Here is a 42,521-nt window from a genome sequence, read left to right on the forward strand (position 1 = left end):
CCCTCTCCGTCATCGCTTCGCGATGCCACCTCTCTCCTAGGAGAGGCTAGAAGAAAGCTTAAAGCAAAAGACATGTTAACTGCAAAATAAAACAACCCTCAGTCATCGCCTACGGCGATGCCAGCTCCCTTGCAGGGAGCATATAGAAAGTTAGAGTTTCAATATATCATTATATCTTCCCTGAAAGGGAAGGTGGCTGCGAGCTTTGCGAGCAGACGGAAGGGTTGCGATATATCAATTGCGACACATACGCCCCCTCTCCGTCATCGCTTCGCGATGCCACCTCTCCCCTAGGAGAGGCTAGCAGATCGAGCTAAAGCTCACAGCACAAAAAGAGCCGCGCGAACGCGCGGCCCTTCAAATCCTCATCAAGCTAAATTTATTTCTTACGAAGATTTACAGTTGTCGTATGCTTGCAATGCGGGCAGCAACCCTTACCGCCACCAGCATCACAACCAATGCAGCCACCGGTTTTATGTGCCTTGATGACCTGCTTGAATGCCAAATACACACAACCAACAATAATCAGACCAATAATCCAGGTTGCCATACGAAACACCTCTTTTATTTTGCATCAACGCTCATAACAGTCTCTTTGTTATATTTCTTAGCCGGACGGAAGAGCAGATACAGGAACGCAATCAGGAAAACAACAGCTACAGCAGTACCAAAGCTGAATGCTTCACCGCCGACAAATACTCTGCCAAACTGGTAAACCATCAGGCAGATGCTATAAGCATACAGGTTTTGGAAGAGGATAGTTGCCCAGGTCCACTTCTTGCTGTTCATCTCCTGGCTCATAGTGGAAATCGCTGCCAGGCAGGGAGAATCCAGCAGGTTGAACACCAGGAAGGAGAACGCTGCAACCGCACTCGGGAAGAACGCCATAACAGCAGTCCACAAATCAGGCTCATCCTCAGCTGCATCAGCCAGACCGGAAAGAATAGCCATCGTGCTGACGATAGATTCCTTAGCCACAAAGCCGGAGAAAGCAGCAGCCACAGCCTGCCAGCTGTCAAAGCCCAGAGGAGCGAAGATAGGAGCAAGACCATTACCAATGTAAGCAACAAAGCTCTTTTCAGTATCAACCATAGCAACAGAGCCTTCATCAATACCAAAGCTTGCCAGGAACCACATAACAACGCAGCACAGGAAGATAATAGTACCGGCTTTTTTCAGGAAGCCTGCAACACGCTCCCAAGTATGCAGCAATACGTTCTTAGCAGCAGGCAGATGGTACGGCGGCAGCTCCATAACAAACGGAGCAGGATCGCCGGCAAACAGCTCAGTCTTTTTCAGAATGATGCAGGCAGTAATTACAGCGAAGAAGCCGACGAAGTACATAATCGGAGCCATGTACCAGTCACCACCCATAATAGCGCCGGAAAGCAAAGCAATAACAGGCAGCTTAGCACCGCAGGGGATAAAGGTGGTAGTCATGATAGTCAGACGACGGTCGGTTTCGTTTTCAATAGTACGGGAAGCCATAATACCCGGTACACCGCAGCCTGCAGAAATCAGCAGAGGAATGAAGCTCTTGCCGCTCATGCCGAACTGACGGAAGAAACGGTCCATAATGAAGGCTACACGCGCCATATAACCGCAGTCCTCCAAAAAGCTCAGCAGCAGGAAGACAATCGCCATTTGCGGAGCAAAGCCAATCGGTGCGCCAATACCACCGATAATACCGTCAACAACAAGAGATACCAGCCAATCCTCACATTCGGCAGCCTCCATGTGCTCCTGCACCCAGGGCTGAATCCATTCGCCAAACAATGTATCATTCGTAAAATCGGTTACAACCGTACCGATAGTTTCTACAGCGATATAGTAAACCAGGAACATGATAATCGCGAAAATCGGCAGAGCCAGGAAACGGTTCGTTACAATGCTGTCGATTTTATCGGAAATAGTCAGACCGGTATGGCCTTTGACAACTGCATTGCTCATCAGCTCGCCAATGTAGTTATAACGCTCGTTGGTAATAATGCTTTCGGCATCATCATCCAGCGCTTCCTCGCAGGCTGCCACGATTTCTTCAATCTTAGCCTGCTCGCCTTCGCTCAGGCCCAAAGCATCAGCAATTTTCTTATCACGCTCAAACAGCTTTACCAACAGCCAGCGCTCGCTCATACCGTGAACCTTGTTGCCGGCTTCGCGGGCAATCGCAGTCAGCGCATCCTCAACCTCGCTGCTAAAGCGCATATATTTCGGTGCGGCACCGCCGACAGCTTTAATTGCTTTTTCGGCAGCCTCACCGGTGCCTTCACCCTGCAGTGCGGAGGTTTCCACAATCTCGCAGCCAAGCTCGGCAGCCAGCTTAGCGGTATCAATTTTATCGCCGTTCTTGCGGACGATATCAATCATGTTCAAAGCAATAGTTACGGGATAACCCATCTCCATAACCTGCGTAGTCAGGTACAGGTTACGTTCAATGTTAGAGCCATCAACCAGATTCAGTACACCGTCAACATCATTTTGCAGCAGATAGTTACGGGAAACAACCTCCTCCAAAGTGTACGGGGACAAGGAATAAATACCGGGCAGGTCGGTAATAATTACATCATCGTGACCTTTAAGGCCGCCTTCTTTTTTCTCTACAGTTACGCCGGGCCAGTTACCAACATATTGGTTAGAACCGGTCAAATCATTAAACATTGTTGTTTTGCCACAGTTAGGGTTACCAATCAGGGCAATCTTGATCTGTTTCATCTTTTCCCTCCAAATTATTCTACAACGATGTGTTCAGCCTCGCCGTTACGCAAAGTCAGCTCATAGCCACGTACAGTTACCTCCACCGGGTCACCCAGCGGTGCAACCTTACGTACGAATACGCTCACACCTTTAGTCACGCCCATATCCATAATACGTCTTTTTACCGCACCCTCGCCAACGAGCTTAGCAACGGTAACTGTTTCACCAACAGGAACTTCTTTTAATGTTTTCATAACATCCTCCACTTGCATCAGATAAATATTTTGGCTGCCATCTGCTTGCTCAGGGCAATGCGGGCATCCTTCACATTGACGATAAGATTACCGTCAATTTCAGAAATAACAGTTACAGCTGAGCCTTCTACAAAGCCCAGGTTAGCCAGAAAGCGTTTGATTTCATCCTTGCCGTGAACAGCGCTGATCTTGTTAGTCTCGCCGCGACGGGCCATTAATAAAGGCATCATAATTCCCTCCAAAGAATTTGTTAGCAGATACTAACTTGACACGATTTTTTTAGTAGTTAGGCATTCATAACTACTATTGAAAGTTTACGTCAGCTATAAATTTTTGTCAAGCATTTTTTGTGAAATCCTATGCTAATTTACAAAATTAGTTAGCTTCTGCTGTCATGTTTACAAAAAAAACATCGGCTGACTTTATAGTCAGCCGATGTAAACTAAATCAGCATATTAGCTATAGCTTTTTATTATATCTTTTTGTAGAGAATACGGATAGAATTCAGTACACACAGCAGCGATACGCCGGTATCGGCAAAGACTGCTGCCCACATGGAAGCGTAGCCCATAAGGCCTGCAATCATAATGATAACCTTAACAGTCAGAGCGAAAATTACATTCTGCCAGGCAATCGCACCGGTTGCACGCGCAATAGCAATAGCCTGCGGAATAGCCTTCACTTCGGAATTCATGAAGACAACGTCGGCAGCTTCAATCGCTGCATCTGCACCGCTGCCCATAGCAGCGCCAGCATCCGCACCCGCCAGAACAGGCGCATCGTTAATACCATCACCAACGAACATAACCGGGCCGTACTTGTTGCGCAACATATTCAGCTCGCTGAGCTTATCCTGCGGCAGCAGCTGAGCACGTACCTCGTCAATGCCTGCTTCCTTAGCCACAGCCTGCGCTTCCTTCTGCGCATCGCCGGTGAGCATAGCGGTTACCAGGCCTTGTGCCTTCAGGGAAGCAATTGCTTCCTTGGCATCTTCCTTCAGGGTATCGTTAATCAGCAGTTGGCCCATATATAAGCCATTATCGGACACAAGCACCTCACTGCCGCTTTCGGTAGGAGTATAGCCGCCGTATTCAACGTTAAAGCGTTGCAGCAGCTTGGTATTGCCACACAGAACCTTACGTGCACCAAAGTACGCAACCAGGCCTTCACCGGCAATTTCTTCAAATTTATCGGGGCGCACAAGCTCAAGCTTTTCAGCCTTAGCAGCTTCTACGATGCTTACGGCAATCGGGTGGGTAGAAACAAGCTCAGCACTTGCACACAGGCGCAGCAGCTCGTCGGCATTCATGCCTTCGGCAGCATTAACCTTCTGCAGTACGAAGTTGCCCTTGGTAACGGTACCGGTTTTATCCATAACTACGGCAGCAATGTTTTTCAAAGCCTCCATAGCAACGCCGCCCTTAAAGAGAATGCCGTACTTGGAGCCGGCGCCGATGCCGGAGAAGAAAGCCAGCGGCACGCTCAGCACCAGTGCGCAGGGGCAGCTGATAACGAGGAAGGTCAGCGCAGTATAAATCCATTTATTCCAGTCGCCGGTAATCAGGGACGGAATCACGGCAGTCAGTACTGCGGCAGCAACAACAAACGGAGTATAGATACGTGCGAAGCGGGTAATGAAGCGGTCGATGGTCGGCTTGCTGGCAGCAGCGTTCTCCACGCTGTCCAGAATACGGGTTACCATGGACTCTTCCAGAACCTTTTCTACACGGATTTTCAGCATACCGGAGGTATTCACGCAGCCGGAAACAACCTCATCGCCATATTTGCGTTTTACAGGCACAGGCTCGCCGGTTACCGGGGAGGTATCTACCAGGCTTTCGCCATCGATAACAACGCCATCCAGAGGAATACGGTCGCCTACGCGCACCAGCAGGATATCGCCTACATGGGCATCAGCGGCAGGAATAACCTTCACCTCTTCGCCTACGAGCAGGTTGACAACCTCCGGACGCAGGTCAACAGCGTCCATAATCTGGCCACGGCTCTTTTCTACCGCACGCTGCTCAAAGTATTCGCCCACACGATAGAAGAACATAACGCCAACAGCCTCTTCCCAAGCCTGAATTGCAAACGCACCTAATGTTGCAACGGTCATGAGGAAGTTTTCGTCAAATACATTACCCTTGGCAATATTCTTCAAGGCAGTCAGCACAATGCGTCCGCCAAGCAGAATATAAGCAAAAATCAGGAAGTACATATGATATGCTTCCGGCACAAGTCCCAGCCATTCGGTAATGATGAATACTGCACCGCCAAGTACGATTTCGATAATTGTCTGTTTTTCGCTCAGCTCGGAGAAGATACCGCCGGATTTTTTGCGTTCCTCCAGCTCGGGAGCCAGAGAAGGCTTGCTTTCAGCCTCCAGCAGTACAACACCCTCTTCTACCTTATCGGTTACAGCCTGCATTTTCTCCAGCAGACCGTTGTAATCCTTAGCGCTTACGCGCAGCTTTTTCGTAGTAAAGGTCAGGGTAGCTTCATCAATCTCAGGCATAGCGTTCAGCGCGCGTTCAATCTTGGCACCGCAGTTAGCGCAGTCCAGATTTTGCACCAAATAGACTCTGCTCTTGCCGCCTAATTGCGGACGGCGGTCACGCGGTACTACCACTACGTCGGACTCAATAGATGTGCAGATTTTCTGAATTTCCGGCAGCAAAGCCTCATGGTCTGCAGCGCTGAGGCGCAGCTGCTTGGTAGCAAAGCTTACGTTGGCATAGGTTACACCCGGCAGCTCTTTGATTTTATATTCCATTTTGGCAGCGCAGTTGGCACAGCCAAGGTTTTGCAGAATATATACACGCTTAATTTTATCGGCATCCGGCATACGGCAGGTGCAATTAGCCAGGCTCTCGCCGCATACATCGCAGTACTCCTCATGCGGATGGCAGATTTCGCAATTACAGTCAGCAGGATGACCGGGAACGTGATGTCCGTGTGCATGAGCGTGTTCGTGGCCATGGTCGTGTCCGCAGCCGCACTCGTCGCCGTGTGCATGAGCGTGTTCATGTTCGTGGCCGTGGTCGTGTCCGCAGCCACATGCGTCGCCGTGTGCATGAGCGTGTTCATGCTCGTGCTCATGGTCGTGTCCGCAACCGCATTCGTCACCGTGTGTATGAGCATGTTCGTGTTCGTGGCCGTGGTCGTGTCCGCAACCGCATTCGTCACTGTGTGCGTGAGCGTGTTCATGCTCGTGCTCATGGTCGTGTCCGCAGCCGCATTCATCGCCGTGCGCGTGAACGTGTTCATGTTCGTGGCCGTGGTCGTGTCCGCAACCGCATGCGTCGCCGTGTGCATGAGCGTGTTCATGTTCGTGGCCGTGGTCGTGTCCGCAACCGCATGCGTCGCCGTGTGCATGAGCGTGTTCATGCTCGTGCTCATGGTCGTGTCCGCAACCGCACTCGTCACCGTGTGCGTGAGCGTGTTCATGCTCATGACCGTGATCGTGACCGCAACCGCATTCGTCGCCGTGTGCGTGAGCGTGTTCATGCTCGTGATTATGCTCATGTTCATTACCACAGCAGCAATCATCGCCATGTTCATGCGAATGCTCTTCATGGTCATGGTCATGATCGTGTCCGTAACCGCATGCATCGCCATGAGTATGCTTAGGCACATGTCCCATAGTTTTGTGATCATGGTCCTTGCCGCAGTGACCGCAGGTGCAGCCTTCCGGATGCTTGCTGTAATCCTCTACGCTATTGATATGGCCGTCAATATGACGAAATGCTCTTACATCGCCGGAACCGTTACGGATATCTTCCAAATCTTTCTTCATTGTATCTGCCACCTTTCCTTTCAGGTTGTCTCACTCTTCATATGAGTATCTATTCATATATAGTATAAAAAATAATAGGAAAGGTGATAACACCTTTCAGTAAATTCTTTGATACCTATATTATAACACAAATAACGTATGAGTCAATACTCACCCATGAAATTAGTGATAAAAATTCCTAAGAAAAAAATGGGTACAGCATTCGCCGTACCCACTATAAAAATTGATGGAGAAAATTACTTTAAAGAGAAGCTCTATGCTTACGCATATCGCATTATGACTATATATTAGTCAAACAGATGGCAGGCAACCCAATGGCCGTGCTCAACCTCTTTCAGCTCAGGCTTAACCTGCACGCAGTGCTCGGTGCAGTGCTCGCAGCGGCTGGCAAACGGGCATCCAGGCGGCAGGTCCAGCGGACTCGGGATTTCGCCTTCCAACGGCTCAATCTTTTCGCCCGGTTTGAAGTCTACCTTAAATACAGCACCCATAAGCGCCTTGGTGTACGGATGCTTGCAGTGTTCTGCAATACGGCCGTGCTCCATCCATTCTACTACATTACCCAAGTACATTACCGCAACCTGATGGCACATCAGGTCTACCAGACCAAGGTCATGAGCAATGAACAGGTAAGTAATATTTTTTTCTTTTTGAATACGGCACAGCAGCTCGCAGATTTTTTCCTGTACGGAAACGTCCAGCGCACTGGTCGCTTCGTCGCAGACAATAATCTTCGGCTCCAGTGCCAGAGCGCGGGCAATGCCCAGACGCTGACGCTGACCGCCGGACATGCTGTGCGGATAGCGGTCCTTGAATTCAGCAGGCAGCTCAACCATTTCCAGGAGCTCTGCTGCTTTAGCATCTACCTCGCTGTTTTTAATCAGGCCGAAGTTTTTCAAAGGCTCGGTGAGGATATCCTTAACAAGCATCTTCGGGTTGAAGGCAGCAGTAGGATCCTGGAACACCATCTGGATGTTCTTTCTGTCCTGACGCAGCTGTTCGCCGTTAGATTTCATCAAATCATGGCCTTCGAAAATTGCTTCACCGCTGGTAGCAGGGTGAATACGCAGCAAAGTACGCACCAGTGTACTCTTGCCGCAGCCGGATTCACCGATGATGCCCAGGGTACGGCCTTCGTATGCACGCAGGTTGATGTCATTGCAGGCAGTCAGAAACTTGCCGCCGTCAACTGCGAATTTTTTGGTAAGGTGGTTAATCTCCAGTACCAGTTTAGTACGTTCATAGGCCGGTCTTTCATTATTGCTCATAATATGTCTTACCTCCTATGACCGGAACTGCCTTAAGCAGCTGTTTTGTATAATCATCCTGCGGATTGCGGATAACGTCCTCACGCTTGCCATATTCCACAACATGACCGCCCTTCATAACCATCAGCTTGTTGGATACATAGGAAGCAACGCCCAGGTTATGGGTAACCATGATAACGGCAACGCCATATTCGTCACGAATATCAACAATCTGACGGATAATCTGAGCCTGAGTAGTTACGTCCAGCGCACTGGTCGGTTCATCGGCCAGAAGGATTTTCGGACTGAAAATCATGGCCATAGCAATACCTACACGCTGACGCATACCACCTGACAGCTCAAACGGGAAACTGTTCATAATATTTTCCGGATTCGGCAGACGCACGTTAGTCAGCATATCACAGCACATCTTGTAAGCCTGATCCTTAGACTTGTCCGGCTGATGCGCCTGAACATAGTCGATGAACTGTTGGCCGATGCGACGGATAGGATTAATCATGTTGCCGCTGTCCTGGAAAATCATGGACATCTCGCTGCCATACATTTTGCGCCACTCTTCAGGAGTATTTTGCAATACATCCTTGCCGTCAAAGGTGATGCTGCCGCGGCTAACACGGCCGGCACCGGGCAGGCAGCCCATAATAGCGCGGATAACGGTGGTTTTGCCACTGCCGGACTCGCCAACGATGGACATAATCTCGCCCTTATCCAATTCTAAGCTGGCACCGGTTACGGTGAGCTTGTCACCGTAGCTGATGTCTAAATCTTTTACTTCAAGAAGCATTGAACAATTACCTCTTTATTAATTATTGTTTCGGGCAAACGTCTTTAGTCAGCCAATAGTAGTCAGCCGGGAAGATATTAGCGTTAGCCAAGCCTGCTTTAGATACCATGTTGGTCTTAGGATAGCCAAAGAACAGAGCAGCGCCGTCATCCAGCAGGATTTGCTGCATTTGAATCATATATTCACGACGTTTAGCCGGATCGAATTCTACAGACAGCTTATCAGACAGTGCGTCGTATTGCGGATTGCTGTAGCCGGTGGAGTTTTGCGGTTGGCTGCCGTTGATGTTGCTCTTCCAGTACCAGTTCAGGTAAACTTCCGGGTCACCGGTGTTAGCAGTCAGGATGTTGGAAATAATCAAGTCAAATTCACCATTGCGGCGCATCGGGTCAAGTACGTTATAGTCAACGTTCTTCATGTTAACCTTAATACCGATTTTCTTAGCATCAGCTTGGGTAGCTTCTGCATACAGAGGCAGCTCGGCACGGCCGCTGTAGAATACGAAGTCGATTTCCAGGTTCTTGCCGTTTTTATCAACAAAACCGTCGCCGTTGGTATCTTTCCAACCTGCTTCAGCCAGCAGCTTCTTAGCATTTTCCGGATTGTAAGCATTCGGATCCTTCAGTTGGTCAAAGCCATAGTCCAGAGAAGGCGGAACAGGTGCTTTGCCGGGGATAAAGGTATCTTTCAGCAGAACCTTGTTATAGGTTTCGCGGTCCAGGCACTGAATCAGAGCAGCACGAACCTTAGGATCATGCAACGGTTTGCCTTCGTTCATATTGATTTGAGCCAATACGGTACGCAGAGAAGCAATTTCGGAAATGTTATATTTAGCTTTATCTTTGAAGAGCTGCAGGTCACCGGAAGCGATGTTGATAGCGAAGTCGATTTCACCTTTTTGCAGTGCCATAGCACGGGTGTTAGGATCGTCGATAGTCGAGATTTCAGCATTTTTGAACGGAACCTTGCCATTCCAGTATTTTTCGTTAGCAACCATTACTGCTTTAGCTTTGCTGTAGGATTTTACAGCATAAGGACCGGTGCAGATAGGACCTTCTTTTTTGATGTCACGGCCGGTTACCTTGGTATCAATCATGATAAACAGAGGGTCAGCCAGCATGCCTGGCAGAGTCGGGGTCGGTTTTTTGGTTTTGATGATCAGGTTTTGACCGTCAGCTTTAATTTCATCATATTGGAAAATGGACTGAGCACGGGTGTTCAGCTTGAAGGATCTTTCAATGGACTCTTTAGCAATTTCAGCAGTCAGCTTATCGCCATTGGAGAAGCAAACCTTATCGTTAATGTGGAAGGTCCAGGTCAGTTTATCGTCGGAAATAGTCCATTTATCAGCCAGCCACGGAACAGCGTTCATTTTCTCGTCGAATTTAACCAGGCATTCGCCCAGGCCGTAACGCATTACCATCCAGCCGAAGAAGTTATCTGCAGGATCCAGGTTATCAGCAAAGTTGGTTACACCGAATTTTACTACTTCGTTGGATACAGCTGCTTTTTTATCGCCACCGCCGCAGCCTGCTGCTGCAAATGCCATTAAGCCGATCATAGCCGCTGCTGCGGTAAATTTCAAGGATTTTTTCATTGTACATCTCTCCATTTCTTATACTTAAATTAAATCAAAAAACGTAAAACATATCTGAAAAGCAAAGCTTCACCAAGTAAGCCTTAATCTTCAACATCACCACGCGGGTCAAGCACATCACGCAGATTATCGCCCCACAGGTTGAACACTACTACGGTAACAAAAATTGCCAAACCAGGGAAGAACATCAGCCACGGAGCAGTCTGCAGCTGCTGACGGCCCTCGTTCAGCATCAGGCCCCATTCAGGAGCAGGCGGCTGACTGCCAAAGCCCAGGAAGGACAGACCTGCAAGCTCCATCATCAGAGCACCGATATCTGCTGCTGCGGTAATAACCATCATCGGCAAAATATTGGGCAGGATATGTACCCACAGAATATGCGGCGAGGTACCGCCGTTAACGATTGCTGCTTCTACGAAGTCACGACGTTTTACCTTTAAAACCATACTGCGGGATAAACGCGCGTATTTGGTCCAGCTGACAATCGTCAGCGCAAACACTGCATTAACCAGGCTGCCGCCCATAATACCGGCGATTGCAATTGCCAGAATCATACCGGGGAAGGAAATCATCATATCGGAGATACGCATGATAACCATATCAACCTTACCGCCGAAGTAACCGGAAACAACGCCCATCGTAGTACCTACGACAAATACGCTGGCTACGAGAACCAATACGCCGGTCAGAGAAGCTCGTGCGCCGTACAGCACACGGCTGAAGCAGTCACGACCTAACTTATCTGTACCAAAAAGATGTTGTGCACCGGGTTCCAAAAAGGCATCTTTCATAGCAGCATGAGTCGGGTCATAAGGAGCAAGAACAGGTGCAGCAAAAGCAATAGCAATCAGCACCAATACCAGAACTGAGGTTACGGCAAAAGCACGGTTGGTTTTAAAACCATTAATAATTGTTTCCATCTGCTCTTACCTTACCTTTCTCAGACGCGGATCAAGATAGTTGTAAGAGATATCAACAATGAGGTTGATAACCATATACATCAACGCAATCCACACAACAACACCCTGTACTAGTTGGAAGTCACGGTAGGTGATTGCTTCAATTGCCAGACGGCCAAGACCGGGCCATTGGAAAACAATCTCGATAACCGCAGCACCGCCCAGAAGGTTACCTAAAGACAGACCTAAAAGCGTAATCAGCGGCAGCAGAGCGTTCGGAAGAACCTCTTTCCAAAGGATGTGGCTTTCACTCATACCACGCGCACGTGCACCGACAACATAGTCCTGATGCAGCTCCTCCAGAATCGCTGTACGTACCTGACGGGTATATTTGGAGGCCATAGCAATAGCCAGTGTCAGGGACGGCAGGATCAAGGTATCAATACCAATCTCACCACCGACGATGGGCAGCAGGTCTAATTTCAGGCCAAAAATCCACAGCAGCATCAGGCCTACCCAGAAGCCGGGCATAGATACGCCCATAAAAGTGAAGCCACGCACGATATTGTCAACCATGCTGCCACGCTTTACGGCAGAATAAATGCCGGCGGGAATAGCTACCACCATCATCATAATCAGAGAAGCCAGAGAAAGAACGATAGTACCAGGAAGCCTCTCCATCAGCGCTTCTACTACAGGCTTTTTAACCATATAAGAGAAGCCAAGATTGCCCTGTAAAGCTCTTCCTAACCAGTCAAGGTATTGGAAGAAGAAGGGCTTGTCCAAACCTAATTCTGCACGCAGTGCATCAATTTCAGCCTGGCTTACAATAATATCCTCGTTACCTGCAATCATTTGGCGAACAACGTCACCGGGGGCCAGCATTACCAAAGCAAAGGTAATAAAGCTGATACCCAGCAGAACAAGGATGATCTGCCCCAAACGGGACAGAAGCTGCTTTTTCGTCAAAGCACATCATCTCCATCAAAAAAAATTACCCTTCCTGCAAAAGAGCGCAGAAAGGGTACATACTTACAATGTGCACAATTGTAATTATATATATTTCCGTCGCTAGCAGGAATATATCAACTGAGGAAATCAACCTGACTTAGCCTTGCGGCATCACAGTGGCTTGACCGCTACGGATTTGCACCGTATTCCGATTATTACCTGCATAGGCAGGCACCTCAGAAGAGTATAGATTTGTAAAAGTTCCTTATGTCGGCAAAAAATAATAAGCTAACACTTATAGATTTATAATAGCACTAATTCTCATTATTTGCAACAAATTTGTTACAAAATGGTTGCTTAGGCAAGCTCTCTTCTCAAAGAAGACAAATAAAATAAAAGTATTATTGACTGAGACAGCATAAAGCCCAGCAAGGCCAGCCATAGTCCGCTGTTGCCCCAAAGCGGCACCAGCTGCCACTGCAAAAGGTAAAATACTAAGAGTGCCATCAGCATCATGTTGCGTACCGGTGCGGTTCTGGTAGCTCCGCAGAAAACTCCGTAAAGCACCATGCCGATACCAGCGCAGACAGGATAGAACAAAACGAAAACATTGTAGGTCATAGCCATCGCTACAACCTCTTCGATATTGGTAAACAGGCGGATAAAGAATTCATTGCTCAAGTGATAGCCGAGCATCAGGATAGCAGCCAGCACTACCAGCCATTTGAAGGTCATTTTTATGGTAGCGGCAAACAGCTTGCCGTTCTTTGCACCTACCGCACGGCCGCTGAAAATCGCCGCGCCATTCGCCATACCGTCAATAAGGTAACTCATTATATCCTTGAGCTGCAGCAGCACAGCATTGGCTGCCAGCACCACAGTACCGAAGGAAGCACCCACCGCCGCAATAATGTTATTTACAGTCAGAAGGCAGGCAGTACGAATCATCAGGTTGACATTCACCTGCAGCATGCCGATAAACTCACGCCAATCCAGCAGCTCGCTCCAAGGCAGCGCCTTGTAATCAAAATCACCGTAATAGTACATCAGTACTACACTCAAGATACCGCCGTAAAGCTGACTTAGCAAAGTAGCAAAAGCCACGCCCGTAATATCCATATGCAGCCAAAAAACAAACCAGATACTCAGCGCCATGTTCAGCACGTTCATGGAAACCTGCATAAACACACTCGCCCTCACCCGCGTCTGGCCCATGAGCCAACCAAGGGCCACATAGTTGCCCAAAACTAGCGGTGCGCCCCAGATAAGGATGTAATAATAATCACGGCACAGCTCGTTGACCTCCGGTGCAGCACCAATCATGGCCAGATACAGTTCCAAAATCGGCTTTTGGAAAAGAATGCAGCAGGCACTTATCAGCATTGCCAGCACCAAGGGCTTAAAAAAGGCGAGCATACCAAGTCTTTTATCGGCAGCGCCAAAGGCCTGTGCCGCATAACCGGTAGTACTCACACGTAAAAAACCAAATAACCAATATAAATTGTTGAACAAAATAGCTCCAAGAGAAACTGCTGCAATATATTTAGGGTCCGGAAGCTGTCCCATAACTGCCGTATTCACCGCACCCATTAAAGGCTGCGTCATTGTCGACAGCATAAACGGTACTGTCAGTCCCAAGTATTCCCTATCAGTCAGAAGGTTCACTCTATCTGTCCCCCCTTGTTTATTCGCACTAAATTTTATTTTAAAAAACATCTTGTGTGAATAGCTTATCATATGTTATAATTTATTGCAAGTAAAAAAAGTAGCAATTGCCAAAAATATTTCTGCGGAAATTTTGCCATTCTTCGCAAAAGAAAAATTTATACGCCATTGCTTAATTTTTTAGGCTTCAGTTAGCTAACGCTAATAGAAAAATTATTATAAAAAGTATGAGAAATATATCAAAGGAGTGAGCACATGTCTGAAACACTAACGGTATGTGGACTGACTATTGAACGTGGCACTAAGCTGCGCACGTATCTGCCCGTACCAGACACCAATGTAAAAATCCCCCTGACTATTATCAACGGTGAAAACGATGGCCCTACACTGCTTATTACCGCAGGCATTCATGGCGGCGAATATCCCGGTATCGCAGCAGCAATGGAGCTGGGCCGCGATATTGAGCCTGAGCATGTTACCGGCTGCCTGATTATGATGCACCCTGTCAATATCCAGGGCTTTTGGGCACGCCGCGAAATGATTGTGCCCGAAGACGGCAAAAACCTTAACCGCGTTTTCCCGGGCGATCCCACAGGAACGCTTGCCGATAAAACTGCATATTTAATCAGCAACAACTTTTTCCCGATTGCTGACTTTTATGTAGACATGCACAGCGGCGATATCCACGAAAGCCTGCATCCCTATGTTTACTATCCCGGCCAGCCTACGCCTGAGGTAGAAAAGAAATCACGTTCTGTAGCCCGCGTACTTGATATGGAATATATGGTACGCTCGTTGGCAACCGGCGGTGCCTATAACTACGCCGCCAGCACCGGACTGCCTTCTATTCTTATTGAACGCGGCGGCGCCGGTCTCTGCCTGCACGAGGATATCGAAGCCTACAAAGATGATATCCGCAATATCCTGCGCAAGCTGAAAATGTTCTCCCTGCCTGTAAAACCGCGCCATCACTCTCCGCGTGATGTAGAAAACCTTATTTATCTGGAAGCGCTGGAAACAGGCTGTTGGCTGCACCACATCCACAGCGGCGATTTTGTTGAGGAAGGCCAGGTTTTGGGACGCATTACCGACGTTTTCGGCAATACGCTGACAACCTATTACGCAGAGCAGACAGGTGTAATCCTTTACGTCTGCCCGGCACTGGCATCTCCCAAGGGCACCATTCTTGTAGCATACGGCACCATCAAGGAATTTGATGACGAAGAGTAAAAATTAATTTTTCCGGTCTGTTAATACAGACCGGATTTTTTTATAAGTAACAGCTTAACTGCATAAAAATGCGCAACAGACATCAGCATCTGTTGCGCAATAAAATCAACAATTTAATAGCTATATGACAGCTTAAAGCTTAATTACCAAAGTAAGAGCTGTATATATTTTTGTATTCACCGCTGCGCTTAACCTCTTTCAGCGCTTCGTTAACCTTCTTCACCATTTCCTGGTTGCCATGGGCGACTGCAATACCGTATTTATCTTTATCTAATATGGTCTCACCGGCAAACTTAACTTTAGCACTATAATTATGAGTGATGAAAAAGCTGGCAACTATTTTAGAAGCAACGAGTGCATCGGCCTTGCCCGCAGCAACAAGCTTAATACCTGCTTCCGTATCGCGCACAGGCACTACCTTAACATCCTTAGCCTTAGATTTCAAAAGCTCTTCAGCATAGCTGCCTTCCTCAGCAACAACTGTCTTGCCTGCCAAGGCTGAAAAATCATCCCCCAGCTTGGAATTTTTGCTTACGATAACTTTATAGCCGTCCTCTGCATAAGCTTCACTGAAATCAACCAAACGCTCACGCTCCGGTGTAATACTCAAAGCAGCAACAGCCATATCATATTTTTTATCCTGCAGGCCTGTTAAGATATTCTTAAAATCAACATTTACAAATTCAACCTTCTCATAACCCATCTGCTTAGCCACTGCCTTTACCAGTGCAATATCAAAACCTGTATGTACCTTGCTTTGCTCCTGATAAAATTCGAAAGGCGGAAAGTTCGCATCCGTTGCCACCTTCAGTACCTTGCATTCCGGTGCCTGAGATGCGTTTTTCTCATTGCTGCCGCCACAACCGGCCAAAGCAAAAGCCATAACAACACAGAACATCAGCATAAAAAATTTCTTCATACCATTACCTCCACTACTATAATATTACTGATAAGCTATACGATTTGTACTAATACCCTTATTATATCTCTTCTGAATGATATGTCAACATTTATTCATGTATTTGTATGCTTTTCTTGCTGCTAGCCATTATCCAATAAAGTAAACCTTTGTTAACCTCAAGCTTAAGTTAGCAATTAATCTCTATGCAGGAAATTTTTCTCTAAAAACTGTAAAATATTTTGCAAAAACCGCTTGACAAAGCCTTTGCTAACCGCTTATAATTCAGATAATCTCTTTGCACTGCAATTTAGCTACAGTACAAACTGATCAGGCGGTAAACCTTCTTCCGGGTTTTTGCAGCCGGGCCCTTTGGGCAGCAGACCTTGACGCAACGTCTGCGGGACAGTTAACTACTATCTCGCAGGCGTTTTTTGTATGTATAAGGCCTGCAAAAATGCAAAGACCACTTTAGGAGGTTTTATTATGAAATTTGAAAACGATGCTGAAAGAATCGCTATGATTGTTTCCATCAACAGTATTATCGGTAATCTGCTTTTATCATTGGGCAAGCTTGTTGCCGGTTTCATCGCCCAATCCGCTGCCATGGTTTCCGACGGTATCCACTCTGCGTCCGATGTTTTCGGTACCCTCATTGTTATGGCCGGCGTAAAATTTTCCAACAAGGCTTCGGATGATGACCATCCTTACGGCCACGAGCGTATTGAATGCATTGCAGCTATTCTTTTGGCAATAATCCTGACGATTATCGCCCTGCTCATCGGCTACAGTGGTTACGAAAAAATCGTAGGTGACCCGGCTGAGCTAGAGGTCCCCGGACAGCTTGCTCTGTGGGCAGCAATTATTTCCATTGTTGCTAAGGAAGCAATGTTCTGGTACACCCGCAACGCCGCACAAAAAATCAATTCCGGCGCCCTGATGGCGGAAGCATGGCATCACCGCAGTGACGCTATGAGCTCCGTCGGTGCTTTCATCGGTATTTTGGGCGCACGCATGGGCTATCCTATTTTAGACCCCATCGCCAGCCTGGTAATCTGCGTGATGATTTTATATGCTGCCTACGAAGTATTCAAGGATTCTATGGATAAAATGGTTGACCGCAGCTGTGATGAGGAAACAGCAACCGCTATGGAAGAGCTTGTTTCCCGTGTTCCCGGTGTAGAGCATCTCGACAGTCTGCACAGCCGTCTTTTCGGCAGCCGTATCTACGTTGATATTGAAATCAGCGTCAAGGATAACCTTACCCTGCTGCAGGCACATCACATCGCTGAAATGGTCCACACTGCCGTTGAAGCCAACTTCCCGCTAGTAAAGCACTGCATGGTGCATGTCAATCCTTTAAGTGAAGACAGCCATGAAGCCTGCACTATGCTGCCGCCGGATTTACGTCCGCACGATCAGAATAATTAAACAAAACTCAGCTTACGCCACACAAAAATAATTTTAAATTTTTCTTGATATACCCTCTTGACAAGCTATCTTAAGGGGGTATATAATTTAGGCAATCAGTGAATGATTGCTCATATGTATGGTAATGTTTCCCAATAAATGTATGGAGGTATCTGCTAATGAAAAAGATGTTATTTATTCTTGTCAGCATGCTGTGCCTGCTTTTATCAGCCGGCTGCGGCAGCGACAAACAGGCAACGCAAACACCTGCCGCCGACAAGGTGTTGCGTGTAGCAACATCACCTGCTTCTCCGCCCTTTGAGCTTTATCTTAAGGAGCAAAATAAATTTACCGGTTTTGATATCGATTTAATCAATGATGTAGCCAAAAAAATGGGCTATGACAAGGTTGAATTTATCAATACCCCGTTCGACGAGCTTCTGCCCGGCCTGAATCACAAAAAATATGATATTGCCATAAACAACTTCAGTAAAACCAAGGCACGTTCCATTGACTATGCTGCAAGTGATTCCTATGCTAAAGCTGCTTTCTCCATCGTTGCCAAAAAAGGCAGCAACCTTAAAGCAGACATCGACAGCATGAACGGCCGTAAGGTTGCCATCAAAAAAGGTGCTTCTGCCGAACGCGTCGCTAAATCCTTCCCCGGCAGCATCATCGTTGAATATCCCGAAAATGCCAGCGCTTTACATGCAGTAGAAACCGGCGAAGCAGATTACGCTATCTGCGGTAACCTGACCACTGCCTACTATATGACTCATACCGATGACGACAATTGCCTGCAGGTTGTAGGCCATTCCGAACGCCAGGATGATCTTGTTGTCTATGCTGAAAAAGAAAATGAAGAGCTGATTAAAAAGTTTAACGTTGCTTTGAGCGACTATAAAAAGAGCGGCGAATACAAAAGACTCATCAAATTCTACTTCGGCGATATCGAAAAACAGTCCTGATACACCCCTAACTCAGCTAAAAGCTAATAGCTTATATATATCACACCCCTTACAATACTCTTTTTATAATACTCCTTATCAGCCGGCATCCCCTAAAGCCGGCGAACAAACACTCAACTCATCAAAACGCAGAAAAGCCTTGCAGTAAGTCCAAACTGCAAGGCTTTTTTGCTGTATTTTTATATTCAGTTTAATCCTCCGGATGCAGCTTAATGCAGGACGCACGCACAGCCCTGTGCCAGCCACGCAGCAGATGATTACGCGTTTCTTCATCCATATTGGGCATAAAGGTCTGCTCAATAACATGATTGCCCTTAATCATTTCCTTGTCATCCCAATAGCCTACTGCCAGACCTGCAAGATAAGCAGCACCCATAGCAGTTGTTTCAATGCAGCTCGGGCGTTCTACCTTAACGTTGATAATGTCCGCCTGCGTCTGCATCAGAAAGCTGTTGGCACAGGCACCGCCATCAACCTGCAGCGAGCTCAGCTTAATACAGCTGTCCTCTTCCATCGCCTTCAGTACGTCGTACACCTGATAGGCAATAGCTTCAAGCGTTGCACGCACAATATGATTACGGTTAACACCGCGCGTAAGGCCGACAATCGCACCGCGTGCATATTGGTTCCAATGCGGCGCACCCAAGCCTACAAAAGCAGGAACCATGTAGCAGCCGTTGGAATCGGGTACAGATTTCGCCATAGCTTCGGATTCGGCAGCATTGCGAATCAGTCCCAGCTCATCACGCAACCATTGGATAGCAGCACCGGCAACGAAAATAGAACCTTCCAGCGCATACTCTACCTTGCCGTCTACACCCCAGGCGATAGTTGTAACAAGACCGTTTTTGCTGTCTACAGGCTTTTCGCCGGTATTCATCAGCATAAAACCGCCCGTACCGTAGGTATTTTTTGCTTCGCCTGGTGCAAAACAGGTCTGTCCGAACAGCGCACATTGTTGATCTCCTGCAGCGCCGGCGATAGGAATAGAAGCCTCAAAAAGCTTCGCATCAGTAGAACCGTATACACAGCTGGACGGCTTAACCTCCGGCAGCATTTGACGTGGAATGCCCAAAACGGTCAGGATTTCGTCATCCCACTGCAGAGTATGAATATTAAACATCAATGTACGGGAAGCATTGGAATAATCCGTAACATGAACCTTACCGCCGGTCAGCTTCCAGATAATCCAGCTGTCAATAGTACCGAACAGCAGCTGGCCTGCTTCCGCACGCTCGCGTGCATGAGGTACGTTTTCCAGAATCCAGTGCAGCTTGGTACCGGAGAAATAAGCATCCAGAACCAGGCCTGTTTTTTCACGGAACATATTAGCATAGCCACGGATTTTCAGCAGATCACAGTATTCTGCGGTACGACGGCACTGCCAGACAATCGCCTTGCAGATAGGACGACCGGTGTTCTTGTCCCACACTACGGTAGTTTCGCGCTGATTCGTAATACCGATGCCGGCAATATCAGCCGGAGTAACATTCAGCTTGCTCATTGCCTCGTACATCAGGCCTACCTGAGTAGCCCAGATTTCCTCGGCATCGTGCTCCACCCAGCCTGCCTGCGGATAATACTGCGTAAACTCCTTTTGTGCTACGCTGCAGATTTCTCCCTGCTTGTCAAACAAAATACAACGGCAGCTGGTAGTTCCCAAATCCAGCGCCATGATATATTTATTCTTCATGCTTTCACGACCTTTCCTTGATATTTTTAAGTATAACACAAAACATAAGGAGCCGCCACTTTCGTAGCAGCTCCTAAAAAAGCATATTTAATTATGTTATGTACGTCTAGGAATCCTGATGAAGTATATGGCGCCTTATCGCACGTCTTACAAGTTAGGTAAGAACATTACCAACCCCGGCACATAAGTGACAATAAGTAATGCTACTAACAACGCTACGATAAACGGCCAAACTTCCTTGAAGAATTCGCCGAGCGGCGTTTCCGTTATCGCACAAACCGTAAACATCATCGAACCGAACGGTGGCGTCAAACCGCCGATCATAATGTTAACAATACAGATAATACCGAAGTGTACAGGGTCAACACCCAGCTTAGTTACAACAGGAACAAGCAGCGGAGCCAGAATAATCAGTGCAGCGCCACCCTCCAGGAACATGCCCAGAATCAGCAGCAGGATATTTACCAGCATCAGCATCATGTACGGATTACGGGTAAAGTCAAGCATTGCAGAAGTGATATGCTGCGGAATACGCTCCCAGTTCAGATAATAGCCAAAGAAAGAAGCTGCTACGATAATCAGTACAACAGAGCTGGTACCGTAAATAGTTTCCTTCATAATCGGCCAGGCATATTCCCACTTCAGCTCCTTATAGATGAAGACACCTACCAGAATGCAGTATACTACTGCTACAGCGCCTGCCTCGGACGGAGTGAACATACCCATGCGCAGGCCGGCGATAATACCGAACGGGAAAAGCAGCGCCCAGATAGATTCCTTAAACTGAGTCATAATTTCACCGAAGGTAGCAGCCTTTTCACGTGAAGGCTTATAGCCACGCTTTTTGGAAACAATGGCAACAACAATCATCATGGATACTGCCATAAGAATGCCGGGCACATAGCCTGCCATAAACATTTTAGTTACGGATACGCTGGCAATCAGCGCATAAATAATCAGGTTAATTCCTGGAGGAATAACAGGCGTACTTGCGGAGGATGCAGCTGTTACCGCTGCACTGAAGGCTCTGCCGTAACCGCGCTTTTCCATTTCCGGAACAAGCATTTTACTCTGCATAGCAGCGTCAGCGTTAGCACTGCCGGAAACACCGCCCATCAGCAGGCTGAGCAGTACGTTAACCTGAGCCAGACCACCGGTCATATGACCCATGAGCACGTCGGTAAATTTCATCAGCTTATCGCTGATACCGGCATAGTTCATGATGGAGCCTGCCATAATAAAGAAGGGAATTGCCAGCAGCGGGAAGGACTGCGTGCTGGTAATAATACGTTGGAATACCAGATGCGCAGGAGAAGTCGCATCCAAAAAGGTAAAGTAGGAAATCGTTGCACCGAACAGGGCATAAGCGATTGGAATACTGGAAAAATAAAACACAAAAACGATGATGACGGGCAAATAAGCCATTATTTTTCCTCCTTTCCGGAACCGGTAACATCCTGCCAGACAAATTTAATAGAATACACGGTCATGAGTACAAACGCAATCAGTACGGAAGAACTGATATAAACGGAAGAAATACCCAGTACCGGGGTCATTTTCGTATAGGATTTGGAAATATAGATAATAGAAAGATAAGACATGTAGCCGTTGAGCGCAACAAGAATAACGTCGGTAATCAGGCCGATAGCCTTCTGCATACCTTGGGGCATTCTCTTAACAATGATATCAACGCCAACGTGACCGCGATGTTTAAATACTGCAACAGCGCCGATAAATACCGACCAGACAAAGCAGCCGGTAGCAACCTCTTCAGACCAAACAAGGCCGGAGTTAAAAACATAACGTAAAACAATATTGATAACAACAAGGATAGTAGTAATGCTGATGAAAAATGCAGCAACTAAATCTTCCAGATTATTTAGCACGAAGCTCAGGTTTTTACCCAAAATTTTACCTCCATTTTTTATAGTAATACTTATGCAAAGGAAGGAGCTGTCACGCCGCATGCTTGCAGCGTGGTAGCTCCTTAGTGTTTCATTATAACTGTTTAGTAATGTTGAAAAAATCTACAGCTTATTTTGCAGCGCGGATTTTTGCCAGCTCAGCTTTCAGCTTTTCATAGATACCAGGAGTTGCGCCTTCTTTTTCTTCCATCTGTTTAAATACAGGCTCGGTAGCTTTTTCGAAAGCAGCATGGTCAACATCGTTGAATTTTACGCCCTTGCTTTCCAGTTCCTTATAAACCTTGTTATAGGATTCGGTGGAAATCTTGGTCATTTCTTTACCGCCGTAAGCAAATTCTTCAGCAACGATTTTCTGATCTTCCGGAGACAGGCTGTTGAATACTTTGGTGGAAATGTATACGCCGCAGGTACCCAGGAAATGCTTGGTGGTAGCTACGTTTTTAACGTGCTCATAGCATTTGGTACCGATGTTGGTGAATTCGGAGCCTTCCAGACCGTCTACAACACCTTGGGAAACACCGGACAGAGTTTCGGAGAACGGCAGGCTGGTAGCGGTAGCGCCCATAGCATTGATGGTGTCAATGAACAGCTTGCTGCCAGGAGTACGCAGTTTCAGACCTTTCATATCTTCCGGTTTGGTGATAACCTTATTGGTCATAACATTACGGAAGCCGAAGATGTAGTCCAGAGCCAGAACCTTAATACCTTTTTCTTCAGCTTTCTTTTCCATGTCCTTAACCAACGGAGTTTCAATCATCTTCTCATATTCGTCATAGGATTGATACAGCATCGGGCCAACCAAAGGTTTGAAATCAGGTACATAGTCGCCCAGATAAGACGGGTCTTCTACAGAAATAAAGTTAGCACCGTTAGCAACCTGCTCCAGGCCATCCTTGTAACAAGCCAGCTGGTTTTGACCAAAGCATTGAATTTCTACACGGCCATTGGTTTTCTTGTTAATACGTTCAGCAACCAATTCCATGGATTTGTACAGCTGCTCATCGGGAGAAAATACATGGCTCAGCTTCAAAACAACCTTTTTGTCAGAACCTGCTGCCTTTTCATCCTTTTTGTCAGAACCGCCGCAACCGGTCAGCGCCAACATCATAACAGACATTAACAGAAGAGCTACGATCTTTTTCATGTTCATCCTCCTAAATCCCTTGTTGAATTTTGTTGAAATTTAATGTAATAGAGATTCCCGTTTTGAATCTGATACCATATTAACAGAGTGACACAGAATTGTCAATAATTTTACGCACATTTAGCAAATGTACTTGCAGTCTAGCTTTTGGCCGTTTTTTATCCCTATTGGCCTTATTGTGTCCCACTTGTTTTTTCGCTTATCTTATGTTAAGATAGTGTTGAACATTATTGAAAATTTCAAGGAGGAATAGAAATGGTTCAAATTTTTGCGCACCGCGGCTTCAGCGGCTATTATCCTGAAAATACTATGCTTGCTTTCCAAAAGGTAGCAGAAGAAACTGTTGCTGACGGCATTGAACTGGATATCCAGCTCACCAAAGACGGTGAAATCGTTATCATGCATGACGAAATGCTCGACCGCACCACTAACGGCAGCGGCTGGCTGAAGGACCATACCCTGGAAGAGCTGAAAATGCTTTCTGTTGGCGTTAATGTCAAAGGCTTCTTCCCTCGCCAAACCATTCCTACATTACGCGAATATTTCACCTGGCTGAAAACCACCAAGCTGATTACCAATATCGAGCTCAAAACCAGCTATTTTGAATATGAAGGCATTGAAGAAAAGCTCATTGCTATGGTCAAGGAATTCGGTCTGGAAGACCAGATCTGGTATTCTTCCTTCAACCATTACACTGTTGCCAGAATCAAAAAACTGATGCCGGAAGCAAAATGCGGTCTTTTAACCGACACCTGGCTGATGAACATCGGTGAATACGCTGCTTCCCAAGGCGCTGCAAGTGTTAACGCCCGCACCTATTTCTGTGCTAAGGAAGGCGTTGCTGCTGACCTGCACGCACACAACATCGCTTTGCAGGCATGGACTCCTAACGATGCGGAAATGATGCAGGAGCTGGTTGATGCCGGTGTTGACGTTCTGATTACCAATTATCCTGACATTGCCGCAAAGGTTTTAGGCAGATAATTTATATCAGCCACCTGATACATAATCAAATTAGAAAGGATTGTGTTTATGCCTAAGAAGGTTACCCTGAAGGATATTGCTGCCAAGGCAGGTCTTTCGCCTGCCAGCGTATCGATGATTCTCAACAGACGCAGTATTGACCGCTTCAACGCGGAAACTGTTGAGCAGGTCTACGCTATCGCTGCCGAGCTCGGCTACAAAAGCAGCAAGGAAAAAGCCTACGCCCTCGTCAGGCCCTCAGATACACTGATTATTATTATCTGTCCTTCATTATTCAATCCTTTCTATACTACTATTATCCAGGGTATTGAAATCGCTGCCCGTAAGCAAGGCTTTGTCACCTCCGTCCGCACCACCTATTGGGATACGGATACGGAAAAATTTATCATGGAGCAGGCTCGCAAATTCAACGTTGCCGGTGTCATCTTTGCCATGATTCCCCAACAGCCGCAGCTGGCGTACAAGCTCAGCAAATATCTGCCGGTTGTTGCTATCGGTGACAGACGCAGTGATCTTGAGCTGGCTACTGTTGACATGAACAACTTTACTGCAGGCCAGCTCATCGGCAAGCATCTTACGGATTGGGGACATAAACATGTTGCCTATCTTTCTACAACGCTCAATGACCAACACACCTCACGTGTGCGCCGCTATCAGGGTTTGGAGGATGCCTGCAAGGCAGCAGATGCCAAGCTTTCCCTCTTCACCCAAGAGATTACTTCTGACTACGAGCTTTCGCACGTTGAAGTAGAATACAGCACAGGCTATGAGCTTGCCAAACGCTGTCTTGATACAGCGCCGGAAACAACAGCCATGGTCGCTATCAACGATATGGTTGCCTACGGTGCATATAATGCAATTATCGACAGAGGCCTAAGGATTCCCGATGATATCAGCCTTTGCGGCTTCGATAACATCTTCCCCTCGCATCTGCGCGGCGTCAGCCTCACAACTATCGATAACTCGCTGACAGAATGCGGCAAAAGCGCCTTCAAGCTGTTGCAGGAGGAAATAGCCAGCTACGAGCATCACGGTAAATTTGAGCCTATTACCCATGTAGAATACAAATGCCGTCTTGTTGCCCGCTCCAGCAGCGGCACTGCTCCCAAGCGTTGACAAATTTCGTCGGATAATGTAGAATAAAACCTACATAGTTTCTATGAATTAAAGAATTGTGCAGGTTTTAATTATGAACAACAAATATACAAAAGCACTCAAAGCTGCTTTTCCACTAACGCTGCCAATTTGTGCAGCGTTTCTTTTTTTAGGCATCTCCTACGGCTTTTATATCTGCAGCAAGGGCTTTTCTCCATGGTATCCGTTTTTTACCAGTGCTCTCGTCTTTGCCGGCAGCATGGAATTCGTTCTGGTCACAATGCTGCTTAGTCCCTTCAATCCTTTGTACTGCTTTTTTATGGCACTGATGATTAATTCTCGTCATCTGTTCTATGGTCTGAGCATGCTGGAAAAATATAAGAATACCGGTCTGAAGAAATTTTATCTGATTTTCGGTATGTGCGACGAATCCTTCGCCATCAACTGCAATACTGTTATCCCTGAAGGCATTGACAAGGGCTGCTTCATGGTCTGCGTAAATCTGCTGAACCAAATCTACTGGGTAGCGGGCGCAACCATCGGTGGTATTTTAGGCAACAGCCTGCAAATCAATACCAAAGGCCTGGACTTTGCCCTCGTCGCTCTCTTCACGGCAATTTTCGTCAGCCAATGGCAATCGACAGAAAATCACACTCCTGCTGTTTTAGGAATTGTCATTCCGTTGGTTTGCCTGGTGCTAATCGGTCCGCAAAGCTTTATTCCGCCGGCTATGCTGCTTCTGCTGCTGGTATTTATCACAGCATATTACAAAGGAGGCACCAAATTATGACCTTTACCGAACAAATCATAACCATAGCCGCCGTTGTCGCAGGCACGATGTTAACGCGTTTTCTGCCCTTCATCCTGTTTCCGGCCAATAAAAAAACGCCGCCATTAGTAGCGTTTTTAGGCAAAATGTTGCCTGCGGCCGTTATGGGCATGCTTGTGGTCTACTCCCTCAAGGATACGCAAATTATGACCGGCAGCCACGGCCTGCCTGAAGCCATAGCCGTAGCGCTGACAGTTATCCTGCAGGCAACCCTGCGTAATCTGCTGCTGACGATAGCAGCAGGCACTATAGGCTATATGCTGCTGGTGCAATATGTGTTTGCATAAAAATATTATAACGTTTAAACCAGCGGTAAAAACAGCATTTCAATGTTGTTTTCACCGCTGGTTTTTTATTCAACAATTTTTAGCGCCAAACTAACAAAGCTAACATCTACATACTTTAAGAACCTGCTTTCCTATATAATATATTTTAGGTGCGTTAGTTGTAAGTTCTTTTAGTATATAGCTAATAAAATCATATTGTATTTTCCCATTAGTGCCGTTGTTGTTCATCACCTTTTTAATTTCATCTCTAGTTGCAGAATTAAGCAGCCTATGCCACCCTATGTCGTATTTGGTGGCAGCCAATATAGCTAGTAGTGTCGCAGCACAATAATTACTTATCATTATTCCCTTTACTCTCGCTGCTTGAATTTTATCATAATTACGGTATGCTACAGCTTCGTGTGCAACGCTTCCCTCGCCATGATTCAGATTTTTGCTAATAAATACATCATATACATAATTACTGTAGAAGAAGCTCTCCGTAATTATGCCCAGCATAGGTTTTTTGCTTTTTAATTCATAGACATTGATAGTATTTTCATCCACTGCCCAAAAATCTATCGCAGCTTCTTCTCCTGCAAACAGCTCCTTGCCGCTCACCTTGCTGCCCTCAACTAAGCCTACAGGTAATTGTCTGCCTACTATAGCTTCTCTGGTCAATGCTAAAATATTTCTTTTAGCACTCTCTGAATCACACAATAAGTAGGCAACATAGCTTTCTAGCCCCATATTTAACAAGTTTGCGAGATCTTTTTCTGCTTCTTTTGTAGGCTCATTTGCTACAAAGCTATGAGCAGCTAAATATATTTTAAAATTCTCCTTTAGTGCTTCTAAAGTTGGGGCAAGCTTAAACCACATAGTGTATTGCTCGCTAAATTTCAAAATTCTATATAAAAACTTTCCCATATATCCGTTAGCTGGCTTTCCACCAGAGTAACTAGCATTAGTTATGCCTTCTACATCTAGCTCAATTTCTAATTCCGGCTTATTAGTTTTGGCTTTGATAAGCAGGCACCAAGCTTCAAAGCAGGCTCTATCATCTTGCATAGCAAGAGGCTGCTTGGAAAAGCCCGCCGCTTCTTTTTTTAATTTCATTAACAATTTATTGGGTTCAATATAATCTAACACAATATCTTCGGGAAAATTAGCTATTTTGACTCCAATGTAGCCTAATATTAATTTTTGTACACCTGTCATCTTAAAGTCCTCCTCACATCTCGGTTATCGCTTATTTCTAAGCTCTCAGCCAAAACTGCTCCTGTCAATAAGCTCTGCCCTCTCTGAATGAATCACCGCCGTATAATCCTGAGCATCAACTAGCCTGATAATTTCTTCGATCACCTTCTTAGACGCATGGCCACTAGTATGTAGCTGCACTGTAGGATATTGTGTACACAGCCTTGCTAAATCCTCTTTATAATATTCAGCTCCCTTATCCTTAATATAACCTTGCCACTGAGAGTATATTATTAACGGTTGTAATTCCTTATATTTTTCCCAGAGCTTCTTTACTGTAGCCACTGCCATCATCCCGCTCACGAAAATAACTGCTCCTTTTTCCTGCAGATGCCTATCTTGTATTTGGTAGGTGCTGTTATCATGCAGATAATCCTTATCTAGCAAAAGCGTATACATTTTATAAGGCTGCCACGGCTTCTCACTCTGCTTGTGATATAAGCGATTGCAAAGCTCTTGCTTATATTTATAATAGCTTTTAAACTGCGCCAGCATATAGCCATTTAACAATACATCTTTCCGCTTACATCTGGCCATGCGGTAAAAATTCTGTAAACGCGTAAAATTAGTAGATGCACATAGGCAAAAAATCAGCTTATGCTGCTGCATCAATTCCCCAGCCTGCTGAGCCATCTCCTCCTCGGTTAAATAGTTATCTTCCCGCGTAAGATTTGTTCCTTCTGTAATAAGCACATCCACAGGTTTTTTCAGAACATAGCATTTTAATAGCTTTTTCAGCTTATCTCCAATATAACCATGTGTCCGAAAATCACCCATATGTAAAATACGCTTATCCGGCGTTTCGATAAGATACATCATCGCCGCTGTTGCAGAATGATCAATCGTATAGGGCGTAACCTTAATATCCCCAACCTTGATTACATCCTGCGCCCAAATAATATGCGTGTGTGCTGCGTCCTGCAAAAGCTCCACCTGTTTACTATACTTGTTATCGTGTCTAGCCAAGGCTGCGTATGTATTAATAAGAACATCCCTACACAAGCTGCTCATATAAAGCGGAATATCTGGCAGCAGCTTCTCAAAGCAGCCAATGTGGTCACCATGATAATGGGTAAAGAACACTGCGTCATACTGTGCTTCACCAGACGTCAAGCCAACAACCTCTACATCATCCTTATACCTGCTTCCTGGAAGATTTTTACCAAAATCAATACAAATTTTCGTTGTCTCTGTGCTAATTAAAGTTACACAGCCACCAATCTGGTCTGCATGTAGATATTCAATATTCGTAGCCATGATTACGCTCCTTTCTATTCCTTGCTTATATAATACTAAACATGAGATACTAAAAATGCCCCATCTGCCTAGAATTTTGGCTATAAAAAAACCGCCTAAAGTTAGATTTTTAGGTCTAACTTCAGACGGTCGTTTTTAAAAATATCTTTTGGAAAACTCCTTATTCCTACCTTTAGGCTGTCTAATATATTTTTGTTTTTACTTACCATCCTTCCATATTTTATTATGCCTTATTTCTACACCATCCGCAAAAATCCTGCTGTCATAATTCCCGCCTTCTCTATATACATGTAAGCCTTATTTATACAATGCCAGCTGGCTTTCCAGATATTTTTTATACGCTTCACGCACACACTCAGGGCCTGTAATAATCACATTACCGCCCATGCCTGCAACCCAGTTAAAAAATCCACCCTCAGCCTGCACCTGCACGCTGGTCGTAAAATATTCCTTATCGTTTTTACAGTCACTAATATTCAGCAGATTACCAAACGTTCCCAATACATCCAGCCGTGTCCGCTGCCTGCAATGCAAATTTACCCGCTGCGTATCACCAAACCACATATTAATATGCTCGCGCAGATAATCACTAATGCCCTTGCCATCTGCCAACAATTTTTTATAAGTCTCATTGAGCTTGATATCTTTAGCTGCCAGCTCCGTTTCCTTTACATTAATCATACGGGAAACACGGTAATGGCTGAAATTTTTATATTCGCCCGTGCAGGCAATCACATAATAATCATTTTTCGCAGGCACAAGATAATAGGGACTGACATAATATATCATACCATCATTGCGCAAGTCCTCCTGCGCAGGCTTTGCCAGATGCTTATCATTGTATTGAAAGCTAATCTGCTTACGTTCGCGGATAGCCTCTAATATCCTGTCAAAATTATACTTAGCCTGCTTTGTCGCCACATTCAGACTCTCGTCACGGATAACAGCCTTTTTGAGCAGCTCTTTATCAGATTCCGTGCCCAAAGTCATAATTGCATCGCCCAGCTTACGCGCATCATCTGCTGCCAGAAAGCGAGCAGATGCAACGGCGTCCGCCAGCATTTTCAGCTGATAGCCTTCAAATGTTCTCTGCTTACCGTTCATATACTTGCCTTTATTATGGTTTGCGCAGCTCTCCAGCTCATAGCCACACTCATTAATACTTGCCCAGTCCCGTAAAATAGACTTACGGTCCGGGAGTTTATCGCAGGTTCCATCCTCTAGCAGCTTCTGCTGAATCTCTGTCACATTCAAAGGATGTTCCTCGTCTGTATTCAGCATATATTCAAAAACGCGCAGCAAACGACATTTATTTGGATTCTTTTTCATGTAAGCCACCACCTTCACCTTAAAATAATTTTCATAAGAAACCTTTCATGTCTACTATACTACTAAAGATATACCAAAAATAACCCTGCTGTCAAGCTATACAAATATCTTGAAGAAGCTTTTAAATGGTGCTTCGTACTATAGTTCCTCCCATCATTGACAGTTATTAAGTATTTCTTAACAACTGAATCTTTCCTCATAACGTTGGTCCACTCGAAATATGCGACTGCGCCAAAATATCACTTTCAAATACGTAAAACATCTCGTTTTTAAATCTGCCAAAGAAAATTTCCATAATACAGTTGTCATAGCAGTTGCCTTTTCTGGACATTGATTGAATGTACATATAGCAGTGATATATTTTATCTGCCGTACAAAATTAAAACTACCCTCCGCCATGCTCTGTCCAACATGACGAAGGGTAGTCTTTTCATTTATATCCTATATATACTGCCAATGTCCCCTAAGCAAATATATACAGAAAGAAGGAATTTGTAAGTGTAAGCATCTTTGAAGCTTTGTGCGTCAGGGCAGCTTCCGCCCCGTCTATAATAAATTGTTCTCTATCCAATTTATGTCTGCTGACCGCTCCCATTCGGGAGCGTTGCAGACGTTTTAAGAAAGGTGGTAAGACCTGAGTCTTTAGTTAATTATGCTGCAGTCGGGAAGAACGGCCATACGATAGGAATAACGATGATTGCAACAATCATGCTGACTGCTACCAGACCGCCGCCGCATTTAACATAATCCATGAATTTGTACTTGCCAGGGCCAAGTACCAGGGTGTTCGGAGGAGTACCTACCGGAGAAGCGAATGCACAGCTGGAAGCAATCAGGATTGCCATCAGTACAGCTTTCGGAGATGCACCCATTTGTGCGGACAGTGCGATGCCAACCGGGCACAGCAGAGCTTTAGAAGCGGTGTTGCTCATAAACTGAGTCAGGACAACTGCCAGACCGAAGAGTACTGCAGTTACCAGGTACGGAGACGGGTTACCGCCCATCAGGCTTACGGTGAATTCAGCAATCAGCTTGCCAGCGCCGCTGGTGTTCATAGCTGTTGCAACAGGAATCATGCCTGCAAACAGGAAGATGGTAATCCAGTCGATGGAGTTATAGGCTTGTTTTTCAGTGATGCAGCCTGTCAGTACGCACAGTACCGCTCCGACAACAGCAGCCAGTTCCAGAGGAACGATGCTGGTTGCCATAGAACCGATAACGCCAACCATGATGATACCGCAGATCATCTGTTTTTTAGGAGTAGTGTTGGTAGCATCAATCTCCTGCTCTACATCTGCAACCTCATCGGTTTTAGCTTCCGGCAGGATATATTTGCCAAGGAACATCATGTAAACGATGCCGGCAACAGTAATAGGAATGCCGATGTAGGCATATTCAAAGAAGCCAAATTGCAGCTCCGGCATACCAGCTGCTTTCAGAGCAACGTTTGCCAGAATGTTCGGCGGGGTACCAATCAGGGTGCAGGTACCGCCAAGGCCGGCAGCGAAAGCCAACGGCATCAGCTGACGGGAAGCGGAAAGCTTTGCTTGTGCGCAGATACCCATAACTACAGGAATCAGGCAAGCGGTGGTACCGGTGTTAGACAAGAACGCAGACATAACAGCTGCAATAACCATAAGACCAAACATCAGGCTGTTTTCATTGGTACCAAACAGCTTTACTACAGCGCCGCCAACCTTTTGAGCAAGGCCGGTGTAAAACATAGCAGCGCCAACGACGAACATACCGCCAAAAAGAACTACAGTAGAATCTGCCAGGCCAAGGAAGATTTGGTTCTCAGGAACCAGGCCCAATGCACTGCAGGCTATAGCAGCCAGAACCGCGGTCATTGCCAGCGGAATCATTTCGGTAACGAATAACAGTGCAACTACTGCTAACAAAATCAAGCATTTAATTGCTGGTGTCATAAAAATTTCCCTCCACTTATTTCTTCTTAAATAGGTTTACATATTGAAAAGTGTTTACAAAGAGCTTGCCATCTTCGCCTCGATGCGGGAAGACTTTACCTTCCTTTTTCCTGTTCTCGATGGCTCGATAGTAAAACTTCTTGTCTACCTGTTTCAGGTACTCCCGAATCTTAGAATCTTCTTTTTCATCATTCATGATAAGTGCAATGTCCAAAACTTATCAGCTCCTTTCTTGTTCTTTTTGGAGAGTGCCTTTCACTGTTAGAGATTATACAACATATTCCAAAATAATAAAAATACCTAGTTGGAATAGAAGTTATATGAATTAAGTATATTTCAGAAAGTAATTAAATACATTTTGGAACTAAATTCCACTTGTTTTTTACAGCAGGCAGTTTTACATTATACTATAATTATCGCCGGAATAAAAATACCTATGTAGCATTATTCATATATCCGTCAGGAATATTTTAGGCAAACAAAAAGCCAGTCTGCCAACGACGTACAAGGAGGTAGGCTATAACGTCATCGCTCGCGGACTGGCATATTATAATGCTGCTGTATAAAGCTTAAAGCAAAATATTCTTAAACCATTTACTATAGTATTCTCTGTCCAACTCTTTGAGATAGTTCAGTACAAAGCTCATCTTTCTTCTTAACCTCTTTTTAATGCTTTCAGGGATGCTTCGCTCAGTTTGAAGCCCTGCACTCTTCTGCTGAAGGCAAAGCCTTTTTCACCACAATGCGGGAATACTTTTGCTGCACCATTGCGTTGACGGCACAGATGTGCGAATAAACCGGTTTCTTTTTCGACTGCCATTTTTGTTTCAGCCATGATTGTTCTCTCCTTTGCTTTGAATAAGTCAATTTGTCAATTTGCTCTGTATAAGGCCCTTGCTTTATACGCATTTAGTATAACAGATATTGCTTAATAAGAAAAATAGCTAATAGGAATTATAGATATGACATTTTATTATTGCTTTTTGGCATTCTTCTGTTCTATAATAGCCTTAATCGTTGAATTTCTTGAAAATGTACTAGCAATATGATAAACTGATTGTATTATACCCATATTTAGAATCTATTATTGTTTCTATTTTACATAAGTTTAGTATTAGTTGGAGGTCTGCAAAACATGGAATTAGACAATTACAGAAACTTTTTGGCAATTATCGAAGCCGGTAGTTTTACCGGTGCGGCTGATTACGTACATATCGCTCAGCCGGCCCTCAGCAAGCAGCTGCGTGCTCTGGAAAACTATTTCGGCACCAAGCTGATAATTACCACCCGCGGCAGCCGTCAGATTCTCCTGACCGAGGCAGGACGCGTCCTCTATCAAAAAGCAAAATATATGTGCGCTTTGGAGGATCTTGCCAAAAGCGAAATCGAAAACATCATGGGCGGTGTTGTAGGTACGCTGCGTTTCAGCATTGCCAACTCCCGCAGTGCTTTATTCATCAAATCCTCACTCAAGGATTTCTGTACTCTTTATCCTAATATCAAATGTGAGCTGTTTGAAGCAAGCATAAACGAACAGACACAGCAAATGCTTAATGGTATTACTGAGTTGGGCATTTTGAGCGTACCTGTTGAGCATCAGGATAACTTTGAGGTTCTCTTCCGTCGCGATGAAGAGCTGACAGCTGTTTTCCATAAAAACTCCGTTTTCCTGGATGACAGCAAAAAGGTTGTCACCCTTAAGGAATTAGAGGATGTACCTCTGAGCATCAGCTCCGGCTGCTCCGAAATCTTTCTCAAGGCCTGTGCGCAGGCATCCATCGTACCGCGTATCACCTGCACCAGCACCACACGCAGCACTACTTTGGAATGGACACGCGTCAAGGCAGCAGTTTCTATCGTGCCTGTAGAGTCCGGAGAGGACCTTGGTGAAGAGTTTATCACCCGTCCTATATCCGACATCAAGGCAGACGTTTACAAGACCGTTGTAAAGGTTAAGGACAGACCGCTTTCCGTCGTTGCCCAGCATTTCCTCAAATTCTATTCCAAGACACGTAATTCACAGCAGGTATGCAACCTGGATGAAGTCCTGAAAAACTCATCTTTATAAAATAAAAAACCGCCTCACGGCGGGGTTTTTTTTTTTTTATATTTTTTTTTCTCACGGCGGTTTTTTTGTTTATCATACTATGCTTATGCTTTCCTTGCGAAGGCAATAAAAAAGCCGCCTTACCCGGCGGTTTTTTTATTGTTGCATTGTCACACCCCTGTAACAAGCTACACACGATAAAATTGGAGGAGAAGGAGAATTTGAAAAATCTTTACGTAGCAGAACAGCAAATTGTCCGATTTGCTTAGTTTGTTCTAATGTTTGGGAAATCAATATTTCGCCCTACATTTGATAGTTGAAAAAACCGTCTTTGCAAGCAAAGACGGTTAATGCGCACAATTAAGATAGCTGCCACTCTCACATAAACAGTATCTTGTCTGTTAACATCTTCTCCTGTCGCTCGCAGGTCAAGCATATGCTTGTACGAAGTACTTTGCTGACTCCAGGCAAGCCTGTTACAGCGGCGGGACCGTGTGGATTTTCACCAATTAGCGCTTCATACGAAATATTGATTTGTTGCTTTTAATTATACTAAGTCCGATTAAGAATGTCAAGACTTTAGCGAAAAAGTTCCCTAAAAAATTATTGTAAGAACTCATATTACTAAAGAGGCACTTATTTATTGACTACAAAAGAATTAGCATCTCTTACTCTTTTCTGGGCAAATCTTCGCAGCATTTGATCCGGTTAACATCATATTTTCCCTTGCAGTAATGTCCTTTTGCAGCATCCGCAAGGCATTATATAACAAAAAGGCTGTCACTGATGAAGCTTCATCAGTGGCAGCCTTTTTTATGTTTGCCGGTCAAAAATCACCACTGGGTGCTTTCTTGCCGGACTTTATTTGTTTTGATTGCGATGCCTCATTGAAGCACGATCAATATCAAAGGCATTAATCAGCTCGGTAACAGCCTGACTTGGGGATACCACGCCATTAACAGCTGCTTCCATTACTGCCGGTAAGCGTCCTTTAATCATCGGGTCTTCAAAGAACAGGTTATGTAAATGCTCGTCAATCATGCTGTTAACCCAAGAAATAGTCTGCGATTTACGACGTTTGTCGAAGGAACCGCATTCCTTGGTAACCTTTTCGAACTTGCGCATTACTGCCCAAAGCTCAAGCAGGCCTTCCTTGGTCAAAGCAGAGCATCTGTAGGCGTGAGTTTTCCAGCCTTCGGTAGCAGGACGGATGAATTCAATCATACGCTCATACTCACCCTGGGTAACGATAGCTTTCGGCAGATTGTCACCATCGGCTTTGTTGACAACGATAGCGTCGGCAACCTCCATGATGCCTTTCTTGATGCCTTGCAGATCATCACCGGCACCGGTCAGTACTACCAGCATAAAGAAGTCAACCATCGAACGGACAGTGATTTCGGACTGGCCTACACCTACGGTTTCTACTAAGATAACGTCACAGCCTGCAGCCTCGCAAAGCAGCATGGTTTCACGGCTTTTACGGGCAACGCCGCCCAAGGTACCCTTTGCAGGGGACGGACGGATAAAGCAATTAGGTTCACGCGAAAGCATCTGCATACGCGTTTTATCACCCAAAATAGAGCCACCGGTAATAGAGCTGGTAGGATCGACAGCAAGAACTGCGACCTTGTAGCCCTGATGACACAGCATCTGACCAAAAGACTCGATAAAGGTACTTTTGCCGGCACCCGGTACACCGGAAATGCCAATGCGCAAAGCTTTGCCTGTACGCGGCAGGAGAGCCTGCAGGACACGCTGTGCTTTATCAAAATCCCTCGGTGCATTGCTTTCTATAAGAGTAATAGCTTGAGATAAGGTTTTACGATCGCCTTCACTGACTCCTTTTATTAACTCTTCCGGACTAGGTTTTTTCCTCAAGGGGAATTTCCTAATATTATCCACAGGGTTATACTTCTCCTCGCTGACAGCGTTTACGGCACTGTCAATCCCGCCCATTACAGAGCAGGCAAAGTTAGGATCTTTTTTCAGGGGTACCCAACTCGGCCTAATATCTTTTTCACCAGTTTCAGGCATTTATATCACCTCAGTCTTCAGCGTGTTCAGCTTTTGCACGGTCAACCAACATTTGCAGTAATTGGATGCAGCACTTAGGAATGTTGGTACCAGGTCCAAAGATGCCTGCTGCACCATGTTCATACAGGTAGTCATAATCCTGTGCAGGAATTACGCCGCCGATACATACCATGATATCTTCACGGCCACGTTTCTTCAGTTCTTCAACGATTGCCGGCAGCAAGGTTTTATGACCTGCAGCCAGGGAAGAGAAGCCAACCATATCAACGTCGTTATCTACAGCGTCTTGTGCAGATTCTTCCGGAGTCTGGAACAGAGGACCAACGTCGACGGTCCAGCCCATATCAGCGAAGGAGGTTGCCAGAACTTTTTGTCCGCGGTCATGACCGTCTTGGCCCATTTTAGCCAGGAAGATACGAGGACGACGGCCTTCAAGTTTTTCAAACTCATCAGCCAGTTTGGTAGCTTTTTCCATGTCATCGTTGCCGCTGAATTCACTGGAGTATACACCGGATACAGTGTGGATTACAGCATTGAAACGACCGGATACTTTTTCAACTGCGTCAGAAATTTCACCGAGGGAAGCACGGTCGCGAGCAGCTTGTACAGCCATTTCCAGCAGGTTGCCGTTGTCACGGGTTTCTGCTGCGCGGGTGATAGCTTCCAGATCGCGTGCAACAGCGTCGTTGTTGCGTTCTGCTCTCAGTTTTTCCAGACGTTTAATCTGAGCGTTACGTACAGCGGTGTTATCGATGGACAGTACGTTCAGCGGATCTTCCTTAGCCAGACGATATTTGTTCAGGCCAACGATAGTTTCTTTACCGCTATCGATGTTAGCTTGGCGACGAGCTGCGCACTCTTCGATACGCATCTTCGGCAGGCCGGTTGCAATAGCTTTTGCCATACCACCGAGTGCTTCAACTTCCTGGATATGAGCCCAAGCACGGCGAATGATTTCGTTGGTGAGGTATTCAACATAGTAGGAACCGCCCCACGGATCGATAATCTTGCAGACTTTGGTTTCATCCTGGATGTACAGCTGGGTGTTACGAGCAAGACGAGCGGAGAAGTCGGTCGGCAGTGCGATAGCTTCGTCCAGTGCGTTTGTATGCAGGGATTGGGTATGGCCCAGAGCAGCAGACATAGCTTCCATACAAGTACGGGAGATGTTGTTGAACGGATCCTGTTCGGTCAGAGACCAGCCGGAAGTCTGGCTGTGAGTACGCAGTGCCATGGATTTCGGGTTCTTAGCGCCGAAGCTCTTAAGAATCTTAGCCCACAGAACACGAGCAGCACGCATTTTAGCAACTTCCATGAAGTAGTTTTTGCCCATATCCCAGAAGAAGGACAGACGTTTTGCGAATGCGTCTACAGGCAGGCCTGCAGCTTCACCGGTACGGATATATTCCATACCATCGGCCAGAGTGTAGCCTAATTCAAGGTCGCAGGTTGCGCCGCACTCTTGAATATGGTAACCGGAAATGGAAATACTGTTGAATTTAGGCATATATTTGGTGGTATATTCGAAAATATCACCGATGATACGCATGGACATAGCAGGCGGATAAATGTAGGTGTTACGTACCATGAACTCTTTCAGAATATCGTTCTGAATGGTACCGGCCATGATGGATTTATCAACGCCTTGTTCTTCACCGGATACGATGAAGAATGCCAGTACAGGCAGTACTGCGCCGTTCATGGTCATGGATACGGACATCTGATCCAGAGGAATACCGGAGAACAGGATGTTCATATCGAGCATGGAGCAAACAGATACGCCTGCTTTACCAACGTCACCAACTACACGCGGGTTATCAGCGTCATAGCCGCGGTGAGTCGGCAAGTCGAACGCGATGGACAGACCTTTTTGGCCTGCAGCCAGGTTACGACGATAGAATGCGTTGGATTCTTCCGCAGTGGAGAAACCTGCATATTGACGTACAGTCCACGGACGGAATACATACATTGTGGAGTAAGGACCACGCAGGAACGGAGGAATACCGCTCATAAAGTCCAAATGGTTACATTTATCATAGATATCCTTGGTGTACAGCGGAGCTTTAGGAATACGTTCCAAGGTAGTATCATAAAGGGCATCGTAATTTTCGCCCATTTTTTCTTCCAGATTTTTCTTCCATTCGTCATAAGAACAAGAAGGATGATCAGGAAGGGCTACTTTAGTGAAATCCGGATTAATGCTCATTATTCAATCATCCCTTTCTTCTTTTGCAGCATCTTCAGAGTTTGGAAGCAGTTAGCTTTTACGCTGATGAAATCGTCAACGCCAGCATCTTTGTAAACTTGTTCCAGGTCTTTCGGAGCAGCGCCGGCCAGGAACAGAGTAGCGGACGGTTTCATAGCTGCTTTAATCATCGGAGCCAGTTTCGGAACGATTTCCGGATAGGTAGCATCGGTGGAGCAGATAACTGCAACATCGTAGTCGCCTTCTTTGAAAGCTTTCAGGCATTTTTCGTATTGATCGCCATCTTCGCCGTCTTGGAAACCATCGTTCAGATGAACGTTGAATTCACCAACCTGCAGGAAAGAGGTGGAGAAATCGGCACGAGCTTTATGTTGAGGAATCGGTCCCATGTTGCACAGGAATACTTCAACATTTTTGCCGGTTTTCTTAACATAGTCTTCAGTTTCGAAACGCAGTGCTTCATAGCGCTCGGTCCAGTGATGAGCAGCGATTGCTTCAACGGTTTCCGGAGCTTCAGCCTTGCAGGATGCAGCAGCAACCTGGCCGATAGTAGCACCATTGCTGAATGCTTCGATTGCGCCTTCAACAGTTTCAACAGTAGCCAGCTTGCCAGCCAGGTAGTTGGTGTCGATATCAGCAACGTAAGCAGCAACAGCAGCTTCGCGTTCTTTCTTCAGTTTCGGAGTGTCCTCTTCGCGGCGCTCCAGCGGTTCTTCGGTCATGTTCGGGTACATGTTTACGCCAACAGCGCGATCGCTGCGCATTTCCAAAGCTTTGAAGCGCTTAGCCAGAACTTCAGCAACTTGTGCTTGCGGATAGCCAGCTTCCAGAGCTTTAATGATGCCGCCCATTTCCTCAACCTTTTGGAACTCAGCCCAGATTTTTTCGGTAATCTGCTTGGTCAGGGTTTCAACGCCCCAGGAACCGCCAGCAGCATCGATCGGGCTCAGCATACCAAATTCTTCTTGCAGCATTACATGCAGGTTACGAGCGATACGACGGGAGAATACGTCGCCTTTACGGATCAGCTCGTCAAACGGCGGATTGTCATAAGTGCAAACGCCGCCTACAACGCTGGAGAAGGTTTGGGTGCAGTTACGCAGCATGTTAACATACGGGTCAACAACGGTTTTGGTGAAGCGAGCGCAACGGCCATGAACCTTAATAGCACGGTCTGCTTCTTCAGCACCGAATGCTTCCATAATAGCTGCCCAGATCATACGCAGGGAACGCAGTTTTGCGATTTCCATGAAGAAGTTTGCACCTTGGTTGAAGCAGAAGTACAGGGAGTTAGCAATATCGTGCAGCTCAACGCCACGTTTTTGCATTTGACGTACGTATTCAACTGCAGTAGCGAAGGTGTAAGCAACCTCTTGTACTGCTTCCGCACCGCCATCGGTGTAAGCATCACTGTTGATGAAAACAGTGCGCAGCTCCGGAGTATTAGCTTTAGCAAATTTAATGGTTTCAGCCATTTCATCATACAAAGCATCCAGAGAGGTTTCGGTTTTACCGGTTTTTACCAGCTCGCCAATCGGGTCGCCGCCGATAACACCACGCAGGGTTTTAACATCATGACCAGCGCCCTTCAAAGCAGCTACAGTCAGAGCCAGCAGGTTTTTAGCGCCGGCACCGGTGTACATCATAATAGGATATTTGTCAAGTTTCAGACCATCCAGCAGAACGCTCATATCTTCAACGGTAGTAACATTCACGCCAATATCGCCGGGTTTTTCTGCATCTTTAACGTCTACGCCGTTTTTGGTTGCAGTATCCAGTTTGATATTGTAAACAGTGGAGCCTTTAGAAATTTCTTCCTTCAGCAGCTCGTTGTTTTCAGCCGGCAGGGTTTCATCGCAAGCTTGTGCAATGCCCCAAGGCTCGTGTACATAACCGTTAACAGTTGCGCCACGCAGGAAATCGCCCATACCGGGATAATCGTTGGTCGGCAGAATTGCATCAGTGCCTTTACGAGTATAAATCGGGTCAAAGGTAATGCCCTCGTAGTTTTTGGTATACATGATCTTGTCAAAGGGTTTGCCCTTCAACAGTACATTACATGCCTCCACCCATTCATCCCAGGTGGGTTCGGTAAATTCATCAAAAGTTACCTCCGGGAATTCGGTTACTTTCTCTGACTTACGCAACATGGCTTCCAGTTCTTTGTCTGTCAACGGTCTTTCGCCATCAACGACTGCTGCAGTTTTTTGTTGTTCATCAGCCATTCAAATAATCCTCCTTTAATAATTTAATCATTACTGTGAAAAAGCTCACAGCACCAAGCTGAAACGCATATCACCTCCAGCCAATCTCGTCTGCTGATGCAGCTGCTATCCGACCGCTCTCACCCGGTCATCAGGGGACATGTGCCGCATCCTTGCTTGGATAGATTTTAAGAAGCAAACAGCATTTATATACACGGTCACGGTTGTCCAGGCCGTATATAACAAAATAACAGGCAGTTTAATCTGCCAGGAATTCCTGCAGACGTCCGTAATTAATCTGGACTCTGCGCAGCTCGTTTTCTTCAGGCATGGTATCATTAAGAATCATGTTGCCTAAAGCAGCACCCGGCTCTGCGCCGCGGTTCTGCATAAAACGGGCATAGTATTCAATCTGCGGAACATCTTCGGCAGCCTTGTATATAACAGCAGCCTGTTCCAATGGATCTTCTGCGATGATATAGGGATTTACACCTTCATTGAAGTATTTTTTCAAAAGCTCGCAGATATCTGTCTTTTTGGGGTTATATTGCACACGTACGCACTTTACTTCCAGCTCACCGCTGGCTTTAGCACGTCCGGCAACAACTTCTTCAACGCCTTTCATACCTTCAAAGGCTGCTAGCAGTTCAGCAATTTTGCCTGCCAAATATAATTCTTTCATATCAATAACCTCCCTTTAAACAGCAAAAAATAAAGCCACCACATCTGTGATGGCTGGATTGTCAGCACGACAGCGCACCCCTACGCTGTCGCACTTGAGAGGAGAAAGGAAATGTTCTCAGCTAAAAGAAAAATTTGAGAATGGGATTTGAAAAACACGATATGTCCAGTATCGCGGACAAGTATGACAGATAGCATCGATGGCCCGGCCACTCTCCAAAAGGTCACAGCCATCACGTGACCTTCAATGGCATAAGAAACAGAAAACCGTTTCTCAAAAAGAATCCTTCACCCAATACGGGCGGGACTTTTGAAAAACGGCGAAATATCAAAAGCTACTAGGCGCACAAGCCTATACTACAGCTCTACGACATCTCTCCCCGTCTCTCGCAGGTCAAACGACGATGCATCTTACAGGCAGTTCTTCTGGCTTCGCTTCTTCACGTGTTTCACCTTCCCAGAGGACCCCTCCAGTGGTATAAACAAAACACGCTCCACGTCACAGCGGCGGGACCGTGCCGGACTTTCACCGGCTTCTCTATTGAGCTTTCGCACCTGTAATATCAATATCAACTTGTTGACTTAATTATAGCAGTTACTATTTACCTTGTCAACCTTTTTCGTGGATTTTTATTTTTGTATTTGTATTCCATGTATGTAGCAGTCTTATGTATATTTGTGTCCATTTCTGATTAACTGTTCTTTGTATTTAATTTATATATAATACAATATAAAATCTTCAATATTGCAGTCAAAGCAGGCTTTTTGACAATAAAAAACGCCTACAGCTCAGCTGCAAGCGTCTTTACGATTTAGCAATCTTCATTTTTATACCACCTGTTAATGGATATAGTAGAAATTCATTTCATATAAAGCTTTGACAAATTTTTCCAGCATTATTCTCACCTCCCGAAATCAGTGAATCATATACCATTTAAAGTTACACAGAGTTTCAACAAATTTTTCAAAAGTCATTTTTACATCATCCCTTCTGCTTTATTTTAAGGTCTTGCCTTTACATGCATTAAGTATAACACCTTATGATGTTTTTGTCCACTATGGACTTTTTATGTCCCGTTAAATGGTTGAGAAGCTCCAAAGCCTTATAGCTTGGTGCTTTACAAGGATTTTACATGCAAAAAATAAAGAGGACTGCAAGAAAAATTTTTCTTAAATCAAGAAAAATTTTCTGCAATCCTCTAAAATTATGTCTGCTTAGCCTTAA

The 42,521-nt window shown here is 45.7% G+C and carries 34 protein-coding genes and 3 riboswitches; of the genes, 8 read left to right on the plus strand and 26 right to left on the minus strand.

All coding sequences use genetic code 11. The features are described 5' to 3' along the window. Nucleotides 1–379: 379 nt before the first annotated feature. From BN587_RS11935 to BN587_RS07105, 11 genes are all read right to left on the minus strand, one after another. Entirely contained in the window at nucleotides 380–550 is a 171-nt protein-coding gene (locus tag BN587_RS11935; protein ID WP_021720433.1) for a FeoB-associated Cys-rich membrane protein, read from the minus strand. A 14-nt stretch (nucleotides 551–564) separates the two neighbouring features. Continuing rightward, nucleotides 565–2,712 carry a ferrous iron transport protein B gene (gene feoB, locus BN587_RS07055; protein WP_021720434.1) on the minus strand — a complete coding sequence of 716 codons (2,148 nt, stop codon included), beginning with the start codon at nucleotides 2,710–2,712 and terminating at the stop codon, nucleotides 565–567. A gap of 14 nt (nucleotides 2,713–2,726) precedes the next feature. Continuing rightward, nucleotides 2,727–2,948, minus strand: coding sequence for a FeoA family protein (locus BN587_RS07060; protein ID WP_021720435.1), 222 nt, complete (start codon nucleotides 2,946–2,948; stop codon nucleotides 2,727–2,729). A gap of 17 nt (nucleotides 2,949–2,965) precedes the next feature. After that, nucleotides 2,966–3,175: a FeoA family protein gene (locus tag BN587_RS07065; RefSeq protein ID WP_363316387.1), complete on the minus strand. Its 210-nt coding sequence runs from the start codon at nucleotides 3,173–3,175 to the stop codon at nucleotides 2,966–2,968. A gap of 245 nt (nucleotides 3,176–3,420) precedes the next feature. Next, a complete protein-coding gene (locus BN587_RS07070) occupies nucleotides 3,421–5,793 on the minus strand; it encodes a heavy metal translocating P-type ATPase (protein ID WP_044484499.1) in 2,373 nt (790 codons plus the stop codon). Between the two features lie 1,238 nt (nucleotides 5,794–7,031). Beyond that, nucleotides 7,032–8,012 (minus strand): ABC transporter ATP-binding protein, encoded by a 981-nt coding sequence (locus BN587_RS07080; RefSeq protein WP_021720438.1) that lies wholly within the window; start codon nucleotides 8,010–8,012, stop codon nucleotides 7,032–7,034. Then, nucleotides 8,002–8,796: an ABC transporter ATP-binding protein gene (locus BN587_RS07085; protein ID WP_021720439.1), complete on the minus strand. Its 795-nt coding sequence runs from the start codon at nucleotides 8,794–8,796 to the stop codon at nucleotides 8,002–8,004. The genes BN587_RS07080 and BN587_RS07085 overlap by 11 nt, the downstream gene beginning before the upstream one ends. A gap of 22 nt (nucleotides 8,797–8,818) precedes the next feature. Continuing rightward, nucleotides 8,819–10,393, minus strand: a complete 1,575-nt coding sequence (locus BN587_RS07090) for an ABC transporter substrate-binding protein (RefSeq protein ID WP_021720440.1) — start codon at nucleotides 10,391–10,393, stop codon at nucleotides 8,819–8,821. An 83-nt stretch (nucleotides 10,394–10,476) separates the two neighbouring features. Beyond that, the gene (gene nikC, locus BN587_RS07095) at nucleotides 10,477–11,313 is read right to left on the minus strand and encodes a nickel transporter permease (RefSeq protein ID WP_021720441.1); all 837 of its coding nucleotides are present in this window, start codon (nucleotides 11,311–11,313) and stop codon (nucleotides 10,477–10,479) included. 6 nt (nucleotides 11,314–11,319) lie between these two features. Then, nucleotides 11,320–12,261, minus strand: coding sequence for a nickel ABC transporter permease (gene nikB, locus BN587_RS07100; protein ID WP_021720442.1), 942 nt, complete (start codon nucleotides 12,259–12,261; stop codon nucleotides 11,320–11,322). 107 nt (nucleotides 12,262–12,368) lie between these two features. Beyond that, nucleotides 12,369–12,497, minus strand: a riboswitch (cobalamin riboswitch). Between the two features lie 103 nt (nucleotides 12,498–12,600). Beyond that, nucleotides 12,601–13,908, minus strand: coding sequence for an MATE family efflux transporter (locus BN587_RS07105; protein ID WP_021720443.1), 1,308 nt, complete (start codon nucleotides 13,906–13,908; stop codon nucleotides 12,601–12,603). A gap of 255 nt (nucleotides 13,909–14,163) precedes the next feature. Between BN587_RS07105 and BN587_RS07110 the strand changes: the two genes are divergently transcribed. After that, entirely contained in the window at nucleotides 14,164–15,138 is a 975-nt protein-coding gene (locus tag BN587_RS07110; protein ID WP_021720444.1) for a M14 family metallopeptidase, read from the plus strand. 139 nt (nucleotides 15,139–15,277) lie between these two features. Here BN587_RS07110 and BN587_RS07115 read toward each other — a convergent pair whose 3' ends face one another. Continuing rightward, complete coding sequence (locus tag BN587_RS07115; protein ID WP_021720445.1) at nucleotides 15,278–16,057, minus strand: ABC transporter substrate-binding protein; 780 nt, start codon at nucleotides 16,055–16,057, stop codon at nucleotides 15,278–15,280. Nucleotides 16,058–16,352: 295 nt separating this feature from the next. Then, a riboswitch (NiCo riboswitch) is annotated at nucleotides 16,353–16,447 on the plus strand. Between the two features lie 75 nt (nucleotides 16,448–16,522). On the opposite strand from BN587_RS07115, the gene BN587_RS07120 reads away from it, so the two are divergent. Both BN587_RS07120 and BN587_RS07125 read left to right on the plus strand, forming a co-directional pair. Beyond that, on the plus strand, nucleotides 16,523–17,467 hold the full coding sequence (locus BN587_RS07120) for a cation diffusion facilitator family transporter (protein ID WP_021720446.1): 945 nt from the start codon (nucleotides 16,523–16,525) through the stop codon (nucleotides 17,465–17,467). Between the two features lie 158 nt (nucleotides 17,468–17,625). After that, nucleotides 17,626–18,414 carry an ABC transporter substrate-binding protein gene (locus BN587_RS07125; RefSeq protein WP_021720447.1) on the plus strand — a complete coding sequence of 263 codons (789 nt, stop codon included), beginning with the start codon at nucleotides 17,626–17,628 and terminating at the stop codon, nucleotides 18,412–18,414. A 190-nt stretch (nucleotides 18,415–18,604) separates the two neighbouring features. On the opposite strand, the gene glpK is transcribed toward BN587_RS07125, so the two are convergent. The 4 genes from glpK to dctP form a co-directional block, all read right to left on the minus strand. Continuing rightward, nucleotides 18,605–20,107, minus strand: a complete 1,503-nt coding sequence (glpK, locus tag BN587_RS07130; RefSeq protein WP_021720448.1) for a glycerol kinase GlpK — start codon at nucleotides 20,105–20,107, stop codon at nucleotides 18,605–18,607. A gap of 147 nt (nucleotides 20,108–20,254) precedes the next feature. Further along, a complete protein-coding gene (locus tag BN587_RS07135) occupies nucleotides 20,255–21,532 on the minus strand; it encodes a TRAP transporter large permease (protein ID WP_021720449.1) in 1,278 nt (425 codons plus the stop codon). Further along, nucleotides 21,532–22,014 (minus strand): TRAP transporter small permease, encoded by a 483-nt coding sequence (locus BN587_RS07140; protein ID WP_021720450.1) that lies wholly within the window; start codon nucleotides 22,012–22,014, stop codon nucleotides 21,532–21,534. The genes BN587_RS07135 and BN587_RS07140 overlap by 1 nt, the downstream gene beginning before the upstream one ends. 127 nt (nucleotides 22,015–22,141) lie before the next feature. Beyond that, nucleotides 22,142–23,182 (minus strand): C4-dicarboxylate TRAP transporter substrate-binding protein, encoded by a 1,041-nt coding sequence (dctP, locus tag BN587_RS07145; RefSeq protein ID WP_210684974.1) that lies wholly within the window; start codon nucleotides 23,180–23,182, stop codon nucleotides 22,142–22,144. A 249-nt stretch (nucleotides 23,183–23,431) separates the two neighbouring features. On the opposite strand from dctP, the gene BN587_RS07150 reads away from it, so the two are divergent. The 4 genes from BN587_RS07150 to BN587_RS07165 all read left to right on the plus strand — a co-directional run bounded on the left by BN587_RS07150 (nucleotide 23,432) and on the right by BN587_RS07165 (nucleotide 26,371). Next, complete coding sequence (locus tag BN587_RS07150; RefSeq protein ID WP_009144822.1) at nucleotides 23,432–24,160, plus strand: glycerophosphodiester phosphodiesterase; 729 nt, start codon at nucleotides 23,432–23,434, stop codon at nucleotides 24,158–24,160. Nucleotides 24,161–24,208: 48 nt separating this feature from the next. Next, nucleotides 24,209–25,276, plus strand: a complete 1,068-nt coding sequence (locus BN587_RS07155) for a LacI family DNA-binding transcriptional regulator (RefSeq protein ID WP_021720452.1) — start codon at nucleotides 24,209–24,211, stop codon at nucleotides 25,274–25,276. Between the two features lie 73 nt (nucleotides 25,277–25,349). Continuing rightward, entirely contained in the window at nucleotides 25,350–26,045 is a 696-nt protein-coding gene (locus BN587_RS07160; protein ID WP_021720453.1) for an AzlC family ABC transporter permease, read from the plus strand. Then, the gene (locus BN587_RS07165; RefSeq protein WP_021720454.1) at nucleotides 26,042–26,371 is read left to right on the plus strand and encodes a branched-chain amino acid transporter permease; all 330 of its coding nucleotides are present in this window, start codon (nucleotides 26,042–26,044) and stop codon (nucleotides 26,369–26,371) included. Before BN587_RS07160 ends, BN587_RS07165 begins: the two co-directional genes overlap by 4 nt. A gap of 99 nt (nucleotides 26,372–26,470) precedes the next feature. Here the strand turns inward: BN587_RS07165 and BN587_RS07170 are convergent, their stop codons facing one another. The 6 genes from BN587_RS07170 to BN587_RS07195 all read right to left on the minus strand — a co-directional run bounded on the left by BN587_RS07170 (nucleotide 26,471) and on the right by BN587_RS07195 (nucleotide 32,956). Then, entirely contained in the window at nucleotides 26,471–27,568 is a 1,098-nt protein-coding gene (locus BN587_RS07170) for a hypothetical protein (RefSeq protein WP_021720455.1), read from the minus strand. A gap of 45 nt (nucleotides 27,569–27,613) precedes the next feature. Then, entirely contained in the window at nucleotides 27,614–28,864 is a 1,251-nt protein-coding gene (locus BN587_RS07175; protein ID WP_021720456.1) for an MBL fold metallo-hydrolase, read from the minus strand. Between the two features lie 297 nt (nucleotides 28,865–29,161). Further along, a complete protein-coding gene (locus BN587_RS07180) occupies nucleotides 29,162–30,193 on the minus strand; it encodes a helix-turn-helix transcriptional regulator (protein ID WP_021720457.1) in 1,032 nt (343 codons plus the stop codon). A gap of 650 nt (nucleotides 30,194–30,843) precedes the next feature. Further along, nucleotides 30,844–32,121, minus strand: a complete 1,278-nt coding sequence (locus tag BN587_RS07185) for an SLC13 family permease (RefSeq protein WP_021720458.1) — start codon at nucleotides 32,119–32,121, stop codon at nucleotides 30,844–30,846. A gap of 16 nt (nucleotides 32,122–32,137) precedes the next feature. Then, nucleotides 32,138–32,335: a hypothetical protein gene (locus tag BN587_RS07190; RefSeq protein ID WP_021720459.1), complete on the minus strand. Its 198-nt coding sequence runs from the start codon at nucleotides 32,333–32,335 to the stop codon at nucleotides 32,138–32,140. Between the two features lie 441 nt (nucleotides 32,336–32,776). After that, complete coding sequence (locus BN587_RS07195; RefSeq protein WP_021720460.1) at nucleotides 32,777–32,956, minus strand: hypothetical protein; 180 nt, start codon at nucleotides 32,954–32,956, stop codon at nucleotides 32,777–32,779. Between the two features lie 300 nt (nucleotides 32,957–33,256). Between BN587_RS07195 and BN587_RS07200 the strand changes: the two genes are divergently transcribed. Next, entirely contained in the window at nucleotides 33,257–34,189 is a 933-nt protein-coding gene (locus BN587_RS07200; RefSeq protein ID WP_021720461.1) for a LysR family transcriptional regulator, read from the plus strand. Between the two features lie 840 nt (nucleotides 34,190–35,029). Here BN587_RS07200 and meaB read toward each other — a convergent pair. From meaB to BN587_RS07220, 4 genes are all read right to left on the minus strand, one after another. Continuing rightward, entirely contained in the window at nucleotides 35,030–36,205 is a 1,176-nt protein-coding gene (meaB, locus tag BN587_RS07205; RefSeq protein WP_021720462.1) for a methylmalonyl Co-A mutase-associated GTPase MeaB, read from the minus strand. Between the two features lie 10 nt (nucleotides 36,206–36,215). Further along, nucleotides 36,216–38,411, minus strand: a complete 2,196-nt coding sequence (scpA, locus tag BN587_RS07210; protein ID WP_021720463.1) for a methylmalonyl-CoA mutase — start codon at nucleotides 38,409–38,411, stop codon at nucleotides 36,216–36,218. Next, the gene (locus tag BN587_RS07215; protein ID WP_021720464.1) at nucleotides 38,411–40,636 is read right to left on the minus strand and encodes an acyl-CoA mutase large subunit family protein; all 2,226 of its coding nucleotides are present in this window, start codon (nucleotides 40,634–40,636) and stop codon (nucleotides 38,411–38,413) included. Before BN587_RS07215 ends, scpA begins: the two co-directional genes overlap by 1 nt. Nucleotides 40,637–40,874: 238 nt before the next feature. Continuing rightward, nucleotides 40,875–41,297: a conserved domain protein gene (locus tag BN587_RS07220; RefSeq protein ID WP_009144834.1), complete on the minus strand. Its 423-nt coding sequence runs from the start codon at nucleotides 41,295–41,297 to the stop codon at nucleotides 40,875–40,877. 398 nt (nucleotides 41,298–41,695) lie between these two features. After that, nucleotides 41,696–41,870, minus strand: a riboswitch (cobalamin riboswitch). Nucleotides 41,871–42,521 lie beyond the last annotated feature (651 nt).

Source organism: Phascolarctobacterium succinatutens CAG:287 (assembly GCF_000434895.1).
Lineage (GTDB): Bacteria > Bacillota > Negativicutes > Acidaminococcales > Acidaminococcaceae > Phascolarctobacterium_A > Phascolarctobacterium_A succinatutens_A.

Excerpts from the sequence above, each read along its gene's own strand:
- BN587_RS11935 (WP_021720433.1), bottom strand. The coding sequence starts at position 550 with ATGGCAACCTGGATTATTGGTCTGATTATTGTTGGTTGTGTGTATTTG.
- feoB (WP_021720434.1), bottom strand. The coding sequence starts at position 2,712 with ATGAAACAGATCAAGATTGCCCTGATTGGTAACCCTAACTGTGGCAAA.
- BN587_RS07060 (WP_021720435.1), bottom strand. The coding sequence starts at position 2,948 with ATGAAAACATTAAAAGAAGTTCCTGTTGGTGAAACAGTTACCGTTGCT.
- BN587_RS07065 (WP_363316387.1), bottom strand. The coding sequence starts at position 3,175 with ATGCCTTTATTAATGGCCCGTCGCGGCGAGACTAACAAGATCAGCGCT.
- BN587_RS07070 (WP_044484499.1), bottom strand. The coding sequence starts at position 5,793 with ATGCCGGATGCCGATAAAATTAAGCGTGTATATATTCTGCAAAACCTT.
- BN587_RS07080 (WP_021720438.1), bottom strand. The coding sequence starts at position 8,012 with ATGAGCAATAATGAAAGACCGGCCTATGAACGTACTAAACTGGTACTG.
- BN587_RS07085 (WP_021720439.1), bottom strand. The coding sequence starts at position 8,796 with ATGCTTCTTGAAGTAAAAGATTTAGACATCAGCTACGGTGACAAGCTC.
- BN587_RS07090 (WP_021720440.1), bottom strand. The coding sequence starts at position 10,393 with ATGAAAAAATCCTTGAAATTTACCGCAGCAGCGGCTATGATCGGCTTA.
- nikC (WP_021720441.1), bottom strand. The coding sequence starts at position 11,313 with ATGGAAACAATTATTAATGGTTTTAAAACCAACCGTGCTTTTGCCGTA.
- BN587_RS07110 (WP_021720444.1), top strand. The coding sequence starts at position 14,164 with ATGTCTGAAACACTAACGGTATGTGGACTGACTATTGAACGTGGCACT.
- BN587_RS07115 (WP_021720445.1), bottom strand. The coding sequence starts at position 16,057 with ATGAAGAAATTTTTTATGCTGATGTTCTGTGTTGTTATGGCTTTTGCT.
- BN587_RS07120 (WP_021720446.1), top strand. The coding sequence starts at position 16,523 with ATGAAATTTGAAAACGATGCTGAAAGAATCGCTATGATTGTTTCCATC.
- BN587_RS07125 (WP_021720447.1), top strand. The coding sequence starts at position 17,626 with ATGAAAAAGATGTTATTTATTCTTGTCAGCATGCTGTGCCTGCTTTTA.
- glpK (WP_021720448.1), bottom strand. The coding sequence starts at position 20,107 with ATGAAGAATAAATATATCATGGCGCTGGATTTGGGAACTACCAGCTGC.
- BN587_RS07135 (WP_021720449.1), bottom strand. The coding sequence starts at position 21,532 with ATGGCTTATTTGCCCGTCATCATCGTTTTTGTGTTTTATTTTTCCAGT.
- dctP (WP_210684974.1), bottom strand. The coding sequence starts at position 23,182 with ATGAACATGAAAAAGATCGTAGCTCTTCTGTTAATGTCTGTTATGATG.
- BN587_RS07150 (WP_009144822.1), top strand. The coding sequence starts at position 23,432 with ATGGTTCAAATTTTTGCGCACCGCGGCTTCAGCGGCTATTATCCTGAA.
- BN587_RS07155 (WP_021720452.1), top strand. The coding sequence starts at position 24,209 with ATGCCTAAGAAGGTTACCCTGAAGGATATTGCTGCCAAGGCAGGTCTT.
- BN587_RS07160 (WP_021720453.1), top strand. The coding sequence starts at position 25,350 with ATGAACAACAAATATACAAAAGCACTCAAAGCTGCTTTTCCACTAACG.
- BN587_RS07165 (WP_021720454.1), top strand. The coding sequence starts at position 26,042 with ATGACCTTTACCGAACAAATCATAACCATAGCCGCCGTTGTCGCAGGC.
- BN587_RS07170 (WP_021720455.1), bottom strand. The coding sequence starts at position 27,568 with ATGACAGGTGTACAAAAATTAATATTAGGCTACATTGGAGTCAAAATA.
- BN587_RS07175 (WP_021720456.1), bottom strand. The coding sequence starts at position 28,864 with ATGGCTACGAATATTGAATATCTACATGCAGACCAGATTGGTGGCTGT.
- BN587_RS07180 (WP_021720457.1), bottom strand. The coding sequence starts at position 30,193 with ATGAAAAAGAATCCAAATAAATGTCGTTTGCTGCGCGTTTTTGAATAT.
- BN587_RS07185 (WP_021720458.1), bottom strand. The coding sequence starts at position 32,121 with ATGACACCAGCAATTAAATGCTTGATTTTGTTAGCAGTAGTTGCACTG.
- BN587_RS07195 (WP_021720460.1), bottom strand. The coding sequence starts at position 32,956 with ATGGCTGAAACAAAAATGGCAGTCGAAAAAGAAACCGGTTTATTCGCA.
- BN587_RS07200 (WP_021720461.1), top strand. The coding sequence starts at position 33,257 with ATGGAATTAGACAATTACAGAAACTTTTTGGCAATTATCGAAGCCGGT.
- meaB (WP_021720462.1), bottom strand. The coding sequence starts at position 36,205 with ATGCCTGAAACTGGTGAAAAAGATATTAGGCCGAGTTGGGTACCCCTG.
- scpA (WP_021720463.1), bottom strand. The coding sequence starts at position 38,411 with ATGAGCATTAATCCGGATTTCACTAAAGTAGCCCTTCCTGATCATCCT.
- BN587_RS07215 (WP_021720464.1), bottom strand. The coding sequence starts at position 40,636 with ATGGCTGATGAACAACAAAAAACTGCAGCAGTCGTTGATGGCGAAAGA.
- BN587_RS07220 (WP_009144834.1), bottom strand. The coding sequence starts at position 41,297 with ATGAAAGAATTATATTTGGCAGGCAAAATTGCTGAACTGCTAGCAGCC.